The organism is Thiolinea disciformis DSM 14473, from assembly GCF_000371925.1.
GTDB classification, from domain to species: Bacteria; Pseudomonadota; Gammaproteobacteria; order Thiotrichales; family Thiotrichaceae; genus Thiolinea; species Thiolinea disciformis.
This window is the reverse complement of the sequence record NZ_AQVE01000002.1, coordinates 173014-230199: the sequence shown is the minus strand read 5'-3', so window position 1 is coordinate 230199 and position 57186 is coordinate 173014. Positions and strand designations below refer to the sequence as shown.

The 57186-nt window shown below is 45.2% G+C and carries 59 protein-coding genes (2 of these 59 cut by a window edge); 40 read left to right on the top strand and 19 right to left on the bottom strand.

Annotation, left to right across the window (positions count from 1 at the left end; all coding sequences use genetic code 11):
* On the top strand, nucleotides 1–1129 hold the 3' portion of the coding sequence (locus A3IE_RS0102640) for an FAD-binding oxidoreductase (protein ID WP_020394034.1). 248 nt of this gene lie to the left of the window's left edge; 1129 of the gene's 1377 nt are visible here — the last part of the coding sequence; its start codon lies off the left edge, out of view; the stop codon is at nucleotides 1127–1129.
* Nucleotide 1130: 1 nt separating this feature from the next.
* Here A3IE_RS0102640 and A3IE_RS0102635 read toward each other — a convergent pair whose 3' ends face one another.
* Entirely contained in the window at nucleotides 1131–1754 is a 624-nt protein-coding gene (locus tag A3IE_RS0102635; protein ID WP_020394033.1) for a phosphoribosyltransferase, read from the bottom strand.
* 33 nt (nucleotides 1755–1787) lie between these two features.
* On the opposite strand from A3IE_RS0102635, the gene A3IE_RS0102630 reads away from it, so the two are divergent.
* Nucleotides 1788–2354, top strand: coding sequence for a phosphoribosyltransferase (locus tag A3IE_RS0102630; protein WP_020394032.1), 567 nt, complete (start codon nucleotides 1788–1790; stop codon nucleotides 2352–2354).
* Here the strand turns inward: A3IE_RS0102630 and A3IE_RS0102625 are convergent.
* Nucleotides 2351–3250 carry a LysR family transcriptional regulator gene (locus A3IE_RS0102625; protein ID WP_020394031.1) on the bottom strand — a complete coding sequence of 300 codons (900 nt, stop codon included), beginning with the start codon at nucleotides 3248–3250 and terminating at the stop codon, nucleotides 2351–2353. The two genes, A3IE_RS0102630 and A3IE_RS0102625, sit on opposite strands and share 4 nt — an antisense overlap.
* A gap of 100 nt (nucleotides 3251–3350) precedes the next feature.
* Here A3IE_RS0102625 and A3IE_RS0102620 point away from each other — a divergent pair, with 100 nt between their 5' ends.
* Together A3IE_RS0102620 and A3IE_RS0102615 are read left to right on the top strand one after the other, a co-directional pair.
* A complete protein-coding gene (locus A3IE_RS0102620; protein WP_020394030.1) occupies nucleotides 3351–4121 on the top strand; it encodes a type 1 glutamine amidotransferase domain-containing protein in 771 nt (256 codons plus the stop codon).
* A 20-nt stretch (nucleotides 4122–4141) separates the two neighbouring features.
* Nucleotides 4142–4792 (top strand): NADPH-dependent F420 reductase, encoded by a 651-nt coding sequence (locus A3IE_RS0102615; protein WP_020394029.1) that lies wholly within the window; start codon nucleotides 4142–4144, stop codon nucleotides 4790–4792.
* Between the two features lie 42 nt (nucleotides 4793–4834).
* Here the strand turns inward: A3IE_RS0102615 and A3IE_RS0102610 are convergent, their stop codons facing one another.
* Together A3IE_RS0102610 and A3IE_RS0102605 are read right to left on the bottom strand one after the other, a co-directional pair.
* The gene (locus tag A3IE_RS0102610) at nucleotides 4835–5257 is read right to left on the bottom strand and encodes a hypothetical protein (protein ID WP_020394028.1); all 423 of its coding nucleotides are present in this window, start codon (nucleotides 5255–5257) and stop codon (nucleotides 4835–4837) included.
* A 9-nt stretch (nucleotides 5258–5266) separates the two neighbouring features.
* Entirely contained in the window at nucleotides 5267–6106 is an 840-nt protein-coding gene (locus A3IE_RS0102605; RefSeq protein ID WP_020394027.1) for an SDR family NAD(P)-dependent oxidoreductase, read from the bottom strand.
* A 113-nt stretch (nucleotides 6107–6219) separates the two neighbouring features.
* On the opposite strand from A3IE_RS0102605, the gene A3IE_RS0102600 reads away from it, so the two are divergent.
* The 12 genes from A3IE_RS0102600 (at nucleotide 6220) to A3IE_RS22660 (ending at nucleotide 18648) form a co-directional block, all read left to right on the top strand.
* Nucleotides 6220–6486, top strand: coding sequence for an FmdB family zinc ribbon protein (locus A3IE_RS0102600; protein ID WP_020394026.1), 267 nt, complete (start codon nucleotides 6220–6222; stop codon nucleotides 6484–6486).
* A gap of 126 nt (nucleotides 6487–6612) precedes the next feature.
* Nucleotides 6613–7569, top strand: a complete 957-nt coding sequence (corA, locus tag A3IE_RS0102595; protein ID WP_020394025.1) for a magnesium/cobalt transporter CorA — start codon at nucleotides 6613–6615, stop codon at nucleotides 7567–7569.
* Nucleotides 7570–7706: 137 nt separating this feature from the next.
* Nucleotides 7707–8366, top strand: coding sequence for a porin family protein (locus A3IE_RS0102590; protein WP_020394024.1), 660 nt, complete (start codon nucleotides 7707–7709; stop codon nucleotides 8364–8366).
* Nucleotides 8367–8461: 95 nt separating this feature from the next.
* The gene (locus tag A3IE_RS0102585; protein WP_020394023.1) at nucleotides 8462–9028 is read left to right on the top strand and encodes an outer membrane beta-barrel protein; all 567 of its coding nucleotides are present in this window, start codon (nucleotides 8462–8464) and stop codon (nucleotides 9026–9028) included.
* Nucleotides 9029–9163: 135 nt separating this feature from the next.
* Entirely contained in the window at nucleotides 9164–11755 is a 2592-nt protein-coding gene (leuS, locus tag A3IE_RS0102580; RefSeq protein ID WP_020394022.1) for a leucine--tRNA ligase, read from the top strand.
* Between the two features lie 98 nt (nucleotides 11756–11853).
* Nucleotides 11854–12285: an LPS-assembly lipoprotein LptE gene (locus tag A3IE_RS0102575; protein WP_157832823.1), complete on the top strand. Its 432-nt coding sequence runs from the start codon at nucleotides 11854–11856 to the stop codon at nucleotides 12283–12285.
* Nucleotides 12286–12312: 27 nt separating this feature from the next.
* Entirely contained in the window at nucleotides 12313–13440 is a 1128-nt protein-coding gene (locus A3IE_RS0102570; RefSeq protein ID WP_020394020.1) for an NAD(P)/FAD-dependent oxidoreductase, read from the top strand.
* 112 nt (nucleotides 13441–13552) lie between these two features.
* A complete protein-coding gene (locus A3IE_RS0102565) occupies nucleotides 13553–14656 on the top strand; it encodes an ABC transporter ATP-binding protein (protein ID WP_020394019.1) in 1104 nt (367 codons plus the stop codon).
* Nucleotides 14657–14684: 28 nt separating this feature from the next.
* Nucleotides 14685–15740 (top strand): ABC transporter substrate-binding protein, encoded by a 1056-nt coding sequence (locus A3IE_RS0102560; RefSeq protein ID WP_020394018.1) that lies wholly within the window; start codon nucleotides 14685–14687, stop codon nucleotides 15738–15740.
* A gap of 55 nt (nucleotides 15741–15795) precedes the next feature.
* A complete protein-coding gene (locus A3IE_RS0102555) occupies nucleotides 15796–17028 on the top strand; it encodes an ABC transporter permease (protein ID WP_020394017.1) in 1233 nt (410 codons plus the stop codon).
* Nucleotides 17028–17861, top strand: a complete 834-nt coding sequence (locus A3IE_RS0102550) for an ABC transporter permease (protein WP_245539167.1) — start codon at nucleotides 17028–17030, stop codon at nucleotides 17859–17861. Before A3IE_RS0102555 ends, A3IE_RS0102550 begins: the two co-directional genes overlap by 1 nt.
* A 100-nt stretch (nucleotides 17862–17961) precedes the next feature.
* On the top strand, nucleotides 17962–18648 hold the full coding sequence (locus A3IE_RS22660; RefSeq protein ID WP_020394015.1) for a DUF6006 family protein: 687 nt from the start codon (nucleotides 17962–17964) through the stop codon (nucleotides 18646–18648).
* Here A3IE_RS22660 and A3IE_RS0102540 read toward each other — a convergent pair whose 3' ends face one another.
* A complete protein-coding gene (locus A3IE_RS0102540; protein ID WP_020394014.1) occupies nucleotides 18649–19365 on the bottom strand; it encodes a ZIP family metal transporter in 717 nt (238 codons plus the stop codon).
* 105 nt (nucleotides 19366–19470) lie between these two features.
* On the bottom strand, nucleotides 19471–20676 hold the full coding sequence (locus A3IE_RS0102535) for a CaiB/BaiF CoA transferase family protein (RefSeq protein ID WP_020394013.1): 1206 nt from the start codon (nucleotides 20674–20676) through the stop codon (nucleotides 19471–19473).
* Nucleotides 20677–20925: 249 nt separating this feature from the next.
* Between A3IE_RS0102535 and A3IE_RS0102530 the strand changes: the two genes are divergently transcribed.
* From A3IE_RS0102530 to A3IE_RS0102510, 5 genes are all read left to right on the top strand, one after another.
* Nucleotides 20926–21885 carry a tripartite tricarboxylate transporter substrate binding protein gene (locus tag A3IE_RS0102530; protein WP_020394012.1) on the top strand — a complete coding sequence of 320 codons (960 nt, stop codon included), beginning with the start codon at nucleotides 20926–20928 and terminating at the stop codon, nucleotides 21883–21885.
* 1 nt (nucleotide 21886) lies between these two features.
* Complete coding sequence (locus tag A3IE_RS0102525; protein ID WP_020394011.1) at nucleotides 21887–22387, top strand: tripartite tricarboxylate transporter TctB family protein; 501 nt, start codon at nucleotides 21887–21889, stop codon at nucleotides 22385–22387.
* Nucleotides 22388–23893 (top strand): tripartite tricarboxylate transporter permease, encoded by a 1506-nt coding sequence (locus A3IE_RS0102520; RefSeq protein ID WP_020394010.1) that lies wholly within the window; start codon nucleotides 22388–22390, stop codon nucleotides 23891–23893.
* A 35-nt stretch (nucleotides 23894–23928) separates the two neighbouring features.
* Nucleotides 23929–24984, top strand: a complete 1056-nt coding sequence (locus A3IE_RS0102515) for an AbrB family transcriptional regulator (RefSeq protein WP_020394009.1) — start codon at nucleotides 23929–23931, stop codon at nucleotides 24982–24984.
* Between the two features lie 177 nt (nucleotides 24985–25161).
* The gene (locus A3IE_RS0102510) at nucleotides 25162–25542 is read left to right on the top strand and encodes a hypothetical protein (protein WP_020394008.1); all 381 of its coding nucleotides are present in this window, start codon (nucleotides 25162–25164) and stop codon (nucleotides 25540–25542) included.
* 1 nt (nucleotide 25543) lies between these two features.
* Here A3IE_RS0102510 and A3IE_RS19705 read toward each other — a convergent pair whose 3' ends face one another.
* The 7 genes from A3IE_RS19705 to pqqA form a co-directional block, all read right to left on the bottom strand.
* Complete coding sequence (locus A3IE_RS19705) at nucleotides 25544–25945, bottom strand: polyhydroxyalkanoate granule-associated phasin (protein ID WP_026154741.1); 402 nt, start codon at nucleotides 25943–25945, stop codon at nucleotides 25544–25546.
* Nucleotides 25946–26100: 155 nt separating this feature from the next.
* Nucleotides 26101–28098 (bottom strand): DNA helicase Rep, encoded by a 1998-nt coding sequence (gene rep / locus A3IE_RS0102500; protein ID WP_020394005.1) that lies wholly within the window; start codon nucleotides 28096–28098, stop codon nucleotides 26101–26103.
* Between the two features lie 73 nt (nucleotides 28099–28171).
* Nucleotides 28172–28666, bottom strand: coding sequence for a peptidylprolyl isomerase (locus A3IE_RS0102495; RefSeq protein ID WP_020394004.1), 495 nt, complete (start codon nucleotides 28664–28666; stop codon nucleotides 28172–28174).
* A 100-nt stretch (nucleotides 28667–28766) separates the two neighbouring features.
* Nucleotides 28767–29519: a rhomboid family intramembrane serine protease gene (locus tag A3IE_RS0102490; RefSeq protein WP_020394003.1), complete on the bottom strand. Its 753-nt coding sequence runs from the start codon at nucleotides 29517–29519 to the stop codon at nucleotides 28767–28769.
* A 123-nt stretch (nucleotides 29520–29642) separates the two neighbouring features.
* Entirely contained in the window at nucleotides 29643–30614 is a 972-nt protein-coding gene (locus A3IE_RS0102485; RefSeq protein WP_020394002.1) for an SLAC1 anion channel family protein, read from the bottom strand.
* Between the two features lie 283 nt (nucleotides 30615–30897).
* Complete coding sequence (pqqB, locus tag A3IE_RS0102480; RefSeq protein ID WP_026154740.1) at nucleotides 30898–31815, bottom strand: pyrroloquinoline quinone biosynthesis protein PqqB; 918 nt, start codon at nucleotides 31813–31815, stop codon at nucleotides 30898–30900.
* A 4-nt stretch (nucleotides 31816–31819) separates the two neighbouring features.
* Nucleotides 31820–31900, bottom strand: coding sequence for a pyrroloquinoline quinone precursor peptide PqqA (gene pqqA / locus A3IE_RS23360; protein ID WP_083900565.1), 81 nt, complete (start codon nucleotides 31898–31900; stop codon nucleotides 31820–31822).
* A 185-nt stretch (nucleotides 31901–32085) separates the two neighbouring features.
* Between pqqA and grxD the strand changes: the two genes are divergently transcribed.
* On the top strand, nucleotides 32086–32415 hold the full coding sequence (gene grxD / locus A3IE_RS0102475; RefSeq protein ID WP_026154739.1) for a Grx4 family monothiol glutaredoxin: 330 nt from the start codon (nucleotides 32086–32088) through the stop codon (nucleotides 32413–32415).
* A gap of 6 nt (nucleotides 32416–32421) precedes the next feature.
* Here grxD and A3IE_RS21825 read toward each other — a convergent pair whose 3' ends face one another.
* Nucleotides 32422–33276, bottom strand: a complete 855-nt coding sequence (locus A3IE_RS21825; protein ID WP_020393999.1) for a PfkB family carbohydrate kinase — start codon at nucleotides 33274–33276, stop codon at nucleotides 32422–32424.
* 175 nt (nucleotides 33277–33451) lie between these two features.
* On the opposite strand from A3IE_RS21825, the gene hflK reads away from it, so the two are divergent.
* The 15 genes from hflK (at nucleotide 33452) to kynU (ending at nucleotide 47605) form a co-directional block, all read left to right on the top strand.
* On the top strand, nucleotides 33452–34645 hold the full coding sequence (gene hflK, locus A3IE_RS0102465; protein ID WP_020393998.1) for an FtsH protease activity modulator HflK: 1194 nt from the start codon (nucleotides 33452–33454) through the stop codon (nucleotides 34643–34645).
* Entirely contained in the window at nucleotides 34642–35586 is a 945-nt protein-coding gene (gene hflC, locus A3IE_RS0102460; protein WP_020393997.1) for a protease modulator HflC, read from the top strand. The genes hflK and hflC overlap by 4 nt, the downstream gene beginning before the upstream one ends.
* Nucleotides 35587–35737: 151 nt before the next feature.
* Entirely contained in the window at nucleotides 35738–37030 is a 1293-nt protein-coding gene (locus A3IE_RS0102455) for an adenylosuccinate synthase (RefSeq protein ID WP_020393996.1), read from the top strand.
* 366 nt (nucleotides 37031–37396) lie between these two features.
* A complete protein-coding gene (hfq, locus tag A3IE_RS0102450; RefSeq protein WP_020393995.1) occupies nucleotides 37397–37618 on the top strand; it encodes an RNA chaperone Hfq in 222 nt (73 codons plus the stop codon).
* 32 nt (nucleotides 37619–37650) lie between these two features.
* Nucleotides 37651–38655, top strand: coding sequence for a DUF533 domain-containing protein (locus A3IE_RS0102445; protein WP_020393994.1), 1005 nt, complete (start codon nucleotides 37651–37653; stop codon nucleotides 38653–38655).
* Between the two features lie 132 nt (nucleotides 38656–38787).
* Nucleotides 38788–39759 (top strand): KpsF/GutQ family sugar-phosphate isomerase, encoded by a 972-nt coding sequence (locus tag A3IE_RS0102440; protein ID WP_033406288.1) that lies wholly within the window; start codon nucleotides 38788–38790, stop codon nucleotides 39757–39759.
* On the top strand, nucleotides 39760–40290 hold the full coding sequence (locus A3IE_RS0102435; RefSeq protein ID WP_020393992.1) for a KdsC family phosphatase: 531 nt from the start codon (nucleotides 39760–39762) through the stop codon (nucleotides 40288–40290).
* Complete coding sequence (gene lptC, locus A3IE_RS0102430; protein WP_020393991.1) at nucleotides 40287–40853, top strand: LPS export ABC transporter periplasmic protein LptC; 567 nt, start codon at nucleotides 40287–40289, stop codon at nucleotides 40851–40853. The genes A3IE_RS0102435 and lptC overlap by 4 nt, the downstream gene beginning before the upstream one ends.
* Entirely contained in the window at nucleotides 40819–41367 is a 549-nt protein-coding gene (lptA, locus tag A3IE_RS0102425; protein ID WP_020393990.1) for a lipopolysaccharide transport periplasmic protein LptA, read from the top strand. The genes lptC and lptA overlap by 35 nt, the downstream gene beginning before the upstream one ends.
* Nucleotides 41367–42092: an LPS export ABC transporter ATP-binding protein gene (gene lptB, locus A3IE_RS0102420; protein WP_020393989.1), complete on the top strand. Its 726-nt coding sequence runs from the start codon at nucleotides 41367–41369 to the stop codon at nucleotides 42090–42092. The genes lptA and lptB overlap by 1 nt, the downstream gene beginning before the upstream one ends.
* Before the next feature lie 116 nt (nucleotides 42093–42208).
* On the top strand, nucleotides 42209–43711 hold the full coding sequence (locus A3IE_RS0102415) for an RNA polymerase factor sigma-54 (protein ID WP_026154738.1): 1503 nt from the start codon (nucleotides 42209–42211) through the stop codon (nucleotides 43709–43711).
* Between the two features lie 59 nt (nucleotides 43712–43770).
* Entirely contained in the window at nucleotides 43771–44115 is a 345-nt protein-coding gene (hpf, locus tag A3IE_RS0102410) for a ribosome hibernation-promoting factor, HPF/YfiA family (protein WP_020393987.1), read from the top strand.
* 208 nt (nucleotides 44116–44323) lie between these two features.
* Entirely contained in the window at nucleotides 44324–45184 is an 861-nt protein-coding gene (rapZ, locus tag A3IE_RS0102405; RefSeq protein WP_020393986.1) for an RNase adapter RapZ, read from the top strand.
* Between the two features lie 198 nt (nucleotides 45185–45382).
* The gene (locus A3IE_RS21820; protein WP_020393984.1) at nucleotides 45383–46312 is read left to right on the top strand and encodes a lytic transglycosylase domain-containing protein; all 930 of its coding nucleotides are present in this window, start codon (nucleotides 45383–45385) and stop codon (nucleotides 46310–46312) included.
* A gap of 99 nt (nucleotides 46313–46411) precedes the next feature.
* Complete coding sequence (gene kynU / locus A3IE_RS0102390) at nucleotides 46412–47605, top strand: kynureninase (RefSeq protein WP_020393983.1); 1194 nt, start codon at nucleotides 46412–46414, stop codon at nucleotides 47603–47605.
* Here the strand turns inward: kynU and A3IE_RS0102385 are convergent.
* The 4 genes from A3IE_RS0102385 to A3IE_RS0102370 all read right to left on the bottom strand — a co-directional run bounded on the left by A3IE_RS0102385 (nucleotide 47598) and on the right by A3IE_RS0102370 (nucleotide 50158).
* Nucleotides 47598–48044: a hypothetical protein gene (locus A3IE_RS0102385; protein WP_020393982.1), complete on the bottom strand. Its 447-nt coding sequence runs from the start codon at nucleotides 48042–48044 to the stop codon at nucleotides 47598–47600. The two genes, kynU and A3IE_RS0102385, sit on opposite strands and share 8 nt — an antisense overlap.
* Nucleotides 48041–48937: a DMT family transporter gene (locus tag A3IE_RS0102380; protein WP_020393981.1), complete on the bottom strand. Its 897-nt coding sequence runs from the start codon at nucleotides 48935–48937 to the stop codon at nucleotides 48041–48043. The genes A3IE_RS0102385 and A3IE_RS0102380 overlap by 4 nt, the downstream gene beginning before the upstream one ends.
* Nucleotides 48938–48947: 10 nt before the next feature.
* Entirely contained in the window at nucleotides 48948–49610 is a 663-nt protein-coding gene (locus A3IE_RS0102375; RefSeq protein ID WP_020393980.1) for a LysE family translocator, read from the bottom strand.
* A 92-nt stretch (nucleotides 49611–49702) separates the two neighbouring features.
* Nucleotides 49703–50158, bottom strand: a complete 456-nt coding sequence (locus A3IE_RS0102370; protein ID WP_020393979.1) for a methyltransferase family protein — start codon at nucleotides 50156–50158, stop codon at nucleotides 49703–49705.
* A 180-nt stretch (nucleotides 50159–50338) separates the two neighbouring features.
* Here A3IE_RS0102370 and uvrB point away from each other — a divergent pair, with 180 nt between their 5' ends.
* A complete protein-coding gene (uvrB, locus tag A3IE_RS0102365; RefSeq protein ID WP_020393978.1) occupies nucleotides 50339–52366 on the top strand; it encodes an excinuclease ABC subunit UvrB in 2028 nt (675 codons plus the stop codon).
* Between the two features lie 49 nt (nucleotides 52367–52415).
* Here the strand turns inward: uvrB and A3IE_RS0102360 are convergent, their stop codons facing one another.
* Nucleotides 52416–54998: an ADP-ribosylation factor-like protein gene (locus A3IE_RS0102360; RefSeq protein WP_020393977.1), complete on the bottom strand. Its 2583-nt coding sequence runs from the start codon at nucleotides 54996–54998 to the stop codon at nucleotides 52416–52418.
* Between the two features lie 266 nt (nucleotides 54999–55264).
* On the opposite strand from A3IE_RS0102360, the gene A3IE_RS0102355 reads away from it, so the two are divergent.
* Together A3IE_RS0102355 and A3IE_RS0102350 are read left to right on the top strand one after the other, a co-directional pair.
* The gene (locus A3IE_RS0102355; RefSeq protein WP_020393976.1) at nucleotides 55265–56350 is read left to right on the top strand and encodes a calcium:cation antiporter; all 1086 of its coding nucleotides are present in this window, start codon (nucleotides 55265–55267) and stop codon (nucleotides 56348–56350) included.
* A 186-nt stretch (nucleotides 56351–56536) separates the two neighbouring features.
* Nucleotides 56537–57186 carry the 5' portion of a 4-oxalomesaconate tautomerase gene (locus A3IE_RS0102350; RefSeq protein WP_020393975.1) on the top strand. It continues 409 nt past the right edge of the window, so 650 of the gene's 1059 nt are visible here — the first part of the coding sequence; the start codon lies at nucleotides 56537–56539; the stop codon falls past the right edge of the window.

Below are 57186 nucleotides of genomic sequence, written 5' to 3'. Positions count from 1 at the left end.
TGCCCCACAAGGTGGTATTTGCATTGATACTTCACGTATGGATCAAATAATAACGATTCATCAAGACGATTTAGCCGTAACACTCCAACCCGGGGTAACCCGCGAAGCGCTCAATACGGCACTACGTCACACCGGTTTATTTTTTCCGATTGATCCGGGCGCTAATGCAAGCTTAGGTGGCATGGCATCAACACGTGCATCCGGTACCAATGCGGTACTCTACGGGACGATGAAAGATGTCGTCTTAAACTTGGAAGTAGTACTAGCCGATGGGCGTTTAATTCGTACCGCAAGCCGCGCTAAGAAAAGTGCTGCGGGCTACGATTTGACGCATTTATTCATTGGCTCAGAAGGCACCTTGGGTATTATTACTGAGCTAACCTTAAAAGTATTTGCGCGGCCCGAACAAGTTGCTGGTGGTGTGTGTGCCTTTCCTAGCATTTTAGATGCGTGTAACGCGGTGATTATGACAATTCAAAGTGGCATTCCGGTATCGCGTCTTGAATTACTCGACCCCCTGCAAATTCGTGCTTGTAATCAATATTCCAAACTGGCCATGCCAGAAAAACCAACGTTATTTGTCGAATTTCACGGCAGCGCCACGCATGTTAAGCAACAGGCCGAACAATTCGCAGCGATTGCGGAAGAACAAGGTGCAGAACCTTTTCAATGGAGTAGCGATGAGTCGGCGTTGAAACAATTGTGGAAAGCACGGCATAACGCCTATTTCGCGACACAATTACTACGCCCCCAAGCTCAAGCCTATGTCAGTGATGCCTGTGTCCCTATTTCACGCCTAGCAGAATGCGTAGAGCAAACACGCTTAGATTTGGAGGAATCGCAACTCATTGCGACGATTGTGGGGCATGTAGGCGATGGTAATTTTCATGTGTGCTTAATGGTCGATCCAAAAGATGCGCATGAAATTGAATGTGTGGAAGCTTTTTTAGCGCGCATTAGCGAACGCGCTATTAGCATGGAAGGCACTTGCACCGGCGAACATGGCATCGGCCAAGGTAAACAAGCGTATTTGCGTAAAGAGCTCGGTGAGGCTGTAGATGTGATGCTTAGCATTAAGCAAGCGCTCGATCCTTATAATCTCATGAATCCTGCTAAGATTTTTAGCTGATTCATGGATTGAGTGGCATTAAGAATGGCAATACGAAAGGCTTATGCTCCGCGATTTCTTCACGGGTTAAGCCACTAAGCTCATAAGGAAACACCAGCCAATCATCCGTTTGGCGTAAAACAAAATCAGGTCGAAAATCGGTCTGACGAAACGCAGGACGCTCCCATAAAGTCGCAATGCGCACCTGCTTCGGCATGTTACGCTTTAAATTCACTTCGAGACGTTTTAACACGGCTTCCACCGAGCGACCTGAGCTAAACACATCATCAACCAGCAATAAGCTGTCATCCACATTCAAAGACTCCAGTAAATACTGCAAGCCATGCACCCGAATCCCAGTGCCGGCTTGTGCCAGCATTGCACCATAAGAAGGCTGACCTTGGTAGGAGGTACGCAGAGAAATATGATCCGTTTGCACCCCTAAGGTTTGCAAACATTCCTGCACATAAATCCCAATAGCACTCCCCCCACGCCAAATACCAACAATAAAGCTTGGACGAAAACCCGACTCAAAAATCTGCACCCCAAGGCGGAAGGCATCTAAAATTAGCGTTTCTTCATCCAGAAAGCGTTTAGTCGCGGGTGTTTGCATGAGCAGATTGCCAAATGGGGTTAAAGTCGCCACTATAACGGATTTCCACCGCACTGTGAGCCACACATGAGCCAAAAACGTTATTTAAGCGCCCAAGGTTTATTGGAAGACTCATTTCAGCTCGCACAACAAATCTTGCAAAGTGGCTTTCAACCTACCTTTATTATTGCCTTATGGCGGGGTGGTGCGCCGATTGGCATTGCCGTACAAGAGTATTTACAGTTTCATGGCGTTGAAGCAGACCATATTGCGATTCGCACCGCCTCGTATAGCGGCATCGATCAACAAGCGCGCGAAATTCGAGTCTTTGGTTTAAATTATCTAGTAAAAAATGTCCGCTATGAAGATCGTTTATTAATTGTGGATGATGTGTTTGATACCGGACGTTCGATTGAAGCCATCATTAATGAATTACGCCGCCGCGCCCGTTTAAATACGCCACACGACATTCGTGTCGCCGTCCCCTACTACAAACCCAGTCGCCGTCAGACCGAACGAGCGCCAGATTATTACATTCACGAGACTAGCGAATGGCTTAAGTATCCGCATTCCTTAGAAGGGCTTAATACTGAGGAAATACGCTTACATCGGCCTGAGCTTTATGCAATTTTGCAAAAACACTTACCTGTTTAATTCGGCTTTAACCAGTTGGCACAAGCCGCTAAAGCATAATCAATAAAACAGCGTACTTTCGGTGTTAGATAACGTGAACTGGCAAAGACAGCGTGAATTGGCACAATAGGCGGCTGCCAAGCCGGTAAAACAGGCTTTAGTTGGCCTACTACAAGCGCGGGTTGCGCAACGACTAGAGGCAATTGGACGATACCTAGTCCTTGGATGGCTGCATCACGCGCTGCAAAACTGTTATTGACTCTTAGGCGTACCTGTTTATGTTGAACCTGCACAAGATGCTCGCCTTGACTGAGTTCCCAGTGAGTGGTGCGCCGTATGTTATTAAACACAATCAAGTGTTCTTCTTCGAGTTCTTTAGGGTGCAAAATGCGAGGATTATTAAAAGGATAGTCGCTCGCACTAAACAATCCATAATGCAATTTACCTAAACTGCGCGAAACTAAACTAGAGTCTGGCAATTCCCCCAAACGAATCGCTAAATCAAAACCTTCGTGTACCAAATCAATTAATCGGTTGCTGAAATCGGCCTCTACTTGTACCTGAGGATAACGCTTTAAATACCCATTGATCCAATCACTGACGGCAATCATGCCAAATTCAGTGCCGCAGCTTAGTTTCAAAATACCGCGAGGCTCCCCTTGCACCTGTTGCGCCAGACTTTCTGTCGCTTCCACCGCACTTAAAATATTGATGGCGCGCTCATAAAACTCGCGCCCAACTTCCGTTAACGATAAGGCTCGCGTACTACGCGCTAACAAACGCAAACCGAGCTCTTGCTCCAACTGACTGACGACTCGCGATACATAGGCCTTCTGGCTCGCTAATTGTTCGGCGGCTCGGGTAAAGCTGCCCGTTTGTACAACACGAGTGAAAACTTTGAGCTGATTTAACTCCATTGTTATCCTATTCGTTAACAAATAATCCTGAAATGCATCATTTTTGTTTTTCACAAGAACAGTAATACTAGCCACACCGAAAAACAAGGGATGTAAAGAAATGAGCTTAAAAGATGCAAACAGTGTCAATCCTCAAGCTAAAAAATGGATTGCGTTAGTGATCGCCAACCCCGCAACTTCTACCACGACCGGCTGGCCAGTAGGTTTTTGGTGGAGTGAATTAAGCCATCCTTATTATGTTTTTGTTGAGCATGGCTACGAGGTTGAAATTTTTAGTCCTGACGGTGGCGCTTGTGTCGCCGATGCGATGAGTGATCCCAATGATGCGAGTGGCTACAGCAAAACCGACTTGATCAGCCAAGGTTTTATTCATACCCCTGAATTAATGGCTTTAGTACAACATACGCGTAAAGTGTCTGATATAAACTTGAATGACTTTGAGGCTATTGTGGTGGCAGGTGGGCAAGCCCCGATGTTTAGTTTTGATAAGGCCGTCGACCTCCATCAAAAATTTGTCGAATTCTATGAAGCCGGTAAAGTCACTGCCGCTTTGTGCCATGGTACAGCCGTTTTAGCTTACGCCAAATTGAGTAATGGCGAATACTTAGTCAAAGGTAAAACCGTGACGGGCTTTGCCAATGTGGAGGAGGATTTTGCCGATAATGCGGTGTGGAATTATGGTTTATTGCCTCGTGACCAGCATATTATGCCGTGGCGTATCGAAGACAAACTCAAGGATTTAGGTGCTAATTTCATCCAAGCTGGGTTGTGGCGGAGTTTTGCCGTGCGTGATGGCAATTTAATTACGGGGCAACAAAACTTTTCGGGTGAAGCCACTGCACAAGCGGTCGTTGCAGCATTAGGTCTATAATTTCATAAGGAAAAATAACGATGAAAATCGCTTTTATCGGCTATGGTAATGTTGGCGCTCCACTTGCTGATCATTTGCAAAAACTCGGCCATGACGTTAGTTTAGCCGCGCAAGATCCTCAGTCAGACAGTGTGCAAAAAGCCTTAGCACGTAATCAATATTTGCAAGTTGCTTCACCTAAAACAGCCGTTGAACAGGCTGATGTGGTATTTCTAGCCACGCCTTATCAGGCTAATGAGGCGGCATTAAGCGCTTTAGCTCATGAGCTTAAAGGTAAAGTTTTAGTAGACTGCACAAATCCGGTTGGCCCCAATCTGACTCATGGTTTAAACAGTACCCACTCTGGTTCACAGGCGATACAAAATCTTTTACCGGATACACAGGTGGTCAAAGCTTTTACCATTTATGGGTTTGAGAATTTTGAGGACAATGCCTTCCCAGATAGCCCAGTTAAACCTGCTATGTTGTATTGTGGCAATGATGCGACTGCGAAAAAAACGGTAGGGCATTTAATTGAACAACTGGGTTGGCAGGCGTTGGACGTCGGTGGTTTAGACCAAGCCCTGCATTTGGAGCACATGACTTTACTGTGGATCAAAATGGCGCGCGTCAATAAAACTATTTCGCCGCACACGGTGTGGGCTGTATTAACTAAATCTTGCTCTAACTAATTGGATTTTAAGAGCATTGTAAAAGCAATGCTCTTTTACAGCTTAATGTGTTTGGCAAATGGCTGAATCATCGGGATTTTCTACACTGCTTACAATGACTTCCAAGAATTGATTCAGCTCATCCAAACTCAACACCGTTAAAATACGATTCACTAACTCAGGATTTACTTTCGCAATGGTTTGACGGCCATCAGCTAATTGCAAATACAGACCCGCTGCACTGGCTGCCGTCTCATCGATCATACCAGACTCTAGCAAGGCTTGATCTTGGGCACTTAACTCGTCATAGAGTTCATCCAACTCATCCCACGTGTCTTCATCCAAATTCTCATGGAGTTGAAAGACGATGGCTTCTTGGACGGACTCCGCCACTTCGGCATAGTCTAGACGGCGTGCTTTCAATTGATCGGCAAAACGATCAGCCATAGGACGGGTAAAAAATAAATACTCAATCACTTCGCTCATAGTCCATTCCTACTGGTTTTCTTTACGCGATACATGCAATAACACCTTATCCAGCCAACGCGTTGATAACAGGCGTTTTAAGACAGCAAATAAATGGCTCGGGAAGGTCACTCGATAACGTGCTTTCGGTGTTTCACTTTCTAGGGCATGGATCACTTTTTCTAATACCGCCTCGGGTGGCAAAGTAAAAGGTGCAGCAGGTCCTGCCTTTTCTAAACGTTTAATTGCACCTTGGTATTTATGCCGATGCACGCTGCGCTCAATATCGACGTGCTCCAACAACGATTTCAAAGCATTAGGCCTAAAGCGGCTAGTAACAGGCCCTGGCTCAATCAGCACCACGTGGATACCGGTTTGGTTTAACTCCAAACGCAAGGTATCTGCCAAGCCTTCAATAGCATGTTTGCTGGCATTATAAGCACCACGGAATGGTAAACTCACATATCCCAAAAGAGAGCTATTAAAAATAATACGCCCCTGCGCTTGATGCCGCATCAGTGGAATCAGGAGATTATTCAATTGATGCCACCCAAACACATTAGCCGCAAACTGTTTCTCCAAGACCGCGCGACTAATATCTTCTAAAGCCCCCGCTTGCCCATAAGCGCCATTATGGAATACCGCATAAACGTCACTATTGGTACGCAACATGAGCTCACGCGCACAATCCTCCACGCTGGTAGGATCTGCCAACTCCAAAGGAATGACCTTAAAACCCTCCGATTCAAGACGTTGAATATCATCAGGTTTACGCGCAGTCGCGAACACCTGATAACCACGCTCGCGTAAGCCTTTCGCGACACAATAACCAATACCACTTGAACAGCCAGTGACTAAGATATTACGCATAAGGTATCCCACGATTGAAATTGCATAAGCTGCCCCTATAGTACTGCACGTTGAAATTAGCGTGTAAGCTACCTATGATTGAGCCATTTTGGAATATCAGGAGAAACTAATTTATGCCTATTTATGCTTATCAATGCAATGCGTGTGGTCATCAACTAGAAGCTATTCAAAAAATTAGCGACTCACCCTTAATAGAATGTCCAAGCTGCCATGCTTCAGCACTGAGCAAACAAGTTACCGCGCCCGCGTTTCGTTTAGGCGGTAGTGGTTGGTATGAAACCGACTTTAAAAGTGGCGAAAAACGGAATTTAGCTTCGAATGATAAAGATACTAGCCCTGCCCCAGCTTGCGGCACAGGTGCTTGTCCTGCGTGTGAATAGTTACGCTAGCGTTAGCGGCTAATAGTGCGAGTATTAGCCGCTAACCATTAGTATATTTTTTTGTCTAACTGTCATCGTTCTAAGCTAGAATCAGCCCTCTTTCCCCGCCCTAATTGAGGATGCGTTATGTTGCGACTATTCACTATCGATAATAACAGCATGATCCGTGAAACTCCGCTACAAACGGGGCAGCTCAATGAGCAATTAGTGGGGGTAAGTTGGATTGATATTTGTGATCCCGACGAAGATTCTTTACCACTCTTAGAATCCCTCCTGCATACTGATTTACCTGAGTCCGAGGATGTTGACGAGATCGAATCGTCAGCACGTTGCTTTATCGATCAGGCGGGGATGCATGTTCACGCTTTGTTTATGTATCAAGAAGATGGGCGGCATAATACGGCCTCTGTCGCTTTTATTTTACAAAACGAACGGTTAATTACCATTCGCGACGAAAAACTTCCTGACTTTCGCCTATTTCGTTTGCGCGCTAAACGGGGACAAGTTACCTGCCGCGATGCTACTGAACTATTAGTTACCATTTTCGAACATAAAGTCGAAAATCATGCTGACTATTTAGAAGATGTGCATCATGAATTAGAAGAAATTAGTTATCATGTACTCGAAGAAGAAGACAGTGATTTAGAACATTCCATTAGTGAATTAGCGCGTTTAGAAGATAGTAATGGAAAAATTCGCCTTTGTTTAATGGACACCCAGCGTGATATTTCATTCTTACTACGCCATTTACGTGATCATCCAGAACATATTGAAACTTTGCGCGAAGTCATGCGTGACATTGAAGGCTTGATGTCACACACGACTTTTCTATTTGATAAAATTAACTTCCTCATGGCCTCAACCCAAGGTTTTATTAATATCAAACAGAATAAAATTATTAAAATCTTTTCCATCGCGGCTGTCGTTTTCTTACCGCCTACTTTAGTCGCTAGTATTTATGGAATGAACTTTAAACACATGCCCGAATTAGAATGGTTAATAGGTTATCCTTGGGCCTTAAGTTTGATGATTATCGCGGGACTTGCACCTTATTTATTTTTTAAACATAAAGGCTGGTTATAATATAAGCTGTTGTATTTCCACCACTTATCGGAAGCTACCGCCTGTCCATTGCAAAAGCACTTGCCACGTTTCACAATGCGCATAATCAATAAAACTTATTGATGTATTAAATAACTATAAATTCAATAGGGGATCCCATGAAATACGCAGCGTTAGCTTCTTTATTAGCCATGAGCCTATTTGGCGCATCGGCAGCTCAAGCAGGTGGTGGTGCTTTACTAGGCGGTAACAATCCAGAAAGCGCTGGTAGTATGTATTTTGGTGGTAGCGTAGGCCAAGCCTCTCGCGATTGTTTTGCAGTCGATGCTACTACCTCGAAAGCCGTTGATGACTCTTGTACAGGTACCGGTTGGAAAGCTTTTGCGGGTTATCGTTTCACTGATATGTTTGCCCTAGAAGGTGGCTATTACAATCTAGGCCCTGTCGAAGAAGAAGACATTACCTTTATTGATAAGGATAAAAAATCTTGGACTGGAACATTCGCTAGCGAAACCACCGGCTTAGCTTTAATGGGCGTTGCTAACGTTGCGGTCATGGATAATTTAGAAGTATTTGGTAAAGCTGGCGGTATCAAACTGACCTCTGATTATACGTTAGAAGACAAAACTACTAAAGCTGAGGCTGATCTAGGCTCTGAAGAAGGTACCGGCTTAATTTATGGTGTTGGTGCTAGCTATAAATTCACTGATAATTTAGGTATTCGTGGTGAATGGGAACGTGTAGATGTGACCAGTGATAATGACGTCGACATGACTCATGATCTTTTGTCAGTCGGTGCAACTTATTCAACGATGTAACAGAAATCCCAAGGTCTAGTATGAGAGTACTAGACCTTTATGACTAGACCCCCATTAACATCCCGACCCAATAAAAACCACAAGGGATCTACAATATGATATCTATTCGATTGGCTGGGCTACTCAGTTTAGTGTTGCTACAAGCGCCAGCATTTGCTTATGACTATACGTTTCAAACTGAAGAAACAGATCCTACAGGCAGTTTTTATGTCGGCGCTGGCAGCGGCTATATGTTAGGTGATGCCTATGATTTATGTGCCGATAACGACGACCTAAGCTGTATCACCTGGAAAGGCTTTGTCGGTTATAAGCCGCTGCCTTCTGTTGCGATAGAAGCAGGCTATCAAAGCTTAATGAATGGCCGCGCTACAGCCTCTGACAACACCAATATCCAAATTAAAACGACAGCATGGTCAGGTTCTGTACTAGGCTTTTACCCCGTTCAACCTAATATCGATGCCTTCGGCAAACTTGGCTTTGCTGCATGGAGCTCTAAATCTGGTAGCAATACCGTGAACTCCAGTGGTACGGATATGTTAATCGGTGCGGGCGCCCAAATGAAAATGACCGATAACCTCAGCATTCGTGGCGAATGGGAATATGTAGGGGGTGACTTACAAAGTACCAATGTAAGCACCGGTGTTACTTACAGTACCTACTAACGCAGTTCTCCTCTCCGTCGTGCTAGCCTTGGGATTTTTTAAAACCTTAGGCTAGCAAACACTCAGCGATTGCTAGCAATCCAGCGCCAAGCTTTGTATTCTTCGCGTTTTACCCAGCGCGTAGAATGAAGCCGTATGCAAGAACAATATAATCCAAAAACTTTAGAGCCCGCTGTACAGGCTTTCTGGAAAGAAAATAATACTTTTCAAGTCACTGAAAATCCGAATAAAGAAAAGTACTACTGCCTGTCGATGTTCCCTTATCCGAGCGGTGTACTACACATGGGGCATGTGCGCAATTATACCATCGGTGATGTGATTGCACGTTTTCAGCGTATGCAGGGTAAAAATGTATTACAGCCCATGGGTTGGGATGCTTTCGGATTACCTGCAGAAAATGCCGCGATTAAAAATAAAACGGCACCCGCTAAATGGACCTATAAAAATATTGATTATATGCGTAGCCAATTGCAGTCCATGGGACTAGCGATTGATTGGTCGCGCGAATTGGCGACTTGCAAGCCAGAATATTATCGCTGGGAGCAGTGGTTTTTCACGGAGCTGTATAAAAAAGGCTTGGTTTACCGCAAAAAATCCACGGTAAATTGGGATCCGGTCGATAATACCGTATTGGCTAACGAGCAGGTCATTGATGGGCGGGGCTGGCGCTCAGGCGCATTAGTAGAACAACGCGATATTGATCAGTGGTTCTTAAAAATTACTGATTACGCGAATGAGCTATTAGATGAAATCAGCAAAATGCCTGGTTGGCCGCAGCAAGTTCGCACCATGCAGGAAAATTGGATTGGACGCTCTGAAGGCGTTGAATTGCAATTTGGCTTAGCAGACGGCGAAAGCTTAACCGTATTCACCACTCGCCCCGATACCCTTATGGGTGTGACTTATGTGGCCGTTGCGGCTCAACATCCCTTGGCTTTGGCCGCTGCGGCCAATAACCCTCAATTAGCTGATTTCATTGAAGAATGCAAGCAAGCCAAAGTTGCTGAAGCGGATATGGCAACGATGGAAAAGAAGGGTATGGCCACAGGGCTCAGTGCAATTCATCCTTTGACGGGCGAGGCCGTGCCCATTTGGGTTGCTAATTTCGTATTATTAACTTACGGCTCCGGCGCTGTGATGGCCGTCCCAGGTCATGATACCCGTGATGGCGAATTTGCGCGCAAATACCACTTACCGATTAAGCAAGTCATTGCCCCGAAAGATGGGAGTGCTATTGATGTCCAAGCGGAAGCTTATACCGATAAAGGCGTATTAGTGCATTCCGGTAAATACGATGGTTTGAATTCAGAAGCAGCTTTTGAAGCCATTGCAGCAGATTTGATGGCACAACACAAAGGACGTAAGCAAATCAATTATCGCCTACGGGATTGGGGAGTGTCGCGCCAACGCTATTGGGGCTGCCCTATTCCGATGGTTTATTGCGACGCTTGCGGTGTTGTTCCGGTGCCTATTAACGAGTTGCCAGTATTATTACCAGAAAATGTCGAATTTGATGAAACGGGAAGCTCACCTCTGAAGCGTATGCCTGCGTTTTACGAAACGACCTGCCCCAGTTGTGGCAAGCCTGCACGACGTGAAACCGATACTTTCGACACTTTCTTTGAATCCTCTTGGTATTTTGCGCGTTATGCCTGTCCCGATAATGATCAAGCAATGTTGGATGAACGCGCCAACTATTGGTTGCCTGTTGATCAATATATTGGTGGCATTGAGCACGCGATTTTACATTTACTATATGCGCGCTTTTTCCATAAGGTGATGCGCGATCATGGCATGATCCGCTCCAACGAGCCTTTCAACAACTTATTAACGCAAGGCATGGTATTAGCCGATACTTTCTATCGCGATAAAGAAGGTGGCGGGCAAGACTGGATTTCACCGACCCAAGTGGATGTGAAACGCGATGAAAAAGGGCGTATTACGGCAGCGATTTCCTTAAAAGATGGACTCAGTGTTATTCCTGCGGGCATGAGTAAAATGTCCAAGTCCAAGAATAACGGTATTGATCCACAGGAAATGATCGATAAATATGGTTCGGATACCTTGCGCTTCTTCTCCATGTTCGCAGCACCGCCTGATCAAACCATGGAATGGTCTGACTCGGGTGTAGAAGGTGCACAACGCTTTTTACGACGTTTATGGCGCCACGTGTATGAGCATGTCAGCAAGGGTATTGTGCCTGCTAATCAATCTCACACAGGCTTAAATGACGAGCAACAAGCCTTACGTCGTAAGTTGCACCAAACCCTACAAAAAGTTGCGGATGATATGGGGCGCCGTCATACTTTCAATACAGCGATTGCTGCCAATATGGAATTATTTAACGAGGTATCACGCTTCAACGATGATTCAGCACAAGGTAAAGCACTACGCCAAGAAGTATTGGAAGGTATTGTGTTGATGCTGGCGCCGGTTATTCCACATACCTGTCACGCTTTATGGGAAGCATTAGGGCATGATAATCAGTTGGTCGATACCGCATGGCCTACCATTGATGAAACGGCTTTAGTACAAAATACGCTTGAATTAATCGTGCAAGTCAACGGCAAAGTACGCGGCAAAATTCAAGTAGATGCTTCAGCGAATGAAGACACGATTAAAGCGGCTGCTTTAGGGAATGAAAATGTGCAACGTTATGTGGAAGGTGCCCAAGTCCAAAAGGTAATCGTGGTCAAAGGTCGCTTAGTTAATATCGTTGTACAATGATTCGGCTATTTCGCACCTTTCTATTGAGCCTGTTGCTAGGTTTATTAGTAACAGGTTTTAGTGCTTGTAGTGGCTTTCATCTACGTGGTACTCATTCCATGACGCTCACCCCCATTCAAGGGGAGCGCGTTTGGCTCAACGGCTTAGATATTCAAACAGGTTTTGGTAAAGCCTTAGCACAGGCCATCAAAACGGGAGGTGGCCAACTCAGTTCGGATCAAAACGTTGCTAGCCTTAGTCTGAATATTTTGAGCGTCAACACTGATAAAACCGTTTCTGCTTATTCAACCAGTCGCCAAGTACGTGAATTTAATCACTTTACTGAGGTCTCTTTTAGCGCAACGCTGTTACCTGCATCGGAAACCATTCCCCCCCTAGAGGCTAACTTACGCACAGAACGTATACAGGTGTATGATAATGCGTTTGTGTTGGGCTTGGCGGAAGAAGAGCGCACAATTCGACAAGATTTACAGGCTGAAGCAGCACGCTTAGTCGTGTTACGTTTACAGGCTTTGAAGAATAAGCCCTAGTCCTAAGTTTAAACAGGTTACTCCTCGATGAAACAGATTACGATTATTGGTGCAGGCTTTGCGGGCTTGAGCGCCGTTCGCCAATTGCGCAAATTGAATAAAGATATTGAAATCACGCTTATTGCGCCACGTGCTGAATTACATTATCTGCCGGGGATTATTTGGATACCTTCCGGTTTACGCAAACGGGAAGATTTAATCATCCCCTTGCATAATTTTTTCCAACGCATGAAAGTCAATTTCCATCAAGGCAATGTCACTGGCTTAAGAGAGAACGGACGTATTGTAGAAACCGATAAGGGTGAGGTGAAAAATGATGGTCTCATCGTAGCCTCAGGCGGGCGTTTTATTAAAAAGCTAGCGGGTATTGAACATGCTATTACCCCTTGTGAAGGTATTAGCGCAGCCGAACAGATTCGTGACCGGTTAAGCGCTTTGCAAGGCGGCACCATTGCAATGGGTTTTGCAGGTAATCCGAATGAGCCGAGTGCTATGCGGGGAGGGCCGATGTTTGAATTTTTATTCGGCACGGATACTTTATTACGCCAACAAAATAGACGCGAAAAATTCAAATTAATTTTCTTCAGTCCTGCCGAAAAACCGGGGAATCGCTTGGGTGAAAAAGCGGTTCAAGGCTTAATGAATGAAATGAAAAGGCGTAATATCGAAACACACCTCGGCTATAAAATGAAAGGTTTTGAAGCCAAGAAAGTGAAAACCGAAGGCGGCGAATTTGATGCTGATTTAATTTTATTCATGCCCGGCATGACAGGCAATGCTTGGTTTGATAATACTAATTTACCCCGTTCTGAGGGTGGTTTATTAAAAGCCAATAAGCATTGCAAAGTCGAGGGCTTCGATAAGGTTTATGTGGCTGGTGATTCGGGTAGTTTCCCAGGGCCTGACTGGATGCCCAAACAAGCCCACATGGCTGATTTACAAGCCGAATGTGCAGCAAGCAATTTATTAGCCGAATTGGAAGGCAAAACGGCGGATGCTACTTTTAAAATTGAATTAATGTGTATTGTCGACTCCTGTGATAAGGGGATGTTCGTATCACGCACCGAATCCAGCAATAAAATGCTGCCCCCCCATAAAGGTTTTCATTGGATGAAGCGTGGTTTTGAATGGTGGTATTTGCGCCAATACCGCTAGGCGTAGGACAAAGCCTGAGGCAATAACGACTATTGCTTCAGTGCTCACCGAGAAGCTCTTTTATCTCCAAGAAATTTTCTGCTATGGTAACCTCCTACTGAAAGGAGGTTGAATGGAGCAAACTTATCCCACAGCTACACCCTTAGTTCGCTTTGTTGGTGTACAGAAGACGTATGATGGCGTGATTCGCGTTGTCAAAAACCTCAATCTCGATATTCAACGTGGCGAATTTGTCACGCTCTTAGGTCCATCTGGCTCAGGCAAAACCACTTGCTTAATGATGCTAGCGGGTTTTGAAACACCCACCAGTGGCGATATTTTTTTAGGCGACCAAAAGCTTAACACCCTACCCCCGCATAAGCGCAATATTGGCATGGTATTCCAGAATTACGCCCTGTTTCCGCATATGACGGTAGAAGAAAACCTATATTATCCCCTGAAAATTCGCAAACTTCCCAACAATCAAGCCAAACAAAAAGTCGAGCGTATCCTCGATATCATTAAACTCAAAAGCTTTGCCAAACGCCGCCCCAGTCAATTATCGGGGGGGCAGCAGCAACGGGTAGCCCTAGCACGAGCGTTGGTATTTGAACCGCAATTAGTGCTAATGGATGAACCCTTAGGTGCACTGGATAAACAATTACGCGAACATATGCAGCTTGAGTTACGCCAACTGCATAAAGCATTAGGTTTAACCGTAGTATTCGTAACTCACGATCAGGGGGAAGCCTTGAATATGTCGGATCGGGTCGCGGTATTTAATGACGGCATTATTCAGCAAATTGACACCCCGCTAAATCTGTACGAATACCCCAACAATGCCTTCGTGGCGCAATTTATTGGCGAAAATAATACCCTTGCTGGCACAGTAGCACATCTTTCTGGTGATACCTGCCGTGTAAGTTTAGCCCATGGTGCGGCTTCGGGTGCGCGGGTTAGTGATATTAAAGCGCTTAATGAATCGACCCTGCTCTCGATCCGCCCTGAGCGAATTCACCTTAATGAAGCAGCACAGGCTTTAGCCAACCGTTTTACCGCTACCATTCGGGATTTCACTTATTTAGGGGATCATGTGCGGGTACGTTGTGAGCTTCTAGATAATGACCAGTTTTATGTAAAGGTACCGATTAGCGACACGCTTGAGTCATTGCAACCGGGGATGACGGTTCAACTGGGTTGGCGTGATGAAGATGCACGTGCCCTAAGCAAACCATAAACTTATTAATAGCAAAGAGGAGTCAACTATGCGTTTTGTTCCAAAATTAAGTATTACTGGCCTAATCGCCACTGCCCTGCTCAGTTTAAATTTAGCAACACCTTCATGGGCTGAAGATAAGGCATTGACGGTTATATCGTTTGGGGGTGCATCGGGTGATGCGATGAAAAGCGCTTATTTCACTCCTTTTGCCGAGAAGACAGGCATAAAACTGACCCCAGGGGATTATAACGGCGAATTTTCTAAAATCCGCGCCATGGTTGAAACCGGCAATGTAAGCTGGGATGTGGTTGAAGTCGAATCCCCCGAAATGGTACGCGGTTGTGAAGAAGGCCAGTTAGAAGAAATCAATTGGGACAAAGTCGGCAAAGATCATTTATTACCGAATGCGGTTTCCAAATGTGGGATGGGCATTTTCGTTTGGTCCACCGTTATTGCTTATGATAAAGACAAACTCAAAACACCACCGAAAAATTGGGCTGACTTCTGGAATGTGAAAGATTTTCCCGGCAAAAGAGCCTTACGCAAAGGGGCGAAATATACGCTTGAATTTGCTTTATTAGCGGATGGCGTTCCTGCAGCCGATCTCTATAAAACCTTAGCCACTTCAGAGGGCGTTGATAAAGCTTTTAAAAAATTGGATGAATTAAAGCCGAATATTCAATGGTGGGAAGCGGGTGCACAACCACCGCAATGGTTGATTGCAGGCGATGTGGTGATGTCCTCCGCCTATAATGGTCGCGTGGCCGCAGCACAAAAAGAGGGCAAACCCTTAGCCATCGCCTGGGATCAAAGCATTTATGATATGGATTACTTCACGATTGTAAAAGGCAGTAAATCGGTGGAGGCGGCACACGAATTCCTAAAATTTGCTAGTCAAGCTGATGCACAAGCGGCTTATTCCAAACAAATCCCTTATGGCCCAGTCAATCCTACAGCAGTAGAAGGTTTACCTGAAGATCAGGCTAAACAATTGCCAACTTATAAAGAAAACTTAGCTAATGCTATTGCCATTGACACCCAATTCTGGGTCGATAATGGTGAAGAATTAGAGCAGCGCTTTACCGCGTGGGCGGCGAAGTAATCTTACCCCTGCCAGCCTGTTAAGCCACTTAACAGGCTTTATTGCGAGTGCCACTATGTCTGCTGCTATGATTGATGACTTGCCCAAACTCAAAGCGCAATTGCGCCGTGCAGAGCGTTTAAAGAAGCTCAAAGCCTTAGCCCTCATTGCACCGTTGGTAATTTTTTTGTTATTAGCCTTTGTGTTTCCCATCGGCACCATGTTGTGGCGTGGTATCGATAATAGTGAAATGCAGCTGGCATTACCGCAGACCGCCCAATTACTTCAGCAGTGGGATGGGCAAAACCTACCCTCGGCAGAGGTTTTTAAAAGCCTCGCGAGCGAATTGCCGTCTGCCCAAAAAAGTGGTGCTTTAGGAAAATACGGTCGACGTTTAAATTATGAAGATCCAACACTCAAAACTTTAATGACGCAAACCTTGCGCAAAATGCCTATTGAACCGCCCAGTGATTGGAGCCAAACCTTACCCCAAATCAATCCTCGCTGGTCAGATCCCAAGGTGTGGCAAGCCTTGAAAAATACCGCGCCCCGCTTAACCGATCGCTATTTGCTGGCCTCAGTTGATGTAGAACGCAATGCCCAAGGCGATCTTCAATTCGTAGCGCCGGATAAAAAAGTATATTTGGATATTTTTCAGCGTACCTTGATTATTTCTGGAACGGTGACCTTAGTTTGTTTATTGCTGGGTTTTCCGCTGGCGTATTTGCTTGCAACCCTACCCACAGGAACCAGTAATTTACTAATGATTTTCGTATTATTGCCGTTTTGGACTTCGCTCTTGGTACGAACAGCCGCATGGATTGTGCTCTTGCAGTCTGGCGGTTTAGTTAATAATGCCTTGATTGGTCTAGGAATTATTCAAGAACCCTTGCAATTAGTGTTCAATCGCTTTGGCGTCATTGTCGCGATGACTCATATTTTATTGCCCTTCATGATTCTACCGTTGTATAGCGTGATGAAGGGCATTTCACCCAGCTATCAACGTGCGGCTATATCCCTAGGCGCACATCCATTCAAAGCCTTCTGGCAAGTCTATGTACCCCAAACCTTGGCGGGTGTGGCGGCAGGCACAATTTTAGTTTTTATTATGGCCTTGGGTTATTACATTACCCCAGCCCTACTAGGCGGCCCTTCTGATCAAATGGTGAGCTACTATGTAGCGTATTACACTAACACCACCAATAACTGGAGTATGGCGGCAGCACTCGGTTCATTATTATTAATTGCAACCTTGGTCTTGTATGCTGTTTATAACCATCTTGTGAATAAAAATCCGGTGCGGAGATAATGATGGCTTTACCTATTTATGCGTCACGCACGGAAAAAATCTGGTTTTGGGCCTTCCGTATTTTCTGCGGCTTAGTCTTATTATTTTTAATCCTGCCTATTTTAGTGATTGTGCCACTCTCGTTTAGCGATAGTAGCTTTTTGACTTACCCCATCACTGGCTATTCCCTGCAATGGTATCGCGAAATTTTCACCGCTGGCGGACCGTGGATGGAATCACTAAAAAATAGCTTAATCATTGCACCCTTTGCCACTTTATTAGCAATGATCTTGGGCACTTTAGCGGCAATCGGCTTAAATCAAGCACATTTCCCCGGAAAAGGTTTACTGATGGCGCTGATTTTATCCCCCATGATCGTACCTTTAATTATTGTTGCTGTAGGCATGTATTTCTTCTTTGCCACTATAGGACTACTCAATTCCTATACAGGCTTAATTCTGGCACACGCAGTCTTAGGGGTACCGTTTGTAGTCATTACCGTTAATGCTACTTTGCAAGGCTTCGACTATAACCAAATGCGGGCTGGCGCTAGTTTAGGTGCTAGCCCTACCCGTACTTTTTTCGATATCGTTCTACCCCAAATTCTGCCCGGCGTGATTTCGGGGGGCTTATTTGCCTTCGCCACATCGTTTGATGAAGTAGTCGTTGCCCTCTTCTTGGCTAGCCCTACTGAACGCACTTTACCCATGCAAATGTTCTCGGGCATTCGAGAAAATATTAGCCCCGCGATTGCTGCACTTGCCACCCTATTAATTATCATGTCGGTATTGCTGTTATTAGTCATGGAGTGGCTACGACGACGTGGTGAAAAACTCAGCCAAGCAGGTGTTTAAAAAACTTAACTTTAAAAATAAATGGTTGTAAGGAATTTTTTTCCTTTCCTCCAATCAAACCAATAAGCATCCAAAAACGTATAGTTAGTGAGGAACTATCATGAAAATTACCGCTTATATCAGTGCGGCACTGTGCTTTTGCACGCTGCACCCTGTTTATGCCAGCCAAGCATCCCCCTTACCCTCTTGGATTAGTGGTGACTCCAATTGCACTATCGATGGTCGACCCGCCCGTATGCATTGGGCCATTCAAGATGACCCTCAAACCGAATGTGATGGTGATAGTTGTAGTACAACAAGCGGTGTACGAACCGTAGGGCGCTTTAGCGACAATGGTGGGCCTTGGGTGGAGTTGGCTCGTATTAGTATGAGCAATAACACCATGAATATCCGCTACTTAGGTGCTGAGCCTAATAACTGGCAATTAACTTACAACTCCAGCACCCAAGTGGCCAACGGCTGGACCACATGGCGCGGCCAACGTTATCCTTTATCCTGCTGGAAGGGCGATACGCCTCTGCCCACCCGCTGTCAAAATTACGCCAATGAAGCCATACGCCACTATGAAACCGCCAAAAATTTAAGCTGTGGCTTCGATCCCGATGCCCGTTGGCACAACAACTATAACAACCATTATGGCTGGTGTATGCAAGTTGGCGGTCAACCCAACACTTTAGAGGCTGAAGACCTAGCGCGTTCCACAGCTATTAGTATTTGTCGTCGCTCGCGTATCATACCCATTGATCGGGCGACTCTCCCGATTTTACCCCGCGTGCCTATGCAGTAATTAAGCTGCACCCAGTAATTGGATAGCCCAAAATACTAAAAAGCCCCCGAATAAAATCAACATAGACGAGGGCTTTTCTTCCACTTCATGCGCCTCAATTAGTAATTCCTCAGTGACAAGATATAATAAGGCAGCAGCACTGAATGCCAAGGCACTCGCGATAACATGGTTAGATGCACCCATGAGTAGCCAATTGCCTAAAAAGGCAAATAATAAAACCGTTAATCCTAATGCTGTGGTAATCAACACAATGTGCCAACCCTGTGAATTAGCGGAAGTCAGCGCTAGACCTAAAAATAATATTTCTACAGATAAACCTAATGCCAATACGCTACCGGTTTCACCGCCTGCAGCAAAACCAGCGCCAATAATAAACCCATCCACGGCAATATCAATAAAGGTCGCTATTAACAAACCTTTACTTAAAGTATCCGCATGAGGCTCTTCGTTTGCTTCAAGCCATTCAGTGAATACTTTTAGGACAAACATAAACAAAGTGCCTAAAGCAAATGCAGCTAATAAAGCCCAAGGATTGGCGTGCTCGCGACTAATTTCAGGAAATAATTCAACTGCTAAGGCTGCCAATACAACACCCGCAGCAAAATGTTGAATCAAACTACGAATATAACGACTAGGTTGCCAAATCAGAGCCAACACCCCACCCGTTACCGAAACTAGAGCCGGAATCAACATGTAATAAAAATGGGTCAAATTCATTGCTAAAACCGCTATCGCTAAAAGTGGTTTAGCGTAGCAGGTTTAGTCAGCTTTGCAGGAGCAGTTTGCCTTGAATGCGACATTTGCCCTATGAAATAAAGCCGTTTAAATCACCGTTTGTTGACGCAACTGTACTAATTGCTCAGCGGATAAGCCTAATACTTGCGCTAATACGTTATCGGTTTGTTGGCCTAATAAAGGCGGCGGTAAAGGCGCATTCTGGGCTTTGCCATTGATACGCACCGGATTACTCACTAATTGAATCTGTCCAGCTTGTGGGTGTGGGTAATTTCTTACCAATTCGCGTGCTTGAACCTGCGGATCAGCGAACACACGATCCAAGGTATTAATCGGCCCACAAGGCACCCCTACTTTTTCTAAGGCATTCAGCCATTCATCGGTCGTGCGTTGCTTCAAAGGTTCAAGCAATAAAGGAATGAGAGTATGGCGGTGTTTTACGCGTGACGCATTGGTCATAAAACGCTCGTCTTCCGCCAATTCGGGGCAGTTCGCTAGCTCACAGAACCGTTTAAATTGCGCATCATTACCCACAGCCAAAATCAGGTGACCATCTTGCGTCGCAAAGGCTTGGTAAGGAACGATATTTGGGTGAGCATTCCCTAAGCGTTGTGGCACTTGGCCAGACACTAAATAATTTGCTGCTTGATTGGCTAATACACCCACCTGTACATCCAAAAGCGCCAAATCGATATAAGCACCCTGCCCCGTTTGTTGACGTTGTAACAGTGCCGCTAGGATGGCATTCGCTGCATAGAGGCCGGTGAAAATATCCGCAAAAGCAACACCTACCTTCACTGGCTCACCACCTTCACTGTCTGGTTGACCCGTTAAGCTCATGAGCCCGCCCATGCCTTGAATCATAAAATCATAACCAGCACGTTGGGCATAAGGACCTGTTTGACCAAATCCTGTGATAGAACAATAAATTAAGTCCGGCTTAAGCGATTTTAGGCTTTCATAATCTAAGCCATATTTTTTTAAACCGCCCACCTTGAAGTTTTCTAACACCACATCGCAATGCTGAGCCAACTCACGAATTAAACCTGCTCCTGCCGGTTTAGCCATATCGATAGTCACCGATTGCTTACCGCGATTCGCGGATAAGTAATAAGCCGCCTCCCCCCCTTCGAGCCACGGCGGCCCCCAACGCCGCGTATCGTCACCTTCGGCAGGTTTCTCGATTTTAATCACTTCTGCTCCAAGATCAGCCAACTGTTGACTACACCAAGGTCCCGCCAAAATACGCGATAAATCCAAAACGCGAATACCTTGTAGGGGTTTAGTGCTCATAAGCGACTCCATCTGATAACTAGAAAAAATTTGATGTTAAACGATTTGTACACTGCCGACCATGCCGCATTAGGATTCTGTAAGTTATACACGCACTGAAACTTGACACTTTCAAGCATCAAGGTATCTAATCAAGTCAAGCAGTTCGGAGGAGAAAGCTTGCTTAACACTACTTTGCCTAATTGCGCATATCTTATTCAAAACGTTTACAACTACTACCGCTAGAACACCATTGGAGGCTGCACCCTTATGAGAAAATTACCACGCTTAATCGCGACTTGTTTGCTTGCGCTGGCACCCATCACTATTTCCTATGCTGAAATCGAACAATTCAAAATCATGGCACCTGCTAACCCAGGGGGTGGCTGGGATACGATTGCCCGCACCTTAGGCGATGCTTTAAAAGCTAATGGCCAAGCTAAAAATGTTGTTGTTGAAAATAAAGCGGGTGCCGGTGGCACGATTGGCATGGCACAATTCATTAATAATGAAAAAGGTAATCCGAATGCTTTATTAGTAGCGGGTGCGATTACTGTAGGTGCGATTGAAACCAGTAAATCACCGGTCAATTTTAGCATGGTCGCTCCGATAGCCCGCCTCATGGGTGAATATGATGTAGTGGTTGTTCCCGAAGATTCACCTTATAAAACACTCACTGAGTTAATGGATGCCGTGAAAAAAGATCCCGGCTCGGTAAGCTTTGGGGGCGGTTCAGCCGGTGGTGTGGATCATATTATTGCAGGTCTGATGGCTGAAAAGGTGGGCGTGGAAGGTTCGAAGGTAAACTACATTCCTTTCGCCGGTGGTGGTGAAGGTAAAGCAGCTATTTTAGGCGGACAAGTCACTGCTTATTTAAGTGGTTATGGCGAATTAGCCGATTTAATCACTGCGAAAAAGGTTCGTGCTTTAGGCGTCAGTAGCGATAAGAAAATTGATGGTGTTGATATTCCCACCATGAAAGAACAAGGCGTGGATGTAGTCATGGCGAACTGGCGTGCAGTGTTTGGCGCACCTGACATCACGGATGAGCAAAAAGCTGCTTTAACGAAATTAGTAGAAGAAGCCGTAAAATCAAAGACATGGCAAGATAAAGCGAAAGCATCGCAATGGACTGACATGATGATGACAGGCGATGATTTCAAGAAATTCTTGGAGGAAGAACAGAAGGTCACGGCTGAGACTCTGAAAAAACTCAAAATAGGCGGCTAATATGTTAAAGCGCGTCACCGGTGAGCAGTGGATTGCTCTGGGCGTTATCTTGATTGGCTTCATTATGATTTGGCAGATCACAGGGATTCCTAAAAGTACGGGATATGCTGGCATCGGGCCGCGCTTTTTTCCTTCGGTGATTGCCTTTGGTTTAGTCATTGCTGGGGCAACTTTATTGATCCAAAGTCGCCCCTCTAAACACCCCGAAACCGAAGAAAAAACCCAAGATCCCGACCATCCACTCGATTATGAAATTGCGCATCCGCATTGGCGGATGTTCAGTATTGCTAGTGCTGCCTTGATTTTACATATGAGCTTGATTGGTTTCATTGGCTTCACGTTAGCCGGAACCCTTTTATGCTTTGGCATTTGTTTAGCACTGGAAACCTCGCATAAAATTCGTGACTTGATTTTATCCTTCCTCCTCGTTTTAGGCTTATTCCATTTATTTAAATGGTTGGGGCTTAACCTACCTGCTCTCATTTCGGGAGGTTTTTTATAGATGGATGGTTTACACGATCTCTTTACTGTTGGTTTTGCAACTGCACTGACTTATCAAAACTTATTATGGGCCTTAATTGGCTGCACCCTAGGAACAGCAATTGGGGTGCTTCCGGGGGTTGGCCCTGCGGTAACCGTCGCTTTACTCTTACCCGTTACCCAAAGCATTGACCCCACTGGCGCTTTAATTATGCTCGCAGGCGTATATTACGGCGCTATGTTTGGGGGTTCGACAACCTCTATTTTATTAAATACACCGGGCGAAGCTGGGAGCATTGTCTCTGCACTGGAAGGCAACAAAATGGCTAAAGCAGGGCGCGGTGGCCCCGCCTTATCCACTGCAGCTATTGGTTCTTTCGTCGCGGGCACTATTGCTACACTGCTTTTAACCCTACTTGCCCCTATTATTGCGAATCTGACGCTCAAACTTGGCCCCGTTGAGATGTTCGCCTTAATGGTCTTAACCTTCGCTGCCGTATCAGCGGTCTTAGGTAATTCGCCTTTAAAAGGCGTTATCTCGCTTTTGATTGGTTTAGCGATAGGTTTGATTGGGATAGAGCAACAATCTGGGCAGGCTCGCTTCACATTTGGCTTCGCGCCGTTATTGGATGGTATTGATATTGTGGTGATTGCCATGGGCTTATTTGCCATTGGCGAAACCCTGTATACCGCAACCTATGAGAACCATCTGAAGGCCGGTGTAGAATCGCTGGCTGGGCGTTTCTGGATGAATAAAGAAGAGTGGAAACGTTCATGGAAACCTTGGCTACGTGGTACAGCCATCGGCTTCCCCTTCGGCACGATTCCCGCAGGAGGTACTGAGATGCCCACCTTCTTATCCTATTCGGCTGAACGAAAATTGGCGCCCCCTGAGGTTAAAGAAGAATTCGGTAAAGGCGCGATTGAGGGTGTGGCAGGCCCTGAGGCCGCCAATAATGCCGCTGTCACCGGCACCTTGATTCCCCTCTTAACCTTAGGCATACCCACCTCAGCCACAGCTGCCATTATGCTAGCCGCCTTCCAGCAATATAATATTGCCCCAGGCCCCTTATTATTTGACACCAATCCAGAATTAGTTTGGGGTTTAATCGCTTCACTTTATATCGGCAATGTCATGCTGTTAGTACTCAATCTGCCATTAGTAGGTTTATGGGTACAATTATTAAAAGTCCCACGCCCTTTATTATATGGCGGCATCGTGGTACTCGCGACAATGGGCGCTTATGCACTACGCCAAAACTGGTTTGATTTACTACTGTTATATATTGTCGGGCTGATGGGCTTTTTAATGCGCCGCTATGAATTTCCCGTGGTACCCCTAGTGGTCGGTTTGATCGTAGGCCCTATGGCTGAGAAATTCTTTAGACGGGCGATGTCGATTAATCAAGGCGATTTAACGGTATTTTTAAAACACCCCGTTTCACTAATCCTATTACTGATTACCCTAGCTATTTTAATCGTCCCACCCCTCTTGAAACGGCGTCAGGCTTTACTTAAAGTCAGTTAATTTTAGAGCTAGCTGTTCATGCGAGTTTTAATACGATGAGCGCAAACTTTCGGTCTGCGCTCTCGTCTTGGCCTGAGCCTTTACGTATTCTCTTTACCTTGGAGATAGGTGTTATAGGTGCCTATCTTGCTAAGTACCTGCAATTACCTGTCCCTGCCTTACTCGGTAGCTCCATCTTAGTAGCACTAATTGCTTTACAAAAAGTGCCTGTCACCATGCCCCTTTATATGCGCAACCTAGGCTTCACTATCTTAGGTGCATCGATGGGTAGTGCCATTACGCGAGACATGCTAGCCTTGATTGGACGTTGGCCACTGAGCTTAGCCATACTTGTTATAGCCGTTGGCCTGATGATGCTATCCAGCACTTACCTCTTATCACGCTATTTTAAACAAAGCCGCCACACCGCCTTCCTAGCTAGCGCGCCTGGAGCCTTATCGACCACTATCGCCTTAGCCAATGCGGGTTATGCCAATCTTAATAGCGTGGTTGTATTCCAAGGTCTACGCCTGTTAATTGTCATGGCCGTTTTGCCGATTATGATTCATAGTCTCGACCTTAATGGTACAACAACACTGGCAAAACTCAGTACCACACTCTCTTGGCAAGCCGTGTTAGGGACTTTATCGGGTGCTTTTGCTTTAGCCCTCCTCTTTCAAGCCTTAAAAATTCCTTCAGCTTTTATCCTAGGCGGTCTATGTTTTAGCGCTAGTTTACATGTCGGTAATTGGCTCTCCGGTAGCTTACCACCTTTATTGATTACTTTGGGCTTTCTCATTATCGGTTGCACTATTGGCGAACGCTTTCAAGCCATTAGCTTTCCACAATTACGCGAATCTGCTGTTGCAGCCACTTTTACCGTATTACTCAGTAGTTTGATTGCTGCTTTAATGGCCACCGTAGCAGCGCTAAGTTTAGATTTACCCTTTGGGCAAGTATGGATTGCCTATGCGCCAGGCGGTATTGAAGCAATGGCAGCTTTAGCCATGGCTATGCACTATGACCCTGCTTATATTGCCGCCCACCACTTATTTCGCATCATAGGTTTAACGCTATTTATGCCAATTATTTTAAGAACCCTTAAAAATTAAAATAAATAAGTGACAGCAATGATTGATAAAAATTCAATTTGTAACGAATTGTAATCAATTATTAAAAAGATAAATGACTAATTTTTATTCTATTTTTAAACATTGCATAATAAATAACCACAACCTACATTAAGCCTGTATTCATCATGGCTTAGTCAATCAGCGAGGGCATCTGCAATGGCTATCCGAAGAATTAAGGCTAATAAAGCTAGAGTCGAAGCTGGCTTTGTCATTATTGAAAGTGACTCCTTAAAAGAAACCGGCTCTGTGCTTGTATTTATTTCAACCTTCATTACAGTACTGATTCTGTACTTAAGTGATGAAGATCAATCTCTTAACCAGAATTTCTTGCTTGTTAATTTTGCTATTTCTGCAGTAATCGCTCTGTTTTCCTTTATCCTTTTTCCCGGAAGAATAATTCGCAAAGCACCTGAGGCAGATTTAGTTGAAATCAAAGAGTATAAAGAAGAAAACCGAGTCACCGTCGTATTAGACGATGCTCGGGTCAAAAAAGGTGGACCCTCTGACAAATATAAAGAGGATTTAGGCAAGCAGTGATTTACTTCAATTTGGTTTTATTTAAGCGTTTTGCATTGGCCACTGCGCGGTGATGAATAGGCTTAATTCCCTCTTCTAGCATCTCATTAGTGGCTTTATTAACCTGATTGGGCAGATTTTGTAGCGTTTTGCTCGCCGTCCAAGGAAACCAAAAGGCACTCATCATATCGAACATCAGCTTTTGGTTGAAATACATTGCTTGCAAGGTCATCGCTTGCCAAGACTCATAAAAGGCCATGACCTTCTCGGTTCCCATCTGTTGAAATTCTTTTTGATCACGACTCGAGGGTGTTGCACCAGCTAAAGCCATGCGCGTTAAGCGATGTGCAATCACTTGAGGAGCAGCCATGCTCATTTCCGCAAACAGCTCAGGAAAATTAGAAGAAGGGGATTTTTTCGACATGATACAGCACTCTGACACTAAAATAAGTGTGCTTATTAGACGTGAGTTAGACTCAATTAACAAGTAGCTTATTGATTTGAGCTTGGATTGCCTATAAAAGATTTTTTACACTTTTTTGATTCAATAAATATCTCGGAATTGGGTAAATCTAATGACTAATCACCGAGCAAATCCTTTAGGCTTGCTATATAGGCATTAGCCGTTTCCTGACGTTGTTCCGGCGTCACTATTTTGCGATCTGCCCACTCCAGATGCTCCATAGGCAATTCCTCAAGAAAACGACTCGGCTCACAAACCATTTTTTCCCCATAACGGGAGCGCGTTTTGGCATAACTAATCGTTAAATGCTTTTGGGCACGGGTAATGCCCACATAGGCTAAGCGGCGCTCTTCTTGAATACCAGCTTCATCCATACTATTGACATGCGGCAAGATTTCCTCTTCCGCACCAATCAAAAATACATAAGGAAACTCCAAACCCTTCGCACCATGCAAAGTCATTAAAGTTACTGCATTTTGCTCCGCTTCCTCACTATTTCGTTCCAACAAGTCGACCAAACTCATATGGGCAATAATTTCGGCTAAGGTCTCTTTACCCATGCCGTCATCATAAAGCTTATTCACCCAATCAACGATTTCATGCACATTCGCCATACGCTTTTCAGCCATAGTGGGAGAGCTTGAGTTTTGTAATAACCACTCTGGGTACTGAATATCCTCAATAATACGTTTCACCACGGTGGCAGGATGTTCCTGCTGATTGACTTCGATCAACTCATTCAACCATGCGGTAAAATGCCCTAAACGTTGTTGGGCTTTAGCAGTAATGCGCTCAGCAAATCCCAGTTCCTGCGCACAAATAAATAAACTATTTTTACGCTCGTGAGCATACTCACCCAGTTTTTCTAAAGTGCTCGTGCCAATCTCACGTCGTGGCGTATTGATAATTCTTAGGAAAGCCGCATCGTCATTCGGATTACTAATCAAGCGTAAATAAGCCAAAATATCTTTAACCTCGGTGCGCTCGAAAAACGACGTACCCCCGGTAATTTGATAAGGAATATTGTGCTGGCGTAGCAGGGTTTCAAAAACGCGGCTTTGATGATTGCCACGATACAAAATAGCAAAATCCTTATAAGCTGCGCGCTCGCGAAAATGGCGCTTCATCATTTCGCCGACCACTTTTTCCGCCTCATGCTCTACCGAACGACAAGGCATAATGAGAATCGGGTCGCCTTCGCCTAAAGTACTCCACAATTTTTTTTCAAACATATGCGGATTGTGCGCAATCAAGTGATTCGCACTGTCCAAAATACGTCTGGTGGAACGGTAATTCTGCTCCAGCTTAATCACCTTCAACGTCGGATAGTCACGCTGCAACTGCACAATATTTTCGGGACGCGCGCCGCGCCACGCATAAATCGATTGATCATCGTCCCCGACCGTAGTCAATGCACCGCGCACACCCGACAGCTGACGAATCAATTGATACTGGCAAGCATTGGTATCTTGATACTCATCCACTAATAAATAGCGTAAACGATTCTGCCAACGCTTCAAGACTTCAGGATATTGCTGGAACAATTGGACGGGCAGCACAATTAAATCATCAAAATCGACCGCATTATACGCTTTGATTTGGCGCTGATATTGCTCGTATAAACGCGCTGCTCGCTGGCCTACTTCGTCAGTCGCCTGCTGCATAACTTGTTCAGGGCTTAAGAAATCATTTTTCCAGCGCGACACCTGCCAACGAATAGCCTCGGTTTCATCGATATCTTCCTTAAGCGCTAATTCACGCAGTATCAAATCGCTATCTTGTGCATCCAAAATCGAAAAACCAGACTTGTAACCCAGTTTCTTCACCTCTTGCTTAAGAATGTTCAAGCCTAACGTATGAAACGTAGAAACAGTTAAACCCTTCGACTCCTCCTTACTAAGCAATTGACTTGCACGCTCGCGCATTTCGCGTGCTGCTTTATTGGTAAAGGTAATCGCTGCTATCGTTCTGGCTTCGTGCTCGGCCTTCCGAATCAGCCATGCAATTTTTTGCGTGATGACGCGCGTTTTACCGCTGCCTGCACCTGCTAATACCAATAAGGGCGAACCAAGATGCGTCACCGCAGCTTGTTGTTGAGGATTTAAACCTTGCATAATGAACGATGCGTTAGCAGAGAATCATCAGATGGGATGCGATGCCGATCAATGACCGGCATCCTGAACAGACTTAGAGTTGGCCACAATCTTCGATTTTGATGGGTGCTTTCGTGCTGCCGCTGCGCGTGCCATTAGATTCAATCGCTTTTAGCACATCCATCCCTTCCGTGACTTGACCAAATACGACATGCTTACCGTCTAACCAAGGTGTGACTACCGTAGTGATGAAGAACTGTGAACCATTAGTATTGGGCCCTGCATTCGCCATTGACAGTAAACCCGCACGATCATGCTTTAACTTGAAATTTTCATCCGCGAATTTAGCGCCATAAATCGATTTGCCACCGGTACCATTATGATTAGTAAAATCACCACCTTGTACCATGAATTCCGGAATCACCCGATGAAAGCTAGAACCTTTATAACCAAAGCCTTGTTCGCCCGTACACAATGCACGAAAGTTCTCAGCGGTTTTTGGCACCACATCTTCAAATAGTTCAAATACAATACGTCCAGCTGGCTGGCCACCGATAGACACGTCAAAAAATACACTTGGGTTTGCCATGAGGAGATGCTCTCAGATCAAATAAAGGCGGTAATGTAACAAAAGTGCGAGGGCGATACTAGAAGGCGTCAACGGTTGCGGTCATCGACACCTGTAGCGCTCAGGCAGTGTAGTGTCGCTGCGAGCCACGTCCAAATAACAACATCAACAAGAAACCTACGACACCGCCACCAACATGAGCAAAATAAGCAATATTGTCGCCAAAAATCGAAAAACCGGTCACACCAGACACTAAGTCAAGCAAGATAATGGCCGGAACAAAATACTTAGCAGCGATAGGAATCGGTAAAAAAATGAAAATTAGTTTTGTATTAGGGAAACAAAAAGCGAAAGCTACTAAAACACCATAAATTGCGCCTGAAGCTCCCAAAGTCGGCGTGTGATACATCAGGTAATAGTGGGCGACTAAATCCTTGGTTAAGCCCATAATATTAGTGAGATATTCACCCTGAGTGGCCATACGTTGAATATCAGTATTGCTTAAGCCTAGACCTTGGAACTGTGCGGTGAGTTGGTTAAATTGATAAACATTAATCATGTTATAAATCAAACCTGCACCCACACCACACAGCAGATAAAAAACTAAAAATCTTGCTCCACCCCATAAACGCTCTAACGCCGTACCAAACATCCACAGCGCCAGCATATTAAATAATAAGTGCATCAAACTACCATGCATGAACATGCTGCTGAGGTATTGCCAATAGCGAAACTTGTCATTCTCGGTCAAATACAGGGCAAAATTGTCAGCTTGTGGTAGTTGACTGGCCTGCACTACAAAAAATACCAGCACACACAAAGCAATTAAAGTATAGGTCACCAGCGGAGGGCGGTTGGCGTATAATTGATTCAAGTAAAGTCCTTTTGAGCAATGCTGTCAGCAAGTTTAGTTTATCTAGTGTAGTAGCCCTAAAGCTTGATGCAATTTCCTTTACCACAAAATAGCTTGACTCTCATAAAAAACCGCAAGCTCCACCTATTCAGGCACACAAATCCTCCCCTGCCATGCAGCTTGCAAGGTTTTGAACAGTAAAGCACTTACAATACCTGTTAAAAGGATCAGCAAACCGACGCCAAGCCAGCTATAGCCTTGGATATGTGTTTTTTCAAACATAAGCAAAGTCGCGGTAGTCATAGCTGCTAAAGGAAAAGAATAAGCCCACGCCGACAAGGTGAATGGTAAAATGATGAAGCGTTTGGCTTGGGTCAATAGTAGCAGTGTGATGAATAAGCCTGCAAAAAATAAAATACGGGCAAAATTATCCAATTCGCCATGATTCAGGCGCACATAAGCCAAAAATCCAACTGCAGGTGGGGCAATCAGGATAAATAAACTTGGCATTAGACGCGGGGCAATGCTAGGGTGAAACACCAAGCGATAAAATGCCAACGTCATCAATACGCTCCAAAATACTAAGCCAATACTGAAGAAAAACCATGATAACTCGAGATAGCCTAGCGGTACTCCTGCTAAAGGAACAATCACATTACCGACCGCGGGGATAAACCACACTGGCAATAAATGGGGTATCTGGTAGTGAGTTTGGTGCATCCACATGGTAACTACCGCTAAGGTAAAGCCTAAATGCAGTGTCGCGCCAACTAACCACAAGACGCGTGCAATATTCGGTTGCAGTTCTAAAAAACCCACTGCCAGCAACAATAAACTAATCGATATGGTTGGAAAAAAACTAAGTTTTATGGGATGTTGCCACTCTTGAAGTACCATGGCGCGGTGATGAATCAGCTTCACGAGATAAGCAACACTCAATACACTAAAGACCAAGACAGCTAACCCCAGAATCAGTACATTAATACGGAGTGTCAGATGATAAAGCAGTTGCGCCTTTTGCCAAACAATAGCCAAGCCACTCAATCCCATTACCATGGCAAAAAATGCTATCGGGAAATGCGCCAAACGAGCCGTGCTTAGATGATTCGTTTCCATCACTTAGACTAGTCCTTATAAGATCAAAAGATAAAGTCGTGCACTTTAGGCAAAGCCCATCATTAGCACATTGAAAAATAACAAATCCTTTTTTATCCCATTAAACACTGCCTGTGAAAACCACAACAGGAATAAAAACAGGTTGATAATTTAGTGACGAGGAATGAAAAGGAAGGCTAATAACCTTAAGCGAAGAAGTGAAGGCTTACAATTGGATATATGCTATCGAAGGTCAATACCATCTTTACGAAAGAAAGGAAATAAAGATCATCAGTTAATTAAGCTAAAGCTCAAACACCATGCCATCAAATGATACTTCAATTCCCGCTTGCACCAATTCCGCTCTTTCTGCTGAATCTTCATCCAAAATCGGATTAGTATTATTAATATGAATCAGAATCTTGCGCGTATCTGGAAAATTAGCCAGCCATTGAATCATGCCACCCTCACCAGATTGCGGTAAGTGACCCATCTCACGTGCTAATTTTTGCCCAACGTGACGACGTGACATTTCATCATCCGTCCAGCATGTACCATCCACTAACACACAATCAGCATTTGCAAAATAAGGATGTAGGTGCGCCTCGAGTTCGCCTAAGCCGGGCGCATAAAATAACTTGCCCCCGCTTTGGGTATCTTCAAACCAAAATCCAACATTATCCCCTGCAGAAGGGTTATTCCGATGCGGTGAATAAGGGGGCGCTTTACTATGCAGCGGTACCGGTGTCACCCGTAAATTATCAAGCTTAGGAATGCTTAATGCGGATCCATCCAATGGTAAAGCATGACGATTGACACCGCAATAATGGGACAACATCTTCAATACCGGAAAGCCGCTGGTCAAATCCTCATAAACACTATCAGTACAATACAATTCTAACGGCTGCTTACTTTCACGCAGAATCAAAAGACCCGTTGTGTGATCAATTTGGCTATCGGCGAGCAAGACTGCACTGATGCCGGTATCACGTAAAGCACGTGCGGGTTGCAGGTAGTGGTGCAATGTATTGATTTGGGTGCGAATATCAGGAGAAGCATTCACCAAAAGCCAGTGAATTTTATCGGTGGAAATGGCAATCGATGATTGCGTGCGCGCTTGAGCTTGGATGGTGCCATTACGCACCCCCGAACACATCGGACAATTACAGTTCCACTGCGGGAATCCACCGCCCGCAGCAGAACCAAGCACTAGAGCATACAATCGCTTAGCGATTCATAACATACAGATTGATTTCAAATCCGTAACGCATATCTTTAAATGTGGGTTTTGACCAAGATTTTTTCATAGTACTCTCCTCAAAAGATGTAATAGGAGTTTAGACTATTTATCAACTTAGGTTGGGGAAAGGTTGGTAAAAACCCCGAAAACTAATAGCACTTAGTCCGTATGCTAATAGGTATAATTATCCCCTGCTTGACAGATCAAGCTACAATAAACCGCAATATAATGAATGACGATGAGGTCGAACGTATGGATGTTATGGAAAGAATTGATGAGGCGGTCAAAAGCCACCCCGTCATTATTTTTATGAAAGGAACACCACAGATGCCCCAGTGTGGTTTTTCTAGCCGTGCTGCACAAGCGTTGATGCAATGCGGCGAAGAATTTGCCTATGTTAATGTATTATCCGATCCTGAAATTTTCCAAAATCTGCCACGTTATGCAGACTGGCCCACTTTTCCACAGATTTATATCAATGGCGAGTTGATTGGTGGCTGTGATATTACTTTGGAAATGTTCGAAACCGGCGAGCTACAAACCGCGATTAAAGATGCGGTAGCACACAACAAAGAAGCTTAAGGTAGTTTAAACCAAGTTGGATAGCCCACGCTGTCCAACTTTATGCTCGGTTAAGCTCACCGCATAGCCTAAAGCTTCTACCACAGTCTTACCAATTGCCAAACCATGAATCATAGCGGCGCGAAAGACATCGCCTGCCCCTAAAGTCTCAAGCACCTGAACAGCTTGCGCTGCAATAAACGTAATGCTCCCCGCTTTATCAATCGCATAGGCACCTTCATTACCCCAATGGCAGATTAAGACTTTGGCAGGATAGCGTCTATGTTGATCAGCTAAAAAGCTTTCAGGGTGCGATAAGACTTTTTGTTGTTGTACAAATAATTTTGAAAAGAAAACGACATCAACCCCTGGAATTAAAGCTTCAATATCGGGATCAGAGCGACGAATATCCAGTGATAAAACTTGATCAAAGCGCTTAGCTAAGCGCGGTAATAACAGTGTTAATACTTGAGCATTACGTCCTTCTAGGTGAATCCAATCATAACGCGGAAAATCGCAAGTATTAAACGCTTCCAACGGTAACTCCGGTAAGTCACGATAATGAACAACTGACTGATTTTCGTGCGTTTGATAGTGATTAATATAAGAAGTCGGAGTGCGCCCCTGTGCTAAGCTAAACGCCAAATCCACATTGACGTCCTGTTCTATTAGCGCTTGCTTTAGCCAGCGTGCCTCAGCATCAGCCCCTAATCCCCCCATCCACTCAACGGCATGGCGATGCTGCGCCAACACCAAAGCCATATTCGCCGCATGACCACCAATCACTTTCATTTCTGGCCTAGCGCTTTGAATATGCTGCTTTTGTGTGAATTCATTAATAATATTGAGTGTGGCATTACCTATCAGCAAAATTAAACTCATTGAACACATCCTTAGATTTGTCATGTATGTTCGTTGTCCCCACTAAGATTCTGCTATGATTTCCAACGCTAATGCAACTTATCCTATCTAACTGGCTTGGTTGCGGCTATGGGACGAGATGCTTACAATGTGTTCCCTTAAAAATACTCGATAAAGATTAATTGAGGAGTTTCTTATGCCCTGGAATGAACCAGGTGGAAATCAGCAAGACCCTTGGGGCGGAAAAAACCGTAATACAGGGAAAAATCAAGCTGGTGACCTTTTTAATCAGCTCACGAAAAAGCTAGATGAATTACTGAAAACTGGAAAAAGAAATACAGGCGGCGGAAACTTTTCGCAAGAGAATGAGCCTTTTAACTTTAAAATCCTATTAATTATTCTCGGCGTTTTAGTCGCGGGTTGGTTATTTTCAGGCTTTTATACAGTTGGTGCGAGCCAACAAGCCCTAGTCTTACGCTTTGGTGCTTTCCATACGACCACAGGTCCAGGTTTACGTTGGCATTTCCCAAGCCCGATTGAAAAAGTCGAGCTTATTGATGTGGCACAAAACCGCAGCGCACAAGATGAAAGTACCATGCTGACCAAGGACGAAAATATCGTTGCTATTACGGTAAACGTCCAGTATCGCATTAATAACGCACAAAACTATGCGTTTAATGTACAGCATCCTGACGATTTGACCGGTCAAAAACGCGGCACTTTATATCAGGCAATGCGTAGTTCTATCCGCGAAGTGGTCGGTCGCAACACCATGGATTACATCTTAGGTGAGGGGCGTGAGCAAATTGCTTTTGATGCACAAAAGTTATTGCAAAGTATTCTCGATCGTTATGCGGTTGGTATTGATGTAATCAAAGTCAATTTGACCGATGCACAAGCACCCGATGAAGTGAAAGAAGCCTTTGATGATGCGAATCGCGCCCGCGAAGACGCGAATCGTTTCCAAAATGAAGCGGATACCTATGCGAATCGAGTAATCCCCGAGGCTCGTGGTAAAGCAGCGCGCGCTATGGAAGATGCCAATGCTTATCGTGATCAAGTAGTTGCACGCGCCGAAGGTGATGCTTCACGTTTTTCCCAATTAGTCACGCAGTATAATAAAGCGCCCGATGTAACTCGCGAGCGCTTGTATTTGGAAACCATGGAAAATGTCATGTCAGGCACACGTAAAGTGGTCGTGGATAGTAAAGATAATGTCATTTATTTACCCTTAGACGGCAATAGTAAAGCGCCGGTTGATTTACCCGATGCACCGCCTAATCCGACTACCGTCACAGCACCTTTAGTCAGCGATAATGCTAGTGGGCGTAGTAGTGAAGGACGCCAAGAGCGTAGTTTGACACCACGCGCACGGGAGAGCCGCCAATGACACAACGTTTACAAATCATCGCGGCTGTTTTTGTTGCCGTATTAATGTTGATTCTGTCCACGGCCTATACGGTTGATCAACGCGAAAAAGCCATTAAATTGCAATTTCGCGAAATCAAAGAAACTGACATTACACCCGGCTTACATTTCAAATTGCCTTTTATTCAGTCTATTCAGAAGTTCCCTGGACAGATTTTGACTTTTAGCACGCAATCTGAACGCTTTTTAACGAGCGAAAAGAAATATGTGTTGGTGGATTTCTATGTGCAATGGCGTATTGATAAAGTCGCGACTTTCTATACTGCAACCGCTGGAGGCAGTTTGGAATATGCCACTAATCGCCTAGAAAATATCATGAAGGATGGTCTACGCAATGAGTTTAGTCGTCGTACGATTGAACAGGCTTTGTCTGAGCAACGTGATGAAATCATGAAAGGCTTGGAGCAGAAATCTAATGAGGCGGCCAGTCAACTAGGCATTAGTATTGTCGACGTGCGGGTTAGCAAAATTGATTTCCCGAATGAAGTAAGTAAATCTGTTTATGAGCGTATGAGTTCAGAGCGTAATCGTGTTGCCCAAGATTTTCGCTCGCGCGGTCAAGCAGCGGCTGAAAAGATCAAGGCCACCGCTGACCGTACAGCCACCGTTTTAATGGCAGAGGCTTATCGTGATGCAGAAAAAATACGCGGTGAAGGCGATGCGAAAGCAGCAGAAATTTACGCTAATGCTTATCAAAGTAATGGCGAGTTTTATACCTTCTACCGTAGTTTAGATGTCTATCGTAAAACGATGGGGCAGACGCAAAATACGACGATGGTGCTAGATCCAAACTCTGACTTTTTCCGTTACTTCAAAAGTGCAGGCAAAGGCACGACAAGCCCAACTTCCGTGCAGCCTGCTCAACAGCCTACTGCGGCTTCGCAAGCTGTGCCTGCACCATAAAAACCATAGTCATTACAACATGGTTAGCCAACGCCTTTCTGCTAGGGAAGGCGTTTTGTTTTTTGCCAAACCGCATTAGCTAAGGCATCATGTACCCCGTCAATTAAATGGGGTTGAGCGTATTTTTGCGTCTATTTGAAATGAGGATCACATGGGTAAGATTGTGGTGGTGTTAGGCACTCAATGGGGTGACGAAGGTAAAGGTAAGATTGTTGACTTACTCACCGAAAATGCAGCTGCTGTTGTTCGCTATCAAGGTGGCCACAATGCAGGTCATACATTAGTCATTAATGGTGAAAAAACCATTCTACACCTCATCCCTTCTGGTATTTTGCGTGACGGCGTGGAATGCTTAATTGGTAATGGTGTGGTGTTATCACCGGAAGCACTGTTGAAAGAGATCGAAATGCTCGAAGCGAAAGGCGTTCCGGCACGTGAACGTTTACGCATCTCTGAAGCCTGCCAATTAATTCTGCCTTATCACAGTGCGATTGACCTTGCGCGTGAGAAAGCACGAGGCGAACAAGCGATTGGCACAACGGGGCGAGGCATTGGCCCTGCTTATGAAGACAAAGTGTCACGTCGCGGTTTACGCGTGGGCGATTTGTATCAAGACAATTTCCCCGAAAAACTACGCTCGATTATGGATTACCATAATTTCGTACTGGAACACTATTTCAAAGCACCCACGGTTGATTATCAACAAACCTTAGATCAGGCACTTGCCATGGCTAAGATTCTTAAGCCTATGCTTGCTGACATCCCCCAACGCTTAGCCGATCTACGCAAAGCCGGTAAGCACATCATGATGGAAGGTGCACAAGGAACCTTGTTGGATATTGACCATGGCACTTACCCTTTTGTGACTTCATCGAATACCACCGCAGGTGGCGCTTGTACTGGCTCGGGGATTGGTCCACGTCACTTAGATTATATTCTGGGGATTACTAAGGCTTACACGACACGTGTTGGCTCAGGCCCCTTCCCTACCGAATTGTTTGATGATGTCGGTAAACATTTAGCACAAAAAGGCTTTGAAGTGGGAGCAACAACAGGCCGCCCACGCCGTTGTGGTTGGTTCGACGCCGCTATTCTGCGTCGCGCTATGAAACTCAATAGTATTAGCGGGGTGTGCATTACCAAATTAGACGTATTGGATGGACTCGACACTGTACGCTTATGCATTGGTTATCAATTAGATGGGCAAATTTATAGTGAGCCACCTGCTACCACTGAGGCACTCGCACGCTGTCAACCCATTTATGAAGATATGCCGGGCTGGAAGGAATCCACTTTTGGTGTGACACAATACGATCAACTACCCCAAAACGCCAAGGACTACTTAAAACGTTTGGAAGCCGTGATTGAAACCCCGATTGATATTATTTCCACTGGGCCAGATCGCGAACAAACGATTATTTTAAGACACCCTTATTCGGCGTAGACTAAAAATAAAAACCCCCGCACAGATCAGGGCTAGGTCTGGCGGGGGCTAAAAAAGCCACACTAGGGGCATTGTGGCAGGGGTTTCAACCGTTCTTACACTCTTACTGAGAATACTACTGCAGTTAGCGTGCCAACCACCAAGCCATTGATTTTATTGGAAATAAAATTTCACCACTCCACGATCTGTGTCAGCTCTAAACACTCAGGCTATGGCACTTGTCATTTTAGGACAGGCTGACACCAGCTTGTGTCAAGAAATATCGAAAAAACTTGCTGAAAGTTTATCCCCTTTTGTCACAAACGGTTTAACTTGCACTAAGCTCATGCGTATAATGTGTCGCAAATCAAAATACTGGCCATCATTATGCAAGACACATTTTTAGATGAACTAACCCAAGCCAAATCCCCTGTTTTTTGTTTTTTAGTCAATGGCATTAAATTGGAAGGGTCTATTGTAGGCTACGACCAATTCTCCATTATGCTAGCATCGAATCGGGACGGCGCGACTTCACAATTAATTATGAAAAGCGCTATTTCGACCATCGTTCCAAAAACAGCAAGTACGGCTACAGCAAAGTCCTATTAATAATCTAACGGAAGCTTTAAGGAATACACATCATGGTAGACGCAGTTAAAATTCTTGGCAGCTTATTGAGCAGCGGCGCATTGTCTAGCGGTTCAGGCAGTAAAGTGCTAGGCACTATCCTATCGTCAGCACTCAGCGGTGGCGGCAATAATTCTGCGGGTGGCATGGGTGACTTATTAGGCTCTTTATTAGGTGGAGGCGCTCAACAACAGCCGCAAGCGGGTGGCCTAGGTGGCTTACTCGGTGGTTTATTAGGCGGCGGTACGCAACAACAACCTCAAGGCGGCGGTGGCCTAGGGGGTTTATTAGGTGGGCTTTTAGGCGGTGGTGCTCAACCCCAAACTAATACAAGCGCTGGCGGCATGGGTGACTTGTTAGGCTCTTTATTAGGTGGCAACGCTCAACAACCTGCAAATCGTCAAGGTCAAGCAGGTGGTATTGGTGATTTACTCGGTGGTTTATTAAGTGCGGGTCAACAAGCCAATACGCGTCAAATGGGCGGCAGCAATGATCCATTAGGCGGTCTATTAGGTAGTATTATGGGTGGCCAAGGCGGAAGTATGGCTGCTGGCGGTGGCTTGGGTTCTTTATTAGGTGGTGCCGTTACTAAATATCTACAAACACAAAATCCCAATGCGCCCGATGTTGCATCACAATATATTCCACCAGCAGCGCATCAAGAAGCCAATCAACAAGCGATGCAATTAATCCGCACTATGATTAATGCCGCTAAATCGGATGGCCGTGTTGATGATCAAGAAAAAGAACGTGTCCTCACCCGTTTACAAGGACTAGATCAAAACGAAATCAATTTCATTCAGAATGAAATTAATTCGCCTTTGGATGTGGCAGGGTTTATCCGATCTGTCCCACCCAGTATGGGTAAGCAGATTTACCTGCTATCCTTAATGGCTATTGATTTAGACACTAATACTGAAGCTAAATACCTTGATCAATTAGCAAAAGCTTTCAATATTTCTCCTGAAGAAGCCAATGAATTACACGCTCAAGCGGGCGCTCCTAAAATCTACGCGTGAACCGCTTTAAACATCATTAAAAGCAGACACTAACTGTCTGCTTTTTTTATTTCAGCAGGGACATTTTCCTTAACTCCTCAGCCTCTTTATACTAAGCACCTTTGCTGAGCGAAATACTATTTGGGGCCTGCCTTGCACACATCAAAAGACTTAAAAGCCTTAGCACAGGCTGTGATTCATGAGGAAATAACGGCTTTACAACAGCTGCCTGCACGTATTAATGAGCAATTTATCGCTGCCTGTGAAGCCATTCTAGCTTGTAAAGGACGCGTCATTGTCACAGGGATGGGAAAATCAGGGCATATTGGTAGCAAAATCGCGGCAACCCTAGCCAGCACCGGTACCCCAGCCTTTTTCGTACACCCCGGCGAGGCAAGTCATGGCGATTTAGGCATGATCGTCAATGGGGATGTGATTATTGCCCTGTCCAATTCCGGCAGTACTAGCGAACTATTAGCATTAATTCCTATCTTGCAGCGTCAACAAGTGACCTTAATTGCAATGACAGGCAATCCTCATTCCGAACTCGCTCAAGCTGCACATTTTCATATCGATACTAGCGTTGAACGTGAAGCGTGCCCGCTGGGATTAGCACCCACGTCTAGTACCACAGTAGCTTTAGTGCTAGGCGATGCTTTAGCGATCTCTTTATTAGAAGCACGTGGCTTTACTTCAGAAGACTTTGCACGTTCGCATCCCGGTGGGCGCTTAGGCAAGCGTTTACTGGTGCATGTCAAAGACATTATGCATACTGGCGCACGTATTCCAAAAGTCAGTCCTCATGCCGATATGCGCGAAACCATTTTAGAAATGACGCGCCAAGGTTTTGGTATGACCGCAGTAGTCAGTGACAATAATGAATTATTAGGTGTTTTTACGGATGGTGATTTACGTCGCTCATTTGAAAATGGGCAGGCATTGCATACTCAAGCGATTGAAGCATGGATGACCACCAAATCTTATACGATTGATGATCATGCTTTAGCGGTGGAAGCGCTTAATTTGATGCAAGCCAAATCGATTACAGCCTTGCCTGTAGTACAAGGAAAATATATGGTTGGAATTATTCATATGCATGATTTATTGCGTGCGGGGATTGTATAAATGTCAAAAACGCCTATCGATAGTAGTCAAATTCAATTACTGATTCTGGATGTAGATGGAGTATTAACCGACGGCAGCTTATTTTATGACGACCAAGGTCATGAATATAAAGCGTTTAATTCTAGCGATGGGCATGGAATGCGGATGTTGCGCTCAAGCGGTGTGCAAATCGCCATCCTAACCGGGCGTAAATCCATGTTAGTAACACACCGAGCCAAAAATTTAGATATTCCTGATAGCTTGGTTTTCCAAGGATTTCGCGATAAGCGCCCTGCTTTCCAACGTATTTTGGAGCTAACTGCGCTTCAACCGGCACAGATTGCTTATATGGGTGATGATGTCGTCGATTTGCCGGTGATGGTACAGGTTGGCCTGCCGATTGCCGTAGCCAATGCACACCCGTTTGTGAAACAACACGCGCAGTGGATTACTGAAAAATCCGGTGGAAAAGGGGCGGTACGCGAGGTGTGTGAGCGCCTGTTAGAGGCGCGCGGCGTATTGCAATCGATGTTGAATACTTATTTGCTATGAAAGGTTTTTTCCTGCTGGTATTGGGCTTGCTGATAGTCATCTTATTGCATAATGCCCAAGACCTTCTACCTCGCACCCAATTGAGCGATGTTAAGCCGGACTATGACCAAGTGGATTACTATTTGGCAGATTTTAGTCTTAAAGCAATAGCACAAGATGGGCGTATTAACCATACGCTTGACGCTCAATATATGGGGCATTGGCGAGAAAAAAATACCAGCTTTATCGTAGCACCACGAATTGAAAGCCAACTCCCTGCCCAACACAGCACCATTACTGCAGAAGAAGCCACCTTAGAACATGCTAAGCAGCAAGTCTTATTCAATGGCCAAGTTAAAGTCCTTTCTGAACAGAATAGCTTAAAAGATTCTCAGCAATTCACCTTAGAAACGGCTTTCTTGCGTTATGGTCTAAACGATAGCGTGCTCAGCACCGACAGCGAGGTTAAGATCACAGGGCCTAAGCTTGTTTTACAGGGTGTAGGGCTAGAGAGTAAACTAGACGAAGCTACTTTGAGATTAAATAAGAATGTTCGATCCGTCTACCAAGCTGTATCCCCTTAAATATTTTTTTATCCCTGCTGTACTACTATTTAGCTCTCTCGCTTATGCGCTTAGCGACGATGTTACTAAACCCGTCACCTTAGAAGCTGATTCGGTAATCTTTAATAAACAAGCAGGTACTGCCGTTTATTCCGGCAATGTGCAAATTAAGCAAGGAAGCTTAGCGATTTCGGCCGGACGGATTGACATTAGCGCACCCGATAATGAAATTCAAACCATACGCGCTACCGGCAATCCCGTTCGTTTTCAGCAAATGATGGATAATGGTAAACAAGCGATTGGCTCTGCTAAATCGATGCATTATTTCGTACTACAAAAACGCCTCATGCTTGAAGGTGATGCCTCACTTACCCAAGACAAAGATACCTTTAGTAGCAATCAAATCGAATATGATATTCGTTCTGGTGAATTAAAAGCAGGCCGTGCCGCTAATCAAGATGCTAAACCCAATGGCGAAGCGAAAAAACCAGATCGTGTTCGTGCTATTTTTTACCCTAGCAATCAGGCACGTTAATGGCTGTACTACGTGCAGAACACCTGCAAAAAAGCTATAAAAAGCGCCCTATCCTCAAAGATGTCAGCCTTTCGATTGCGAGTGCAGAAGTGGTAGGTTTACTAGGGCCTAATGGCGCAGGTAAAACTACTTGTTTTTATATGATTGTGGGCTTAGTGGGCGCTGATGCGGGAACGATTTACTTAAATGAGCAAGTGATTACCCCGCTATCCATGCATGAGCGCGCCCGTGCCGGTTTAGGTTATCTCGCTCAAGAGGCTAGCGTATTTCGGAAATTATCCGTGCAAGACAATATTCTTGCCGTGCTCGAACTGAATAAAAGTCTAAATCGCACCCAACGCCAAGAACGTCTTAATCAACTCTTAGAAGAGTTTCAAATTACCCATTTACGCCAAAGCCTCGGCATTAGTTTATCGGGCGGTGAAAGACGGCGCGTTGAAATTGCACGTGCTTTGGCTTCTAACCCTAAATTTATTTTGTTGGATGAGCCTTTTGCTGGTGTTGATCCTATTTCGGTCATTGAGATTCAAAAAATTATCCGCCAATTAGTTGAACGTCAAATTGGTGTATTAATAACTGATCACAATGTCCGCGAAACATTAGGCATTTGTCATCGCGCTTATATCCTGAGTGAGGGTAAAATTCTTACTGAAGGTACACCTGAAGCCATTCTGGCTAATCCCCAAGCACGCCAAGTCTATTTAGGTGAAAACTTCCAGTTATAAGTGGAATTATTCAGCAAATCGACCACCCCAGATCAGGTACTTTTGCGATGCCAAGCGATTAGGGATAGTATGGTGTTATGGATGTGTTTTATACGTTTTGGAATAAAGAATAACAAATGCTAAGACAAGGACTTGATATCCGCATTGGACAGAATCTGTCCATGACCCCGCAATTACAACAAGCCATTCGTTTGTTGCAGCTTTCCTCTATCGAACTACAGGAGGAAATTCAACAGGCCTTGGAAGAAAATCCTTTATTACAATTAGCGGATGAAGGCGAGCTCAGCCAAAACGAATCGTTTGACGAAGCGCAAACTCGACAAGAAAATGAAATGGAAGCTAGTGATAACCTAGCAAATCCCCCTGAAATACATGATCCTGAGCTAGGCTCTATGGATAGCGTTATTCCAGAAGAGTTAAACATGGATACTGGCTGGGATGAGGTCTATGACACCAGCTCCAGTACCAACTCAAATAGCGACGATGCCGATAACCAAGCGTTTCTAGAAAATCAATCAGACAGCGATGAGGGTTTGCAAGAGCATTTACTGTGGCAGGTGCGCATGAGCAACTTAACAGCCATTGATAAGCGCATTGCTGAAGTGTTGATTGGTTGTTTGGATGAAGCAGGTTATTTACGCGACAGTCTGGAGGATATTTTAGCCAGTCTGCGTGATGAAATCCCTATAGAAATCGAGGATATTGAGACTGTTTTAAAATATATCCAACATCTAGATCCCATCGGTGTGGGGGCGCGTGATCTACGTGAATGTCTGTTAATTCAATTACAACGCCAACAACCAGCCTCCGTTGTACAAGCTTTAGCCCTTAAACTGGTAGAAAACCATCTAGACTTATTGGAGAAACGAGACTATAAAGAGATCCAAAGGCGCTTAAAAATAAATCAGGAGAGGCTTGAAGCGGTGCTCATACTTTTGCGTACTTTACAGCCAAAACCCGGTAATGCGTTCTCAGAAAGTAAAACGGACTACATCACGCCTGATGTGTTTGTTCATAAAGTACGCGATAAATGGGTGGTTTCACTTAACTCGAAAGTCACTCCGGATTTACAAATTAATCACACCTACGCCAACTTGATCGGTCAAGTTAAAAGTGGTGCTGATGCCAGTTATCTTAAAAATAATTTACAACAAGCACGTTGGTTGATTCGTAGTTTGGAAAGCCGTAACACCACGATTTTAAATGTCGCAAAAGCTATCGTAGAACGCCAAAATGCTTTCATGCAGTATGGCGAACAAGCCATGAAGCCCTTAATTTTACGGGATATTGCAGACGAGTTGGAAATGCACGAATCTACTATTTCTCGTGTTACTACTAATAAATATATGTACACCCCTCGTGGTATTTTCGAATTTAAATATTTTTTCTCGAGTCAGTTGGATACCGATACTGGCTCTAGCTGTTCGTCCACCGCGATTCGCGCCATGATCAAACAATTAATTGCGAAGGAGAATAGTTCCGCTCCCTTAAGCGACAGTACTTTGACGCAACTATTACGCGATCAAGGCATTAATGTCGCTCGGCGCACTGTCGCCAAATACCGTGAAGCTCTGGCGATTCCTTCCTCACATGAACGAAAAACCTTAGTCACGAGTTAACTGATGCTTGGCGTGAGCCAACTAGTCTTTGTTGTTTGACCTGAATAGGAGTTGTATACATGCAATTAGAAATTACCGGTCACAATCTCGAAGTCACTACTGCCCTTCACAACTATGTCCGTGAGAAATTTGAACGCATTAAACGTCATTTTGACCAAGTGATTAATGTGCATGTCATTCTGGAAGTTGAGAACAAAACACGTCATAAAGCGGAAGCTTCTATTAACGTGAGTGGTAGTCAGATTTTTGCGAATGATACCCAAGAAAACATGTATGCCGCCGTGGATGGCTTAATGGATAAACTAGATCGCCAAGTACTTAAACATAAAGCGAAACTTAAAGATCATCATCGCGATGCCGCCTTACGCCGCGAAACACAACAGCTTATGGCTGAAATGGACTGAACCTTTATTCGAAAAATATAGCGTGTTAGCAACAAGCTAACTAGGCTTAAGCTGAAACCAACAGTATGCAAACATGCCTATTTGCATACTGTTTTCAACCCCCGTCATTCGTTACTTATTATTAATTCACTACTCAAACCTTATTTGTTAGCTCATCAAACTTACCTACACTAACTTATAACTAGAAGAGCAGATTAGAGGCGGTGCAATGCAAATTATTATTATTAGCGGCATGTCTGGTGCAGGAAAAAGTTACGCCCTACAAACCTTGGAAGACAATGGGTATTACTGTATTGATAACCTGCCCGCTCAATTAATTGAGGCACTCTTACAAACACCCCAGATTGCCAGTCTAAAGCGTCTAGCCATTGGTATTGATATTCGAGGTGGTAAGGAAAACCTACGTGATATTCCACAAATCCTCAACCGTATCCGCTTAGTGCATCCGGATACCAAATTGATTTATTTATACGCCAATCACGAAATCATTCTAAAACGCTATCATGAGTCGCGTCGCCAACACCCGCTTGCCCACGAAGAACAAAAATTGCGTGAGGCGATTAAATTAGAAAAAGCTTTGTTAGAAGAACTGGCTGCTCAGGCTGACTGGCGCATTGATACTTCACAATCCAGCATTTATGAATTGGGTGCTTTATTACGCTTAAGACTCACCGGCCAAGCACATAGTTCCTTTTCACTCTTATTTCAATCGTTTGGTTTCAAACACCAAACCCCATCAGATTCCGATTTCATCTTTGATGTGCGCTGCCTCCCTAATCCTTATTGGATACCTGAATTACGCACGCTCACCGGTCGAGACGCAGCTATTATTACTTGGTTAGAACAGCATGAGCGCGTGCATTTAATGCAACAACATATCCAGCAATTTTTAAGTTTTTGGTTAGAAGATTTAGATCATTGCCAACGTTCTTATGTCACCGTGTCTATTGGTTGTACGGGTGGGCGCCATCGCTCTGTGTATATTGCCGAGCAGTTATATCGTCATTTTCATCAGCAATTGGGCGAAAATGTGGCAATTCGCCATCGAGAAATTCCGGCGAATCCTTAGATTAATTCCAAAAAACTGCTTCAATATTAGGCATTAAAATAACCAAGCTTAATACAAGCTTAATAAAGTTTATTTGCATAATCTCATCACACTGACTAAAAAGCTGTGCAGCATTCACATTATATTCAGCTAAGTCATTGACCTAGCTTACTAAATCGACAGTGCTATTTATATCGGTGTTATTATTTGAGAGAAATCATGAACCATTCAGGAATCTCGGCCAATATTATTGCATTGGCCTCGCTTGCGGCAATTGGCTGTATAAAGCCAGCCGCAGCAGCAGGATGCCATACGTTAAGTCGTTCCAGTTTAGAAAATAAAGCACAAAATTATGAAGATAGTATTCGTAGTGCTTCACGAAGTCACGGCGTACAAGAAGATTTAATTAAAGCAGTTATTGCGGTAGAAAGTTGTTTTAAAAGTACGGCGCGCGGTACCTCGGGTGAAAAAGGTTTAATGCAGCTGATGCCTGGTACCGCAGCGCGCTTTAATGTGCGTAGTGGCTATAACCCTTGGGACAATGTCCATGGTGGTGCAAGTTATTTAAAACATCTCATTCGTTATTACAAAGGCGATACACGGCGCGCTATTGCGGCCTATAATGCAGGTGAAGGCAATGTGCGCCCTGGCGGGGTTATTCGCAATAAAGATTATGTTCGCAAAGTGATGTCGGCTTATTCGACTTTATCCGGTCAAGGCGCTTATAAACATTCACGCAAAGCCCAAGGCTGGAGATCCGCCAGTTATAAGAAAAGAACTAGCCTCAGAGGCTCGCAGCGTTATGTGCCACGCAAACCTAAAGTCAAATATGCGCGTTATACTGCTAAAACAAAACCGATGCGTTTTACCAAACAACGCGCTTGGTTAAAACAAAAACGTTCTAATAATGCAAGAGTGTACCGAGCCTCTTTTAAACCCAGCAAAAAAATGACCATGCGCGCTAAAGCGGCTCGCTTAGCCAAGAAGCGTCGCTCCAAGCAAGTGCAAGCATCCGTCTCAGCCCGCTACGCAAGAGCACTACCTGCTTCTTATATGCGTCTCAATCCGGGTGATACGATTTATACGATTGTAGAAAGCACCATTTATACGATGCCTTTAGGCAATCACACACGCCGCTATACCCGTTAAGTATCGATAGACGCTCAAGAGCATTTATCTTGTGTATGACAAGGCCTATACTTCCTACTGGCGCACTATTTGAGTGCGCTGGACTAGGGAGCAAACTTAATGACCGACTTTACTGTCACCCGCGCTTTATTTGATATTCCGCCTGACCTTATTTATCTGGATGGTAATTCGCTGGGTGTTTTGCCTAAAGCGGCCTCAGCACGTGCAGAACAAGTGATTCGCGAGGAATGGGGACAACAACTAATTCGCGCTTGGAATACCGCACATTGGATGGAGCAACCTAAACGGGTAGGCAATAAAATTTCTCAATTAGTCGGCGCACCTGACAACTCGATTGTGATCGGTGATACTTTATCCATTAAAGTTTATCAAGCCCTAGCCTCAGCCTTAGCGCTCAATCCAGAACGAAAAATTATTCTGTCCGACTCAGGCAATTTTCCAACCGATCTTTATATGGCACAGGGCTTAGCACAATCCTTAAACCAAGGCCATCTCTTAGTAACGCCTGAGCCAGAACAGGTGGAGGACTTTATTAACGACCAAGTAGCCGTTTTGATGCTCACTGAGGTCGATTATCGCACAGGGCGACGCCATGATATGCGGCGTTTAATTGAAAAGGCTCATGCCCATGGGGTAGTAACCATTTGGGATTTGGCACATTCAGCCGGTGCTATTCCGGTTAATTTAAGCGCGGATAATGCTGATTTTGCGGTTGGCTGCACTTATAAATACTTGAATGGTGGGCCAGGTGCACCTGCTTTTATTTATGTAGCACCGCATTTACTGGATAAAGCTCGCCCTGCTCTCTCCGGTTGGATGGGGCATAATGCCCCCTTCGCTTTTCATTTGGATTATCAACCCGCTCAAGATATTGAACGTATGCGGGTTGGTACACCTGCCGTAATCTCCTCCTCCATCCTAGAAGCAGCCTTGGACGTTTGGAAAGGGGTCAATATGCTGGAGCTACGCCAACGTTCTATTGAGCTTTCAGAGTTATTTATTAAAGAAATCGAAGCGCATTGTCCCGAACTTAGTTTGGCGAGTCCGCGTGATCCGGAACAGCGTGGCTCCCAGGTTTCCTTCCGTTTTGCACATGGATACGCGGCGATGCAAGCCTGTATTGCCCAAGGCGTGATTGGCGATTTCCGAGCTCCCGATATTATGCGTTTCGGCTTTACGCCTTTGTATATTAGTCTGGAAGAAGTAAAGCGTGCGACAGAAATTATTACACAGATTATGCGAGATCGGACTTGGGATAAACCGGAATATAAACAGCGTGCAGCCGTTACTTAATTAAACGTAGATGTTGGGAGGCGTGCCCTCGCTGTTCGGCGGCACGCGCTTCTTGCTCAAACGGATTATCCCAATACCAACGTCCACCTTTGAGGAAGCACCAAGTCCCCGCTAGCCAATACACTAACGGAAAGAAAAAGCCCCAGCGCTCAAATTGGCGCACATGCACCCGTTCGTGACGACGGGTTGCTTGAATACACGCATAAGAATAGCCTGCCACCACATGGCCTAAGGTGATGGCAGCGACCGAACCGAATAAAGGAATGCCTTTCTTTAAGCTCTTCCCTACCACGCCCCCCCATACTTCTAATACCCCCGTATGCCACGCAAAATCACCACCGGTAGCGCGTGCTAAGGGCGCTAGTGGCAGAAACATTAGGGTAATTAAACCCGGCCATAAATACCGTAATAACGTGAATAGGATGCGCAGAGGGTTCATGAGCTACGTCGTTTTACCACTAAATAAACACCCAGCATGGTCAAGGCTATGGCAGCTAAGGCTATCGGTGGCAACGCTTCATCGAATAAAAGCCATGCCTCTAAGCTAGTCACTGGTGGCACCAGATAAAAATAACTCGCTACTTTGGCCGCCTCGCCTTCGCGAATCATATACATCAGCAACAAAATAGCACTTACCGAAAGCCCTAGCACTAGCCACATTAAGGCAAAGATTAGCTGCCGATCCCATACCACTTGGCGCGTTTCAAAGCTCCACGCTAAAATACCCATCAGTAAAGCCGTGCTTACATACTGCCAGAATGAACCCGCCACTAGATTGACCCCAGCACCAAATTTTTTCTGGTAAAGTGTCCCGAGTGAAATAGCTAATAGCGCTAATAAAACACTCCATAACGCCGTATGATTAATCGTAGCTTGCGTAATACTGGTTAGGCGCGTGCTGATAACAATCGTGCTCACACCGATTAAACCGAAAGCCAAACCGAGCCATTGTATTTTGTTGAGCTTTTCCCCTAAAAACTTCCAACTCAAAAATGCAGTCAGCACCGGCTGAATGCCCACCACGATTGCCGTAATACCGGCTGGCAAACCTGCTTTAATCGCTGCAAAAACTCCGCCCAAATAAACACCATGTACCAGAAAGCCTGTCACCATTTGTTGCATCGCTTGACGTGGTGAAGGCCAAGTGACTTTTAAACTTACAGCCAGCAAGAAAAATATAGCCAGCGTCCATAGCATCCGAATAAAGAGTAAATAAAACGGCTCGATAAAAGGTAACGCATATTTCGCCCCAATAAATCCGGTACTCCATAAAAATACAAACAGAAACGGGATGGCGCGAATTAAGAGTGCGTGGCGAGCAGTGTTGGGCATGACGCGTCCTTTAGCTTACGATCATAAACACCGTAGCAGCAGTTAATCCAGCCATCAAGAGATTAAAATAACGCTGGCGCTGGGTATTTGACAAAAAGCGTTGAATAAAAACCCCAAAGCCTGCCCACACGGAGACTGTTGGCAAATTAACGACCGTAAACATGATAACCAACACTAAACTAGACCACAGATATTGCTCGCCTGCCAAAGTAAAACTACTGACTGACCCTAAAGCCATCATCCATGCTTTGGGATTAACAAATTGAAACAAGACGGCCTGCCACCAACGCATGGGCTGAGCAGCGATTGATTTATGCGTGGCTGGCTCTTGGTTATCTGTTACTGGTGCGCTAGCAATTTTCCAAGCCAACCATAACAGATAAGCTACTCCGACTAGCTTTAATGCTGTTTGCGCTGCTGGCCAAGCGACAAATAAACTGCCGAGGCCTGCTAGCGTTAAAATAAGCAATAAGGCCATTCCCATGGAAATGCCAACCATATGCGGAATAGTACGCTTAAAGCCGAAATTCGCGCCCGAAGCTAAGAGCATTAGATTATTCGGGCCAGGCGTAATCGAGGTCACAAAGGCAAAGCTGAACATAGCAAGCAGTAACTGAGCAGTCATGATAATTTTCTCACGAATCGAATCTGACACAGCATAAAAGCTCGCCATAAACCAATACAGATTTAAAATTCACAAATTAAAGCATGACAGTTATATCTGTAATGCCTGAGCCTGCTTTCTAAATCCCAGATCTGTACTGCTCAAAGCCAACGCCTCACGGTTTGCTGATAGTCTCGATACGCTTGACCGAAGGTTTGGCTTAAAGCCGCTTCTTCTGGTTCAATTTGCTGCTTCGTAATCACCCACACGAACAGCGGCAACAGCACCACAGGCGTTAAACTACCTAAATAAATCCACCAACCCACCAGCATAATTAACATTCCGAGATACATGGGATTGCGTGTATAACGATACAAACCTGAAATTACTAAGCGTTTGCTGCGCTCAGGGTGAAGCGGATTAGGCGTCGTTTTCGCACGAAAAAATAGGGCAAGTGACCAAAGATCAGCCAGAATAGCAACACTGATGAGCGCTAAGCCAAGGTAGTTCCAAGGCGCATCCAGCCAAATAAAAACCGGAACATACCGGTCCAATAGCCACATCATGAACGCCACTAAGACTAAATAAACCGGCGGTGGAATACGTGTTTTGAACATAACAAAACCTTTTGATAGTTGGATTGTGTGACTTAGCAAGTGTTGCTAAACCCTAGCGCCCTCATCTAAAGCAGTGCTTGAAGTTTTAGGATTTGACGCTAAATTCCTGACATACCCTTGTCAGTAAGTCCACACTATACTGCATGAGCTTTTCGCCTCCTATGCCTTTTGAGACAGTTGATGAATACCACGCAAAACTTTGAACTGCATACTAGCTACGCGCCCGCCGGTGATCAGCCAGAAGCGATTCAAACCTTAATCGATGGCCTACACAATGGCCTATTGCACCAAACTTTATTGGGTGTCACAGGTTCTGGTAAGACTTTTACCATGGCCAATATTATTCAACAAACCCAGCGCCCTGCGATTATTTTGGCGCACAATAAAACGCTTGCAGCGCAATTGTATGGCGAATTTAAAGATTTCTTTCCAAATAATGCGGTGGAATATTTCGTCTCTTATTACGACTATTACCAACCAGAAGCCTATGTGCCGTCGAAAGATATTTATATTGAGAAAGATGCTTCGATCAATGATCACGTCGAGCAAATGCGTCTGTCGGCCACCCGCAATTTGTTGGAACGCAAAGACGTTATTTTAGTTGCCACGGTCTCTGCCATTTATGGCTTGGGCGATCCTGAGTCCTATATGCAAATGATTCTGCATCTAGTCCGTGGCGACAAAATTGATCAACGTACCGTGCTGCGCCGTTTAGCGGAGATGCAATACACCCGTAATGACCTTGATTTACAGCGTGGCACGTTTCGGGTGCGTGGTGAGGTGATTGATATTCATCCAGCGGAATCAGACAAAGAAGCGATTCGCATCGAGTTATTTGATAATGAAATCGAGAACTTGAGCTTTTTTGATCCTTTGACTGGCGAAATATTGCGCCGTGTACCACGCTTAACTATTTATCCCAAAACCCACTATGTTACGCCCCGTGAAGTATTGTTGGGCGCAGTCGAACAGATTAAAGAGGAATTGCGCGAGCGTTTAGCCGTGCTACGGGATGAAAATAAGCTGGTGGAAGCACAGCGTTTAGAACAACGTACCCAGTATGATATTGAAATGATTATGGAAACCGGCTATTGCTCGGGGATTGAAAACTACTCGCGCTATCTATCCCAGCGTACACCCGGCTCTGCCCCGCCCTGTTTATTTGACTATATTCCGCGCAATGCCATCGTATTCATCGACGAATCCCATGTCACGGTTCCCCAATTTGGGGGCATGTATAAAGGTGATCGCTCCCGCAAAACCACATTGGTCGATTATGGTTTCCGCCTGCCCTCTGCTTTGGATAATCGCCCCTTACGCTTTGACGAATTTGAACGTATTTTGCCACAGGTGATTCATGTATCGGCCACCCCAGGGGCGTATGAATTAGAGCACTCGGGACAAATTGCAGAACAAGTCGTGCGACCCACCGGCTTGGTTGATCCGTTGGTAGAAGTTCGTCCCGTCACTAGCCAAGTGGATGATGTGATGTCGGAAATTACCGCACGTGCTAAACGCAATGAGCGGGTTTTGGTCACCACCCTAACCAAACGCATGGCCGAAGATTTGACCGATTATTTAATGGAGCACGATGTCAAAGTGCGCTATCTGCACTCGGACATTGATACCGTGGAACGGGTTGAAATTATTCGTGATTTACGCAAAGGTGAGTTTGATGTACTGGTCGGCATTAACTTATTGCGTGAAGGTTTAGATATTCCCGAAGTGTCTCTGGTTGCGATTTTGGATGCTGACAAAGAAGGATTTTTACGCTCTGATCGCTCGTTGATTCAAACCATTGGCCGAGCCGCCCGCAATGCTGAAGGGCGAGCGATTTTATATGCCGACAAAATCACCGATTCCATGAAACGGGCCATCGAGGAAACCGAGCGCCGCCGCCAAAAGCAATTGGAATATAATAAAAAGTTGGGTATTACGCCGCAAACTATCAAAAAACGTATTGCGGATGTGATGGAAGGGGCTTATGGCAATGCAAAACGCGGTGACAAAAAATCCAAAGCGAAACTCGACAAAGTTGCCGAAGCGCTTGCTCAGTATGCTGCACTCAGCCCTGCGCAAGCCGTGAAAAAACTAAAACAACTAGAAGATAAAATGTTTCAACATGCGAAAAATCTGGAGTTCGAGCAAGCGGCTGCACTGCGTGACGAAATAGCGGCGATTCGTGCTAAGGTGTTTGGTATTCCTTAGCGCATTTCCATTTCACTCCTTATGGCTTTTCAGTGGTCTTGAAAAGCCACTAAGGGATAGGTTTTACTGCCGCCGCACTCGCGGCAACGATCCCAATAATCGCTTCTTTATGCTCAGCCACTTTTTCTGCAATCGGGATCAGCGTATCTTTGGTAAACACCCCCAAATCTTTCACGCCACTCCAGACTTTGCTTAATAAAGCCTTCGACTGAGGGGCATCCGGCTTTTCTAAAGCGCTTTTGGTGGCGCCTAAGGCGACTAGCTTTTCGCCCTCTAGTTGGGCAGCATGTTTGAATAATTCATTGACTAATAATGCTAATTGCTGACGTTGGTCTTGGTTAATTTCAGCATACTGCACATGGCTGGACTGGGAAAAATGTTCGCTTTTGATGGCAAAATTAGAACCCGCACCACCCATGTTTTCAATATGATCGCCCGCATAATAGTTCGTTTCTTTGGCTGCCATCTTCGCCACCTCCTTAGTCAAATCTTCAATAGTATGAATGGATTTCAAGGCGCTAATAAAATCCGCACTGGAATGTATGGCAAATGGTTTGCCATGAAATACGACTGATAAATGGATATTCTTTTCTTGAATGCCTGACTCACTGATCACAGCCGCTTTGAAAGCAGGGTAAAAAGTCTGAAATAGTTTGACGAATACACTCGCCTTGCCGATTAAGATCATTTCCACACTCGCCTTGCGTAAATGATACTGCACAAGCGCGCTCGCTTGAGGATTGTCTACAATAAAACCATGCCGCCAAATGGCATCAACCTTATGAATCCCTGTGTCACTGCCCTTATTAAAAAGCTTATGCACCAAACGTGCATGAAAGCCCAAGGGTAAATACGGTAAATCAAAATATAAGGTCACGCGAGGCTGTCGCTTTAACAGTTCGCGCACCTGACTCGGTTCATTGGAGGCCGCCGCATCGGGGAAAAAATACTGCTCATTTGTCAATAAGCAACACAGTTCACGATCATGTAGAAAATCGCTCAAATAACCCATTTGCTCAGGCTCGACGCTATCGGCTAGTTCAGCCGCCAATACCCGCACATCAGCTAAGCCCTGTTGCTCACGTAGTTTTTTTCCATGCAATAATCGGTAAGCGTGATCCACTGCCCAAGCGGGCTTTAGGCAATATTGCAAGCCGCCTTTTTTTACCGGCACTAAAAACCCCAGTTGAATCAGTTGCCGCAAGGTCGATTCGCTTTCAGGGGTAATTTCTTCAATCAGCTTAATTACGTTGGCATCATGCAAAAAAGGCTGCTGTTCATATTGTTGATGAAGCTGTTCTTGAACACGCAAAGTCGTGGCAAAAATCGAGCGGCGACTATCCAGACTGGCTTGAATCAATTGCTCAACAAAAGCCCTAAAAGCCGTGGGCTGGGTAGCCTGTAAATCAGGCTCAAGACAGGAAAAATAGAAGAAACTGCGCTCATTCAATAAATCACCGAACTCACGCAATAAACGGGTTTCATTTTGGCGGGCATGGCAATGCTCGTATTCATTGGTGACCAAGAGCACTTGTGCATGGCGACCCGCTAAATGACGGATTTGATGCAACCATTCATCTGGCGCTTGTTCATGGCGATTATCCACCACCAGCACATACACACAGTTCTCATGCAGGAAGGCACGGTGTAAGCCATGAAAGATGGTTTGCCCACCAAAATCCCATAAATATAAATCCAGCCCGTTTGCTGCCAATTTTAAGTTAGCCAAGGTTTTGTGCAATTGAATAGGCTGGTGTTGCTGATAATCCACGCCCAAGGTGGCGGCTTGGTGCTTTTTTTCGATTGGCTTTTCGCCTTTGAGTACTTGAGCCAGCGAAGTCTTACCTGCACCTCCAGAACCCAACAATAACACCCGTACCGCTTGCACATGATTGGTGGCTTCCCCATAAAGAATCGCACGCCGCAAAGCCGCAGGGTCATTAAGAATGGACTCAGACAAACGTTTAAAATAGTTCGGGGCATGACTAGCCAAAGGTTTCCCTTGCCAAAGGGATTGCAGGTCATTGGCCAGAAAATCTAAGCCGAGTTGCTTTAAGTTGACTAATAACTGCTGTTCGTATTCGATAAAGTGCAAAGGTTTTTCTATTTCTTCAAACCATAAAGGGCGAGCAAGCCAATCCTGCAAAGTAGTTTTTCGTAGGTATTGCCAGTCAGCTCTGGCGTTGGCGACGTCGGCAGCGACTCTGGCGGCGGCGTAGGCGGCAGCAGTGGCAGCAGTGGCGGTGACGGCGGCATATGCGGCGGCAGCGGCAGTGGTTGCGGCTGTGGAGATGGCAGCGTCGGCAGTGGCGGCGGCAGCTCTGACAGCATAGGCGGCAGCTTTAACGGCGGTGGCAGTAGCGGCAGTGGTGGCAGCAGCGACAGCGTAGGCGGCGGCGACGGCGGCAGCATCAGAAGCATAAGCAGAAGGCCACTGTGCTAACAGACATAAAGGTCTTAATAGCGCATAACTCTGCTTCACGGTTTGTTCTGGCCAAATCTCGTGCAACGACATGCAACCCAACACAGGTGAAGCCCGCAAAGCACAGCGCCAAGCATACCAAACCAAAGCATCATGGCCTTTCTCATAATACAACTGCTCCAGCTCTTCCCTAGTCGGAAGTTCTACCATACCAACCCTCAGCAACTTGGGGATAAGCCTTTATTCTAGCAGCTATAAGTTTTATTGCTAAAAATACAATAACCCGCAATAAACGCAGTCCTAGCGCCCTCATTCAAGTGATACCCGCCCTATTTCAAAACCTCAGCCAGAGAAAGCCGAGCCATTGAAGAGTCTATTGAAAAAGCGAGTAATGTCACATGCTGCGTTAGAGAAATTGGGCAAAGCACCTATTTTTCGCTACATTGAGATTCTTAACTCCTTCATGTGACCTTTTTATGGCTAATCAGCACTCAAAATTCGTCCTCTGGGCACTATTCGCTCCTCTGATAACATTGGCCTTACTAGCGCTGCAATGGTTTGGCCTTGAAACTAATCACTGGTACAGCCTCGCGCTCGGCATTAGCTTGTTCGCGAGTGTATTAGCCGCCGTGCATCATGCGGAGGTTATTGCTTATGGGATTGGCGAGCCCTTCGGAACCTTAGTGCTTGCGTTGGCAGTGACGGTGATTGAAGTGTCGCTGATTGTATCCATTATGATCGCTGCCGAATCAGGTGCCGCCGTGCTGGCAAGGGATACGGTATTCGCGGCGGTTATGATTATTCTTAATCTTATCGTTGGCTTAAGTTTTTTAATGGGTGGAATACGTTTTGGCGAGCAACATTTTACTTTAACCGGCAGCTATACCGCCCTCACCACTCTGGCCGCTATTGTCGTACTTTCCTTAATTTTACCTAATTTTACTACCAGTGTTTCTGGCCCAAGCTACACCACCAGTCAACTGGTTTTTGTCGCTATCGTGTCATTAGTACTTTACCTACTATTTGTTTTTGTCCAAGCGGTAAGACACCGTGATTACTTTCTCAGTAGCCCACCCGAAGCGGAAGAGCAAACGGCCTCTATCCCCCTTACCACTTTACTGATGAGTGGTGTTTTTCTGTTACTAAGTTTAGTCGGGGTCGTCTTATCCGCCAAATTTCTCTCCCCTGAAATCAAGGCCTTCGTGAAAGTCATCGGTGCGCCCGAAGCATTAGTAGGTATCATTATTGCCGCGACTGTCTTAATGCCCGAAGGCTTTGCTGCCTTACGCGCGGCTGCCAATAATCAACTGCAAACTAGCCTGAATCTCGCTTTTGGCTCTGCACTAGCGACCATTGGCTTAACTATCCCCGCCGTAGCGATTGTCTCAATTAGTATGGACATGACGATCGTGCTTGGCCTAGATAGTAAATCCATCGTACTACTCATCCTATCTCTATTTGTGGCTTCGCTTTCGATGAACACCGGACGGGTGACGGTAATGCAAGGTGCTGTGCATCTCGTTTTGTTTCTCACTTATTTGTTTATGACGATAGTGCCTTGAATAAGGCCGACTCAGACTAAGCCGCCCTCAGCGCACAGAGGCAAAAAAAATACCAGAGCATAGGTATTTTTTGCATGTTCAAGCCTAGCACTTCCCCCTACACTGCACAGTAGTAGCAAAGCATGGAGGAGAGCTTTTAGTGCTAACTCACGCCTTGCCCATTCGTTCGCTCAGCTAGGAAAACTTATGCAACTGGCCATTCCCTTCATGCAGTTTCGCGGTGGTAGCTCGAAAGGACTGTATTTTTTAGCGGATGACTTACCGTCTGATCCGAACGAACGTGATCAAATCCTATTGGCTGCGGTGGGACGAGATGCACGTCAGATTGATGGCTTAGGGGGCGCCCATCCGCTGACCAGTAAAGTTGCCGTCGTCAGTCGTTCGAATCGTGCCGATGCCGATGTGGATTTCTTATTTGTCCAAGTAGTCGTCGGTGAGAATCGTGTGGATACCACACCCAATTGCGGCAATATCTTAGCCGGTGTTGGGCCCTTTGCCGTTGAAGCGGGCTTAGTGGCGGTACAAGGTGATACTACTGTGGTACGCGTGTATATGGTGAATAGCGAAAATCTCTGCGAACTCACGATTCAAACGCCAGATGGTAGAATCACTTATGAAGGAAATGCCACTATTGATGGTGCACCCAACAGTTCCGCGCCGATTATTTGCAATTATTTGGATGTGGCAGGCTCGATTTGTGGTGCCTTGCTCCCCACCGGCAATAGTCAAGATGTGATCGAAGGAGTAGCAGTCACCTGTATTGATAATGGTATGCCCGTGGTCCTCATTAATGCCCAAGCCCTCGGCAAAACCGGTTATGAAACCTGCGCTGAATT

Excerpts from the sequence above, each read along its gene's own strand:
- A3IE_RS0102630 (WP_020394032.1), top strand. The coding sequence starts at position 1,788 with ATGAGCCAAAAACGTTATTTAAGCGCCCAAGGTTTATTGGAAGACTCA.
- A3IE_RS0102625 (WP_020394031.1), bottom strand. The coding sequence starts at position 3,250 with ATGGAGTTAAATCAGCTCAAAGTTTTCACTCGTGTTGTACAAACGGGC.
- A3IE_RS0102620 (WP_020394030.1), top strand. The coding sequence starts at position 3,351 with ATGAGCTTAAAAGATGCAAACAGTGTCAATCCTCAAGCTAAAAAATGG.
- A3IE_RS0102615 (WP_020394029.1), top strand. The coding sequence starts at position 4,142 with ATGAAAATCGCTTTTATCGGCTATGGTAATGTTGGCGCTCCACTTGCT.
- A3IE_RS0102610 (WP_020394028.1), bottom strand. The coding sequence starts at position 5,257 with ATGAGCGAAGTGATTGAGTATTTATTTTTTACCCGTCCTATGGCTGAT.
- A3IE_RS0102605 (WP_020394027.1), bottom strand. The coding sequence starts at position 6,106 with ATGCGTAATATCTTAGTCACTGGCTGTTCAAGTGGTATTGGTTATTGT.
- A3IE_RS0102600 (WP_020394026.1), top strand. The coding sequence starts at position 6,220 with ATGCCTATTTATGCTTATCAATGCAATGCGTGTGGTCATCAACTAGAA.
- corA (WP_020394025.1), top strand. The coding sequence starts at position 6,613 with ATGTTGCGACTATTCACTATCGATAATAACAGCATGATCCGTGAAACT.
- A3IE_RS0102590 (WP_020394024.1), top strand. The coding sequence starts at position 7,707 with ATGAAATACGCAGCGTTAGCTTCTTTATTAGCCATGAGCCTATTTGGC.
- A3IE_RS0102585 (WP_020394023.1), top strand. The coding sequence starts at position 8,462 with ATGATATCTATTCGATTGGCTGGGCTACTCAGTTTAGTGTTGCTACAA.
- leuS (WP_020394022.1), top strand. The coding sequence starts at position 9,164 with ATGCAAGAACAATATAATCCAAAAACTTTAGAGCCCGCTGTACAGGCT.
- A3IE_RS0102575 (WP_157832823.1), top strand. The coding sequence starts at position 11,854 with ATGACGCTCACCCCCATTCAAGGGGAGCGCGTTTGGCTCAACGGCTTA.
- A3IE_RS0102570 (WP_020394020.1), top strand. The coding sequence starts at position 12,313 with ATGAAACAGATTACGATTATTGGTGCAGGCTTTGCGGGCTTGAGCGCC.
- A3IE_RS0102565 (WP_020394019.1), top strand. The coding sequence starts at position 13,553 with ATGGAGCAAACTTATCCCACAGCTACACCCTTAGTTCGCTTTGTTGGT.
- A3IE_RS0102560 (WP_020394018.1), top strand. The coding sequence starts at position 14,685 with ATGCGTTTTGTTCCAAAATTAAGTATTACTGGCCTAATCGCCACTGCC.
- A3IE_RS0102555 (WP_020394017.1), top strand. The coding sequence starts at position 15,796 with ATGTCTGCTGCTATGATTGATGACTTGCCCAAACTCAAAGCGCAATTG.
- A3IE_RS0102550 (WP_245539167.1), top strand. The coding sequence starts at position 17,028 with ATGATGGCTTTACCTATTTATGCGTCACGCACGGAAAAAATCTGGTTT.
- A3IE_RS22660 (WP_020394015.1), top strand. The coding sequence starts at position 17,962 with ATGAAAATTACCGCTTATATCAGTGCGGCACTGTGCTTTTGCACGCTG.
- A3IE_RS0102540 (WP_020394014.1), bottom strand. The coding sequence starts at position 19,365 with ATGAATTTGACCCATTTTTATTACATGTTGATTCCGGCTCTAGTTTCG.
- A3IE_RS0102535 (WP_020394013.1), bottom strand. The coding sequence starts at position 20,676 with ATGAGCACTAAACCCCTACAAGGTATTCGCGTTTTGGATTTATCGCGT.
- A3IE_RS0102530 (WP_020394012.1), top strand. The coding sequence starts at position 20,926 with ATGAGAAAATTACCACGCTTAATCGCGACTTGTTTGCTTGCGCTGGCA.
- A3IE_RS0102525 (WP_020394011.1), top strand. The coding sequence starts at position 21,887 with ATGTTAAAGCGCGTCACCGGTGAGCAGTGGATTGCTCTGGGCGTTATC.
- A3IE_RS0102520 (WP_020394010.1), top strand. The coding sequence starts at position 22,388 with ATGGATGGTTTACACGATCTCTTTACTGTTGGTTTTGCAACTGCACTG.
- A3IE_RS0102515 (WP_020394009.1), top strand. The coding sequence starts at position 23,929 with ATGAGCGCAAACTTTCGGTCTGCGCTCTCGTCTTGGCCTGAGCCTTTA.
- A3IE_RS0102510 (WP_020394008.1), top strand. The coding sequence starts at position 25,162 with ATGGCTATCCGAAGAATTAAGGCTAATAAAGCTAGAGTCGAAGCTGGC.
- A3IE_RS19705 (WP_026154741.1), bottom strand. The coding sequence starts at position 25,945 with ATGTCGAAAAAATCCCCTTCTTCTAATTTTCCTGAGCTGTTTGCGGAA.
- rep (WP_020394005.1), bottom strand. The coding sequence starts at position 28,098 with ATGCAAGGTTTAAATCCTCAACAACAAGCTGCGGTGACGCATCTTGGT.
- A3IE_RS0102495 (WP_020394004.1), bottom strand. The coding sequence starts at position 28,666 with ATGGCAAACCCAAGTGTATTTTTTGACGTGTCTATCGGTGGCCAGCCA.
- A3IE_RS0102485 (WP_020394002.1), bottom strand. The coding sequence starts at position 30,614 with ATGGAAACGAATCATCTAAGCACGGCTCGTTTGGCGCATTTCCCGATA.
- pqqA (WP_083900565.1), bottom strand. The coding sequence starts at position 31,900 with ATGAAAAAATCTTGGTCAAAACCCACATTTAAAGATATGCGTTACGGA.
- grxD (WP_026154739.1), top strand. The coding sequence starts at position 32,086 with ATGGATGTTATGGAAAGAATTGATGAGGCGGTCAAAAGCCACCCCGTC.
- A3IE_RS21825 (WP_020393999.1), bottom strand. The coding sequence starts at position 33,276 with ATGAGTTTAATTTTGCTGATAGGTAATGCCACACTCAATATTATTAAT.
- hflK (WP_020393998.1), top strand. The coding sequence starts at position 33,452 with ATGCCCTGGAATGAACCAGGTGGAAATCAGCAAGACCCTTGGGGCGGA.
- hflC (WP_020393997.1), top strand. The coding sequence starts at position 34,642 with ATGACACAACGTTTACAAATCATCGCGGCTGTTTTTGTTGCCGTATTA.
- A3IE_RS0102455 (WP_020393996.1), top strand. The coding sequence starts at position 35,738 with ATGGGTAAGATTGTGGTGGTGTTAGGCACTCAATGGGGTGACGAAGGT.
- hfq (WP_020393995.1), top strand. The coding sequence starts at position 37,397 with ATGCAAGACACATTTTTAGATGAACTAACCCAAGCCAAATCCCCTGTT.
- A3IE_RS0102445 (WP_020393994.1), top strand. The coding sequence starts at position 37,651 with ATGGTAGACGCAGTTAAAATTCTTGGCAGCTTATTGAGCAGCGGCGCA.
- A3IE_RS0102435 (WP_020393992.1), top strand. The coding sequence starts at position 39,760 with ATGTCAAAAACGCCTATCGATAGTAGTCAAATTCAATTACTGATTCTG.
- lptC (WP_020393991.1), top strand. The coding sequence starts at position 40,287 with ATGAAAGGTTTTTTCCTGCTGGTATTGGGCTTGCTGATAGTCATCTTA.
- lptA (WP_020393990.1), top strand. The coding sequence starts at position 40,819 with ATGTTCGATCCGTCTACCAAGCTGTATCCCCTTAAATATTTTTTTATC.
- lptB (WP_020393989.1), top strand. The coding sequence starts at position 41,367 with ATGGCTGTACTACGTGCAGAACACCTGCAAAAAAGCTATAAAAAGCGC.
- A3IE_RS0102415 (WP_026154738.1), top strand. The coding sequence starts at position 42,209 with ATGCTAAGACAAGGACTTGATATCCGCATTGGACAGAATCTGTCCATG.
- hpf (WP_020393987.1), top strand. The coding sequence starts at position 43,771 with ATGCAATTAGAAATTACCGGTCACAATCTCGAAGTCACTACTGCCCTT.
- rapZ (WP_020393986.1), top strand. The coding sequence starts at position 44,324 with ATGCAAATTATTATTATTAGCGGCATGTCTGGTGCAGGAAAAAGTTAC.
- A3IE_RS21820 (WP_020393984.1), top strand. The coding sequence starts at position 45,383 with ATGAACCATTCAGGAATCTCGGCCAATATTATTGCATTGGCCTCGCTT.
- kynU (WP_020393983.1), top strand. The coding sequence starts at position 46,412 with ATGACCGACTTTACTGTCACCCGCGCTTTATTTGATATTCCGCCTGAC.
- A3IE_RS0102385 (WP_020393982.1), bottom strand. The coding sequence starts at position 48,044 with ATGAACCCTCTGCGCATCCTATTCACGTTATTACGGTATTTATGGCCG.
- A3IE_RS0102380 (WP_020393981.1), bottom strand. The coding sequence starts at position 48,937 with ATGCCCAACACTGCTCGCCACGCACTCTTAATTCGCGCCATCCCGTTT.
- A3IE_RS0102375 (WP_020393980.1), bottom strand. The coding sequence starts at position 49,610 with ATGGCGAGCTTTTATGCTGTGTCAGATTCGATTCGTGAGAAAATTATC.
- A3IE_RS0102370 (WP_020393979.1), bottom strand. The coding sequence starts at position 50,158 with ATGTTCAAAACACGTATTCCACCGCCGGTTTATTTAGTCTTAGTGGCG.
- uvrB (WP_020393978.1), top strand. The coding sequence starts at position 50,339 with ATGAATACCACGCAAAACTTTGAACTGCATACTAGCTACGCGCCCGCC.
- A3IE_RS0102360 (WP_020393977.1), bottom strand. The coding sequence starts at position 54,998 with ATGGTAGAACTTCCGACTAGGGAAGAGCTGGAGCAGTTGTATTATGAG.
- A3IE_RS0102355 (WP_020393976.1), top strand. The coding sequence starts at position 55,265 with ATGGCTAATCAGCACTCAAAATTCGTCCTCTGGGCACTATTCGCTCCT.